This is a genomic window from Gluconobacter thailandicus F149-1 = NBRC 100600, assembly GCF_000964465.1.
Lineage (GTDB): Bacteria > Pseudomonadota > Alphaproteobacteria > Acetobacterales > Acetobacteraceae > Gluconobacter > Gluconobacter thailandicus.
Genome location: NZ_BANH01000006.1, coordinates 1 through 57342 on the forward strand (window position 1 = coordinate 1; position 57342 = coordinate 57342).

General features: G+C 58.5%; 52 protein-coding genes, 2 tRNA genes and 1 other RNA gene (1 of these 55 only partly in view). 28 read left to right on the top strand and 27 right to left on the bottom strand.

The features are described 5' to 3' along the window. Positions 1-95: 95 nt before the first annotated feature. On the bottom strand, positions 96-2696 hold the full coding sequence (gene clpB, locus B7444_RS02235; protein WP_007283916.1) for an ATP-dependent chaperone ClpB: 2601 nt from the start codon (positions 2694-2696) through the stop codon (positions 96-98). Between the two features lie 89 nt (positions 2697-2785). Continuing rightward, entirely contained in the window at positions 2786-3865 is a 1080-nt protein-coding gene (locus B7444_RS02240; protein WP_007283915.1) for an aldo/keto reductase, read from the bottom strand. 148 nt (positions 3866-4013) lie between these two features. On the opposite strand from B7444_RS02240, the gene B7444_RS02245 reads away from it, so the two are divergent. Further along, positions 4014-6251 carry a S9 family peptidase gene (locus tag B7444_RS02245; protein ID WP_007283914.1) on the top strand — a complete coding sequence of 746 codons (2238 nt, stop codon included), beginning with the start codon at positions 4014-4016 and terminating at the stop codon, positions 6249-6251. A gap of 53 nt (positions 6252-6304) precedes the next feature. Here B7444_RS02245 and B7444_RS02250 read toward each other — a convergent pair whose 3' ends face one another. The 3 genes from B7444_RS02250 to B7444_RS02260 all read right to left on the bottom strand — a co-directional run bounded on the left by B7444_RS02250 (position 6305) and on the right by B7444_RS02260 (position 9113). Further along, on the bottom strand, positions 6305-7696 hold the full coding sequence (locus tag B7444_RS02250; RefSeq protein WP_035729779.1) for a M20/M25/M40 family metallo-hydrolase: 1392 nt from the start codon (positions 7694-7696) through the stop codon (positions 6305-6307). A gap of 123 nt (positions 7697-7819) precedes the next feature. Then, positions 7820-8476 carry a glutaredoxin 2 gene (gene grxB, locus B7444_RS02255; RefSeq protein ID WP_007283912.1) on the bottom strand — a complete coding sequence of 219 codons (657 nt, stop codon included), beginning with the start codon at positions 8474-8476 and terminating at the stop codon, positions 7820-7822. Positions 8477-8528: 52 nt separating this feature from the next. Next, positions 8529-9113 carry a YqgE/AlgH family protein gene (locus B7444_RS02260; protein ID WP_007283911.1) on the bottom strand — a complete coding sequence of 195 codons (585 nt, stop codon included), beginning with the start codon at positions 9111-9113 and terminating at the stop codon, positions 8529-8531. A gap of 71 nt (positions 9114-9184) precedes the next feature. Between B7444_RS02260 and B7444_RS02265 the strand changes: the two genes are divergently transcribed. Together B7444_RS02265 and B7444_RS02270 are read left to right on the top strand one after the other, a co-directional pair. Beyond that, on the top strand, positions 9185-9940 hold the full coding sequence (locus tag B7444_RS02265; protein ID WP_007283910.1) for an SDR family NAD(P)-dependent oxidoreductase: 756 nt from the start codon (positions 9185-9187) through the stop codon (positions 9938-9940). Continuing rightward, positions 9930-10808: a PPK2 family polyphosphate kinase gene (locus B7444_RS02270; protein WP_007283909.1), complete on the top strand. Its 879-nt coding sequence runs from the start codon at positions 9930-9932 to the stop codon at positions 10806-10808. Before B7444_RS02265 ends, B7444_RS02270 begins: the two co-directional genes overlap by 11 nt. A gap of 60 nt (positions 10809-10868) precedes the next feature. Here B7444_RS02270 and B7444_RS02275 read toward each other — a convergent pair whose 3' ends face one another. Beyond that, the gene (locus B7444_RS02275; protein ID WP_035729788.1) at positions 10869-12677 is read right to left on the bottom strand and encodes a DEAD/DEAH box helicase; all 1809 of its coding nucleotides are present in this window, start codon (positions 12675-12677) and stop codon (positions 10869-10871) included. 124 nt (positions 12678-12801) lie between these two features. Then, the gene (locus tag B7444_RS02280; protein ID WP_186810580.1) at positions 12802-13452 is read right to left on the bottom strand and encodes a class I SAM-dependent methyltransferase; all 651 of its coding nucleotides are present in this window, start codon (positions 13450-13452) and stop codon (positions 12802-12804) included. Positions 13453-13537: 85 nt separating this feature from the next. Between B7444_RS02280 and dapF the strand changes: the two genes are divergently transcribed. From dapF to ftsY, 3 genes are all read left to right on the top strand, one after another. After that, on the top strand, positions 13538-14311 hold the full coding sequence (gene dapF / locus B7444_RS02285) for a diaminopimelate epimerase (protein ID WP_007283906.1): 774 nt from the start codon (positions 13538-13540) through the stop codon (positions 14309-14311). Further along, positions 14308-15513 (top strand): MiaB/RimO family radical SAM methylthiotransferase, encoded by a 1206-nt coding sequence (locus B7444_RS02290; protein ID WP_007283905.1) that lies wholly within the window; start codon positions 14308-14310, stop codon positions 15511-15513. Before dapF ends, B7444_RS02290 begins: the two co-directional genes overlap by 4 nt. Positions 15514-15762: 249 nt before the next feature. Continuing rightward, entirely contained in the window at positions 15763-16725 is a 963-nt protein-coding gene (gene ftsY, locus B7444_RS02295; RefSeq protein ID WP_035729777.1) for a signal recognition particle-docking protein FtsY, read from the top strand. A gap of 14 nt (positions 16726-16739) precedes the next feature. Here ftsY and B7444_RS02300 read toward each other — a convergent pair whose 3' ends face one another. The 7 genes from B7444_RS02300 to argC all read right to left on the bottom strand — a co-directional run bounded on the left by B7444_RS02300 (position 16740) and on the right by argC (position 24003). After that, positions 16740-17201 carry a hypothetical protein gene (locus tag B7444_RS02300; protein ID WP_007283902.1) on the bottom strand — a complete coding sequence of 154 codons (462 nt, stop codon included), beginning with the start codon at positions 17199-17201 and terminating at the stop codon, positions 16740-16742. Further along, the gene (locus B7444_RS02305) at positions 17198-19168 is read right to left on the bottom strand and encodes a serine/threonine-protein kinase (protein WP_007283901.1); all 1971 of its coding nucleotides are present in this window, start codon (positions 19166-19168) and stop codon (positions 17198-17200) included. Before B7444_RS02305 ends, B7444_RS02300 begins: the two co-directional genes overlap by 4 nt. Before the next feature lie 91 nt (positions 19169-19259). Then, positions 19260-20549 (bottom strand): adenylosuccinate synthase, encoded by a 1290-nt coding sequence (locus B7444_RS02310; RefSeq protein WP_007283900.1) that lies wholly within the window; start codon positions 20547-20549, stop codon positions 19260-19262. A gap of 55 nt (positions 20550-20604) precedes the next feature. After that, positions 20605-21744: an ATP phosphoribosyltransferase regulatory subunit gene (locus B7444_RS02315; protein ID WP_007283899.1), complete on the bottom strand. Its 1140-nt coding sequence runs from the start codon at positions 21742-21744 to the stop codon at positions 20605-20607. Further along, positions 21741-22901 carry a phosphoserine transaminase gene (locus tag B7444_RS02320; protein ID WP_007283898.1) on the bottom strand — a complete coding sequence of 387 codons (1161 nt, stop codon included), beginning with the start codon at positions 22899-22901 and terminating at the stop codon, positions 21741-21743. Before B7444_RS02320 ends, B7444_RS02315 begins: the two co-directional genes overlap by 4 nt. Before the next feature lie 54 nt (positions 22902-22955). Beyond that, a tRNA-Leu gene (locus tag B7444_RS02325) sits at positions 22956-23039 on the bottom strand. A 58-nt stretch (positions 23040-23097) separates the two neighbouring features. Next, positions 23098-24003, bottom strand: coding sequence for an N-acetyl-gamma-glutamyl-phosphate reductase (gene argC / locus B7444_RS02330; RefSeq protein ID WP_007283897.1), 906 nt, complete (start codon positions 24001-24003; stop codon positions 23098-23100). A 195-nt stretch (positions 24004-24198) separates the two neighbouring features. On the opposite strand from argC, the gene mazG reads away from it, so the two are divergent. The 8 genes from mazG to B7444_RS02370 all read left to right on the top strand — a co-directional run bounded on the left by mazG (position 24199) and on the right by B7444_RS02370 (position 33151). After that, positions 24199-24978, top strand: coding sequence for a nucleoside triphosphate pyrophosphohydrolase (gene mazG, locus B7444_RS02335; protein WP_007283895.1), 780 nt, complete (start codon positions 24199-24201; stop codon positions 24976-24978). A gap of 56 nt (positions 24979-25034) precedes the next feature. Then, positions 25035-25823 carry an SDR family oxidoreductase gene (locus tag B7444_RS02340; RefSeq protein WP_007283894.1) on the top strand — a complete coding sequence of 263 codons (789 nt, stop codon included), beginning with the start codon at positions 25035-25037 and terminating at the stop codon, positions 25821-25823. Between the two features lie 97 nt (positions 25824-25920). Continuing rightward, on the top strand, positions 25921-28350 hold the full coding sequence (locus tag B7444_RS02345) for a membrane-bound PQQ-dependent dehydrogenase, glucose/quinate/shikimate family (protein WP_035729775.1): 2430 nt from the start codon (positions 25921-25923) through the stop codon (positions 28348-28350). A 54-nt stretch (positions 28351-28404) separates the two neighbouring features. Beyond that, the gene (locus B7444_RS02350) at positions 28405-28893 is read left to right on the top strand and encodes an OsmC family protein (protein ID WP_007283892.1); all 489 of its coding nucleotides are present in this window, start codon (positions 28405-28407) and stop codon (positions 28891-28893) included. A 114-nt stretch (positions 28894-29007) separates the two neighbouring features. Continuing rightward, positions 29008-30051 (top strand): tRNA preQ1(34) S-adenosylmethionine ribosyltransferase-isomerase QueA, encoded by a 1044-nt coding sequence (gene queA, locus B7444_RS02355; protein ID WP_029495704.1) that lies wholly within the window; start codon positions 29008-29010, stop codon positions 30049-30051. Next, a complete protein-coding gene (tgt, locus tag B7444_RS02360; protein WP_007283890.1) occupies positions 30048-31214 on the top strand; it encodes a tRNA guanosine(34) transglycosylase Tgt in 1167 nt (388 codons plus the stop codon). Before queA ends, tgt begins: the two co-directional genes overlap by 4 nt. Before the next feature lie 66 nt (positions 31215-31280). Further along, complete coding sequence (locus B7444_RS02365) at positions 31281-32339, top strand: purine-nucleoside phosphorylase (RefSeq protein WP_035729786.1); 1059 nt, start codon at positions 31281-31283, stop codon at positions 32337-32339. An 89-nt stretch (positions 32340-32428) separates the two neighbouring features. After that, positions 32429-33151, top strand: a complete 723-nt coding sequence (locus tag B7444_RS02370; protein ID WP_007283888.1) for an MgtC/SapB family protein — start codon at positions 32429-32431, stop codon at positions 33149-33151. 4 nt (positions 33152-33155) lie between these two features. Here the strand turns inward: B7444_RS02370 and B7444_RS02375 are convergent, their stop codons facing one another. The 3 genes from B7444_RS02375 to B7444_RS02385 all read right to left on the bottom strand — a co-directional run bounded on the left by B7444_RS02375 (position 33156) and on the right by B7444_RS02385 (position 36772). Further along, positions 33156-34247 (bottom strand): purine nucleoside permease, encoded by a 1092-nt coding sequence (locus tag B7444_RS02375; RefSeq protein ID WP_007283887.1) that lies wholly within the window; start codon positions 34245-34247, stop codon positions 33156-33158. After that, positions 34244-35788 carry an adenosine deaminase family protein gene (locus tag B7444_RS02380; protein WP_007283886.1) on the bottom strand — a complete coding sequence of 515 codons (1545 nt, stop codon included), beginning with the start codon at positions 35786-35788 and terminating at the stop codon, positions 34244-34246. Before B7444_RS02380 ends, B7444_RS02375 begins: the two co-directional genes overlap by 4 nt. Before the next feature lie 75 nt (positions 35789-35863). After that, a complete protein-coding gene (locus B7444_RS02385; RefSeq protein ID WP_007283885.1) occupies positions 35864-36772 on the bottom strand; it encodes a PhzF family phenazine biosynthesis protein in 909 nt (302 codons plus the stop codon). A gap of 109 nt (positions 36773-36881) precedes the next feature. Here B7444_RS02385 and queG point away from each other — a divergent pair, with 109 nt between their 5' ends. Together queG and B7444_RS02395 are read left to right on the top strand one after the other, a co-directional pair. After that, positions 36882-37946 carry a tRNA epoxyqueuosine(34) reductase QueG gene (gene queG, locus B7444_RS02390; protein ID WP_007283884.1) on the top strand — a complete coding sequence of 355 codons (1065 nt, stop codon included), beginning with the start codon at positions 36882-36884 and terminating at the stop codon, positions 37944-37946. Then, positions 37943-38167, top strand: coding sequence for a ribbon-helix-helix domain-containing protein (locus B7444_RS02395; protein ID WP_007283883.1), 225 nt, complete (start codon positions 37943-37945; stop codon positions 38165-38167). The genes queG and B7444_RS02395 overlap by 4 nt, the downstream gene beginning before the upstream one ends. Positions 38168-38174: 7 nt before the next feature. On the opposite strand, the gene B7444_RS02400 is transcribed toward B7444_RS02395, so the two are convergent. Next, a complete protein-coding gene (locus B7444_RS02400) occupies positions 38175-38543 on the bottom strand; it encodes a hypothetical protein (protein WP_007283882.1) in 369 nt (122 codons plus the stop codon). Between the two features lie 104 nt (positions 38544-38647). On the opposite strand from B7444_RS02400, the gene B7444_RS02405 reads away from it, so the two are divergent. Next, positions 38648-39478, top strand: coding sequence for a TerB family tellurite resistance protein (locus tag B7444_RS02405; protein ID WP_007283881.1), 831 nt, complete (start codon positions 38648-38650; stop codon positions 39476-39478). A 69-nt stretch (positions 39479-39547) separates the two neighbouring features. Here B7444_RS02405 and B7444_RS02410 read toward each other — a convergent pair whose 3' ends face one another. The 3 genes from B7444_RS02410 to B7444_RS02420 form a co-directional block, all read right to left on the bottom strand. After that, positions 39548-41005 carry a mannitol dehydrogenase family protein gene (locus B7444_RS02410; protein ID WP_016737790.1) on the bottom strand — a complete coding sequence of 486 codons (1458 nt, stop codon included), beginning with the start codon at positions 41003-41005 and terminating at the stop codon, positions 39548-39550. A 127-nt stretch (positions 41006-41132) separates the two neighbouring features. Then, positions 41133-42200: an FUSC family protein gene (locus tag B7444_RS02415; RefSeq protein WP_007283879.1), complete on the bottom strand. Its 1068-nt coding sequence runs from the start codon at positions 42198-42200 to the stop codon at positions 41133-41135. A gap of 27 nt (positions 42201-42227) precedes the next feature. Further along, entirely contained in the window at positions 42228-43763 is a 1536-nt protein-coding gene (locus B7444_RS02420; protein WP_035729773.1) for a Do family serine endopeptidase, read from the bottom strand. A gap of 138 nt (positions 43764-43901) precedes the next feature. Here B7444_RS02420 and B7444_RS02425 point away from each other — a divergent pair, with 138 nt between their 5' ends. From B7444_RS02425 to B7444_RS02430, 3 genes are all read left to right on the top strand, one after another. Next, positions 43902-45092, top strand: coding sequence for an Mrp/NBP35 family ATP-binding protein (locus tag B7444_RS02425; protein ID WP_186810581.1), 1191 nt, complete (start codon positions 43902-43904; stop codon positions 45090-45092). Continuing rightward, positions 45089-45244 carry a hypothetical protein gene (locus B7444_RS16705; protein WP_007283876.1) on the top strand — a complete coding sequence of 52 codons (156 nt, stop codon included), beginning with the start codon at positions 45089-45091 and terminating at the stop codon, positions 45242-45244. The genes B7444_RS02425 and B7444_RS16705 overlap by 4 nt, the downstream gene beginning before the upstream one ends. 72 nt (positions 45245-45316) lie before the next feature. Beyond that, positions 45317-45391 (top strand) — tRNA-Thr (locus B7444_RS02430). Between the two features lie 228 nt (positions 45392-45619). On the opposite strand, the gene B7444_RS02435 is transcribed toward B7444_RS02430, so the two are convergent. Together B7444_RS02435 and thyX are read right to left on the bottom strand one after the other, a co-directional pair. Continuing rightward, positions 45620-45856, bottom strand: a complete 237-nt coding sequence (locus B7444_RS02435; RefSeq protein ID WP_035729770.1) for a hypothetical protein — start codon at positions 45854-45856, stop codon at positions 45620-45622. Between the two features lie 15 nt (positions 45857-45871). Then, entirely contained in the window at positions 45872-46783 is a 912-nt protein-coding gene (gene thyX / locus B7444_RS02440) for an FAD-dependent thymidylate synthase (protein ID WP_007283874.1), read from the bottom strand. A 54-nt stretch (positions 46784-46837) separates the two neighbouring features. Here thyX and ssrA point away from each other — a divergent pair. From ssrA to B7444_RS02455, 3 genes are all read left to right on the top strand, one after another. Further along, positions 46838-47162, top strand: a transfer-messenger RNA (tmRNA) gene (ssrA, locus tag B7444_RS02445). Between the two features lie 91 nt (positions 47163-47253). After that, entirely contained in the window at positions 47254-47826 is a 573-nt protein-coding gene (locus B7444_RS02450) for an SspB family protein (RefSeq protein ID WP_007283872.1), read from the top strand. 63 nt (positions 47827-47889) lie between these two features. After that, positions 47890-48282, top strand: coding sequence for a VOC family protein (locus B7444_RS02455; protein WP_007283871.1), 393 nt, complete (start codon positions 47890-47892; stop codon positions 48280-48282). A gap of 46 nt (positions 48283-48328) precedes the next feature. Here B7444_RS02455 and B7444_RS02460 read toward each other — a convergent pair whose 3' ends face one another. The 3 genes from B7444_RS02460 to B7444_RS02470 form a co-directional block, all read right to left on the bottom strand. Continuing rightward, a complete protein-coding gene (locus B7444_RS02460; RefSeq protein WP_007283870.1) occupies positions 48329-48547 on the bottom strand; it encodes a hypothetical protein in 219 nt (72 codons plus the stop codon). 72 nt (positions 48548-48619) lie between these two features. After that, the gene (locus B7444_RS02465; RefSeq protein ID WP_007283869.1) at positions 48620-49402 is read right to left on the bottom strand and encodes an ABC transporter ATP-binding protein; all 783 of its coding nucleotides are present in this window, start codon (positions 49400-49402) and stop codon (positions 48620-48622) included. 2 nt (positions 49403-49404) lie between these two features. Then, complete coding sequence (locus tag B7444_RS02470) at positions 49405-50286, bottom strand: ABC transporter permease (RefSeq protein WP_007283868.1); 882 nt, start codon at positions 50284-50286, stop codon at positions 49405-49407. 212 nt (positions 50287-50498) lie between these two features. On the opposite strand from B7444_RS02470, the gene B7444_RS02475 reads away from it, so the two are divergent. Genes B7444_RS02475 through B7444_RS02485 form a run of 3 tightly spaced genes read left to right on the top strand, consistent with a single transcriptional unit; the run spans position 50499 to position 53098 of the window. Continuing rightward, positions 50499-51884 (top strand): transglycosylase SLT domain-containing protein, encoded by a 1386-nt coding sequence (locus B7444_RS02475; protein WP_035729768.1) that lies wholly within the window; start codon positions 50499-50501, stop codon positions 51882-51884. 28 nt (positions 51885-51912) lie between these two features. Continuing rightward, positions 51913-52458 (top strand): peroxiredoxin, encoded by a 546-nt coding sequence (locus tag B7444_RS02480; protein WP_007283866.1) that lies wholly within the window; start codon positions 51913-51915, stop codon positions 52456-52458. Positions 52459-52489: 31 nt separating this feature from the next. Then, positions 52490-53098, top strand: a complete 609-nt coding sequence (locus B7444_RS02485; protein WP_007283865.1) for a DUF1643 domain-containing protein — start codon at positions 52490-52492, stop codon at positions 53096-53098. Between the two features lie 13 nt (positions 53099-53111). On the opposite strand, the gene B7444_RS02490 is transcribed toward B7444_RS02485, so the two are convergent. Continuing rightward, positions 53112-53750, bottom strand: a complete 639-nt coding sequence (locus tag B7444_RS02490) for a POTRA domain-containing protein (protein WP_007283864.1) — start codon at positions 53748-53750, stop codon at positions 53112-53114. A 301-nt stretch (positions 53751-54051) separates the two neighbouring features. Here B7444_RS02490 and B7444_RS02495 point away from each other — a divergent pair, with 301 nt between their 5' ends. Both B7444_RS02495 and B7444_RS02500 read left to right on the top strand, forming a co-directional pair. Further along, entirely contained in the window at positions 54052-55620 is a 1569-nt protein-coding gene (locus B7444_RS02495; protein WP_007283863.1) for a carbohydrate porin, read from the top strand. A gap of 173 nt (positions 55621-55793) precedes the next feature. Next, positions 55794-57342 carry the 5' portion of a TonB-dependent receptor gene (locus B7444_RS02500; protein WP_007283862.1) on the top strand. 698 nt of this gene lie beyond the right edge of the window, so only the first 1549 of its 2247 coding nucleotides appear in the window; its start codon is at positions 55794-55796; its stop codon lies beyond the right edge, outside the window.

Below are 57342 nucleotides of genomic sequence, written 5' to 3' on the forward strand. Positions count from 1 at the left end.
CACACTTTCCATTCACAATCCAAAACTAAAAAAATCAAAAAAAAACGCCAGAAAAATCTGGCGTTTCTTCTGAAAGTCCCGGTTTTCCGCAGAACTCAGTCCTGCGAGACGGGATGACCGTTAATCGTAAGTCCCTTGTCACCGGCAGAAACGTGGATGGTGTCCCCATCCCGGATGGTTCCATCCAGCAACAGACCTGCCAGCGGGTTCTGAAGACTACGCTGGATCACGCGCTTCAGAGGACGTGCACCGTAAACCGGATCGTATCCGGCTTCAGCAAGCCACTCCCGACCCTTCTCATCCAGTTCCAGAGTGATCTTGCGATCTTCCAGAAGCTGACGCAGGCGGCTGAGCTGAATATCGACAATCCGTCCCATATCTGCCCGCTGCAGACGGGAGAACAGGATGATCTCATCCAGACGGTTCAGGAACTCGGGCCGGAAGTGATTACGCACGACCTGCATGACCTGAGCCTGAACCAGATCCGGCGACTCACCATCTTCCTGATTGGCCAGAACATCCGAGCCAAGGTTACTGGTCAGAACAATGATCGTATTGCGGAAATCCACCACACGACCCTGGCCATCCGTCAGGCGACCGTCATCCAGAACCTGAAGCAGGATGTTGAAGATGTCCTCATGGGCCTTCTCCACCTCATCAAACAGAATGACCTGATACGGACGACGACGAACCGCTTCCGTCAGCACGCCACCTTCGTCGTAACCAACATAACCCGGAGGCGCACCAATCAGACGGGACACCGCATGCTTCTCCATGAATTCACTCATGTCGATCCGCAGCAGGGCCTTTTCGTCATCAAACAGGAACTGAGCCAGCGCCTTCGTCAGTTCGGTCTTGCCAACACCCGTTGGGCCAAGGAACAGGAACGAGCCAATCGGGCGGTTCGGATCCTGAAGACCTGCACGGGCACGACGAACAGCATTGGAAACCGCAACGAGTGCCTGCTCCTGCCCGACGACACGATCACGCAAGGTGTCTTCCATCCGCATGAGCTTGGCGCGCTCGCCTTCCAGCATGCGATCTACCGGAATACCCGTCCAGCGGGACACAACCGACGCAATGCCCTGCTCTGTTACGCTGTCAGCGAACAGACCCGACTTGGATGCTGCGTCTTCTTCTTCCTGAGCCTTGGCAATCTGGGCTTCAAGGTTCGGGATCAGGCCGTACATCAGCTCGGATGCCTTGGCGAGATTGCCCTGACGCTGTGCCACATCGACGTCGGAACGTGCTGTATCCAGCTGTTCCTTCAGCTTCTGGATGGCGTTAACGCGATCCTTCTCGGCATGCCACTCGGCCCCCATCGCATCGGACTGCTCTTCCAGATCAGCCAGCTCGGCTTCCAGAGCCTGTAGCCGATCCTTCGACGCCGTATCGTCTTCCTTACGGATGGCCTCACGCTCGATCTTCAGCTGAATGATACGGCGATCAAGTTCGTCCAAAGCTTCCGGCTTGCTGTCGATCTGCATCCGCAGACGGCTGGCAGCCTCGTCGATCAGATCAATAGCCTTGTCCGGCAGGAAGCGATCCGTGATGTAACGGTTGGAAAGCGTCGCAGCCGAGACAATGGCGTTATCCGTGATGCGAACACCATGGTGAAGCTCGTACTTTTCCTTGATGCCACGCAGGATCGAAATCGTATCCGCGACGGACGGTTCCCCGACAAAAACCGGCTGGAAGCGACGGGCAAGAGCTGCGTCCTTCTCAATGTACTTCCGGTATTCATCGAGCGTGGTCGCACCGATGCAGTGAAGCGTACCGCGGGCCAGTTCCGGCTTGATGAGGTTGGACGCATCCATCGCACCATCAGAGCGGCCCGCGCCGACCAGCGTGTGCATCTCGTCAATGAAGAGAATGATTTCGCCTTCTGCGGTCTCAACTTCCTTGAGAACAGCCTTCAGACGTTCTTCAAACTCACCACGGAACTTCGCACCGGCAATCAGGGCACCCATGTCGAGCGACATCAGCTTCTTGTTGCGAAGAGCCTCGGGCACGTCGCCGTTGACGATACGCAGGGCCAGACCTTCAACGATCGCGGTTTTACCCACACCCGGCTCACCGATCAGAACCGGATTGTTCTTGCTACGACGCGCCAGAACCTGAATGGCCCGACGGATTTCTTCATCACGGCCAATAACCGGATCAAGCTTGCCAGCCTGCGCCACTGCCGTCACATCGCGAGCATATTTTTTCAATGCGTCAAACGTGTTTTCAGCAGATGCGCTGGTCACAGTGCGGCCCTTGCGGATCTGGGCGACAGCACGCTCCAGCGCACTGGCATCAGCCTTGCCTTCAACAAGAGCCTTGCCTGCCGGGGAATTGCTGGCAGCAATCGCCACTAGCAGTCGATCCTGCGCAACATGACTGTCACCAGCGTTCTTTGCTGCGGCTTCGGCGGAGTCCAACAGACGCACGAAATCAGGTGTGGCCTGCGGCTGACCGGCACCACCGCCCTGAACTTTTGGCAGTTTGGCAAGCGCCGCATCATTGGCGGCCTGAACAACTTTTGGATCGCCACCTGCCGCCCGGATCAGGCCCGACGCGGCGCCCTGTTCGTCATCCAGCAGGGCCTTGAGCAGATGCTCCGGCGTCAACTGCTGGTGGTAATCCCGAAGGGCAATCGTCTGTGCAGCCTGCAAAAAACCCTGGCTGCGTTCCGTAAACTTCTGAATGTCCATTCTGATATGTCCTCTCATGCCCCGTATCGGCGGCATATGATGTCTCGGCCGCCCCCGAAGGCGACGACCGGTGATGAATATTTAGGCACTCATTTTTTTGTTTCAAGGGCCTCCCGATGACGTTTGGCTGGTCCGTGCAACACCATGTCAGCCTCTGACAGCCGATCAAAGGCATTCCGTTGCTGATGCCAGTACGGGTAAACCAGATCCGGCGCACTGACGTCATCCAGCCGTGCAATCTGCGCCTTGGTCAGACGAAGCGAAGCTGCCGCCAGATTATCCAGAAGCTGGCTTTCCTTACGCGCACCAATGACCAGAGACGTCACGCCCGGTTTATGCAGCAGCCATGCAAGCGCCACCCGAGCCGCCGAAACATCATGCTCCTCAGCGATCTCAACAAGTACCTCAACGGTATCATAGAGCTTCTCGAGGTTCCGTACTTCCGGCTCCGGCCATCCCGAGATACGACGACTATCAGCCGGAGCTGTCTTCCCACGACGATACTTGCCCGTCAGCAACCCACAGGCCAGGGGGCTCCAGATCTGCACACCCAGCCCCTGATCCACGGCGAGCGGCAGTAACTCATATTCCGCGTCACGCGCTTCCAGAGAATAATAGATCTGCTCGGACACAGGCGTGATCAACCGATCGCGCTCTGCCGCAGACAGAAGCTTCATGGCCTGCCAGCCGGCAAAATTGGAAATGCCCGCATAACGGATCTTGCCCTGATCCCGCAGGGTCTGAAGCGCTTCCAGTGTTTCCTCAACCGGCGTCAGGCCGTCCCATTCATGCAGGTAATACAGATCGATATGATCGCGCCCCAGCCGACGCAGACTGTCTTCACAGGCATTGAGAATATGATGACGGGACAGGCCCTGCTCGTTCGGGCCTTTTCCTGTCGGGAACCGAACCTTGCTGGTCACAAGCAGTTCCCGGCTACGTCCTTTCAGAACATGGCCCAGAATTTCTTCAGCTTCACCGCCGGAATAGGCATCGGCAGTATCGAACATGTTCACCCCATGCTCGACGCAGAGGTCCACCATGCGGGTGGCCTCCGAAACATCAATATTACCCGTCGCGGCGAAGTCACCCTGCCCACCAAATGTGACAGAGCCAAAATTGAGAGCGGAAATCTTGAGGCCAGAACGACCCAGCTGACGATACTGCATATCTATCAGACTCCTCTTCTGAGACACACCAGGACACACAACACCTCAATGGCGGATCGGTCCCGGTAAATTCCGTCCTGCTCCCATAATCGTGAGCAGCTCGGCATCTCATGTGCGGGCACTCTGTTCAGGAACAGCACACCGGTCCATGATTGATGTCAAAATCCTTCGATCCGGAGCCGCCATGCCGTCATTCCGTCTCCGCAGAGCCCTGCTGTCCTGCGTGTTTCTCCCGTCCCTGCTCGCGGCCCTGCCGGTTAAAGCTGCCGAACCGGCCGCCTGCATGGTCGATCTTGCGAAAACACGAAACGGCACGCTTGGACTGCCGAACCACGCCGAAGTCACTCCGGATGGGCATTCCGTCCTGTTCCTGCGCTCTGGCCCGTTCGACACACGCCTGCACCTGTTCCGCTACGACCTCCCGGATCATACCCTTCACGAACTGGCCGCTCCCGAAGCCGGTCCGGAACACCTGTCCGTAGAAGAAAAAGCCCGGCGGGAACGTGCCCGGCAGTCCATGTCCGGTATTACAGACTATCAGATGAGCGAAGACGGCGGGACGATCCTGGCGTCTCAGGGCGGGCGCCTCATCCGGATCGCCACCGATGACGGACGCGTCTCGTCCGTTGATGGCAACTGGATCGCCCCGCGCCTGTCTCCAAACGGCCAGACCATCGCCGTCGTCGACGATAATGATCTCTATGCCGTCGACCTCGTCAGCGGTGCCCAGACACGCCTGACCACCACAGGTACGTCAACAATAACGAACGGCCTTGCCGAATTTGCCGCAGCGGAAGAACTTGAACGGCCGGACGGTGCCTGGTGGTCTCCGGACAGCCAGACGATCCTGTTCGAGGAAGCCGATTCCAGCACGGTTGAAAAACACTACATCACGAACCCGGAGACGCCTCAGGCCGCCCCTGTCGAGTTCCGCTATCCCCGTGCCGGGACGCCCAATGCCCGTACACGGTTCGGCCTCATCAGTACCGAGGGCGGCGAGACACGCTGGATCAGTTGGGATCACGATGTATGGCCTTACATGGCCCGTGCCGTCTGGCGGAAGAACGGCGGCCTGTTCCTTGTTGTCCTGAACCGGCAGCAAACGCAGGAACAGGTTCTTTCCGTCGATCTCGCAACCGGGAAAACCTCAGTCCTGCTCACAGAGGCCGACAAGGCATGGCTGAACCTGAACCCGCGGGAAGCGGCTGGTGCGCAGGCTCTCCCACTTGTTCTCAATGGCGGACAGGGTTTCCTGTGGGCCTCCGAGCGCGGAAAAACCTGGCAACTTGAACATCATGCTGCCGATGGCTCCCTGAAGCGAATTCTTACCCCCGATACAACGCCATACCTTGCCTTCAATGATTACGATGCTGACAGCAACAGTGTCGTTGTTACGGTGCGTCCCAACCGGATCGACAATGAGATCGTCCGTATCTCACTGGCTGACGGCAAGATCATGCCCCTCGCAACAGAACCCGGCACCCACACCATTCATTTTACTCCAGGCTTTCATCGCCTGATGGTCGATAGCTTCGCCTCCGCCGATGGCACCCGCCGCACCCTGCTCCGCGATGCAAAAGGCAAGATCCTCGCCACGTTGCCCGGCGTCGCACAGCCCCCTCACCTCCCCGTCCACGTCCAGTTCACTACCGCCGGCGAGCGTCAGTTTGATGCTGCCGTCATCCGGCCGGAGCATTTCCAGAAAGAACATCACTATCCCGTCGTGCTGTCCGTCTACGGCGGTCCGGGCGTGAAGCTCGTGCACGACACGCCATCAAGCTTCATGGAAGAGCAGTGCCTTGCCAATCAGGGCTATGTCGTCGTCACGCTGGACGGGCGCGGCACACCCGGACGGGATCATGATTTCGAGCGCGCCATCAAGGGCAACCTGATCGACGCGCCTCTTCAGGACCAGATCGACGGTCTTCAGGCGCTGGGCAAAACCTACCCTGAACTCGATCTGACCCGTGTGGGTGTCTACGGATGGTCTTTCGGTGGCTATTTCACCGCCATGGCGACGATCCGGCGCCCTGATATTTTCAAGGTCGGCGTTTCTGGCGCTCCACCTGTTGATTTCGCGGATTATGACACCGCCTATACCGAACGCTATCTCGACACACCTCAGAACGACGCTGACGGATATCGCAAAAGCAATGTCCTGACTTACGCAGACGAGCTGAAACGCCCGCTTCTGCTCATGCACGGCCTGACGGACGATAATGTCTATTTCGAAAACACGATGAAGCTAACGCAGGCCCTCCTGAAAGCCGGGAAGCCTTACGATCTTCTGCTTCTGCCCGGCACACACATGCTCCCGGACCCGATCCTCCGCGCCCGCGTCACGCAGAGACGGGCAGAGTTTCTGAGTAACGCTCTAAAACCCTGAGCCTTCTGAAAAGGCAGCGTCTTCGACATTTCCGAAGACGCTGCCCTGTTGGGTCAGTGAGACAGATCAGGGATCAAAACCAGAAGATCCTCCATGGCCGGAGCAATGGCCGACACAGGCGTGCGTTCATTCAAACCGTGCATGAAGGAGTCAGAGTTTTTGATGAAGATCGGACTGATCCCGTAGCTCGGCACACCATGAGAGCGGAACCACATGCTGTCACTCGCCCCTGAGGACATGGCCGCAAAAACCGGAACACCCGGATAGGCAACGTGCATGCCATGCTCAATGGCCTGCACGACATCCGGTCGCATCGGAGAGGCCGCGGTTTCCACAGACCCTTCCGTGGCGTCTTCAATCGTCATACCCGGATCATGAGCGGCCTGACGCAGTTCCTCCATGATGGCCGTACGGGGGTGGCCGGGGAAAATACGACAGTTGATATTCGCCGTCGCCCGCTGAGGAAGCGCATTCAAGGCGTGCCCACCATCAATCATGGTTACGACGCAGGTTGTACCAATGCGCCCAACAAAGGCCGGGTCCGCAGAAAGTGTTCGGATGGCTTTCTCATCAGACGGATTGGCCGCAAACGCCTTCATCGCCGAGGCAATATCCGGCTTCTGCCACCGGGCCGCATTCACGAAGTAGCTCCGGCTCAGATCATTCAGCTCCGGCTTGAAACGATGCTGCTGAATGTGAAGCAGGTCAGCCGCAAGTTCATCAATCGCGTTAACAGCACGCGGTTCGGAAGAATGACCGCCCGGATTGGTCACAGTCAGGCGGAAATCAGCGTAGGTCTTCTCCGCACCTTCCCATGTAAAATAATCCGGCTTGCCAGTCTTTTCATCCAGCGTGCCATTGGCGCCATCCATATTCAGGACAAGTTCCGCATTGGCCAACTTGCTCGCAATGATAGCGCCGGTCGCCATCGTCGTTTCCTCATCCCCCGAAAATTCGAGAATGATGTCACGACGCGGTTTGTACCCATCCTTTTTCAGCTCCAGAAGCGCGGCAATCGCCAGCGTATCATCGAGCTTCATGTCGGTTGAACCGCGTCCGAGCAGATAACCGTTTTCGATCTGGGGCTTGAACGGATCATGCGTCCAGTCAGACGCTTTGGCTTCCACCACGTCCATGTGACCGGAAATCACCAAAGGCTTCAAAGCGGGATCACTGCCCGGCCAATGCGCGATCAGATACGCCGTGTCCTTGTAGGGCGTGATAACGACATCTGCAGGCGCGAAACCTCCGTTGATCAGGGCTTCCCTGAAAAGGGCGGCAACCTGAGGCGTCTGGTTGCCATCTCCTGCGACCGAGCGAAGGGCGATGGATTTTTCTGCAAGATCAAGAGCCTGCTGAGCGGCGTCCTGATGATCAGATGCCGCCGCCAGTGCACTCCCTGCCATCAGGGTTAGTGACAGTACCGCTCCAATACTTTTCCGCATCCGTGCCTCCTGAATCAGATACGGAAGCGTAACCGTGCTTTCTGGCTATGCCTACCCGGACATCGGACAGCGTTGGAATGACACCGCTGCCCTCCTGAAAGGCAGCGAAGCCCTCAGCCTTCCCTAAACAGCAAACATATCCAGAAGACTGACACCGGATTTCTCGGACATGACCTGACGATACGCCTCGACTTCCAGCGGGTAACGAAGACCTTTGATCAGAGACATGCTGTGCAACTGCGCAAACAGGTGAATATCATCTGTCGACAGCGTGCCATTTACCGCTTCCGGAGACTGGATCAACGGTGCCAGCTTTTCCAGGAACGCATTCAGTTCAGAGATTTCTTTTGACCCGTCTGCGAGAATTTCCCAGAACGGTCCGGTCGACTCTTCCTTGCGTCGAATGAAACCGGCACGCGCTGATGTCGTCGCAAATTCAGGCAGCGGCGTGCAGACAGCGCGCGGCAGGAAAAGACGATACGTTGCACGGCTCCCCGCCTTCAGCCAGTGCGCGATCTCTGATCGGACCGGGCCTGTCAGAAGCGGTTCGCCAATCCCGTCGATATGGGACACGATGTCCATACTCTCGGGCATGTAGCGCCCATTTTCTTCCAGAATCGGCACGACTTTCCGGCCGACCATACTGATCGGGCCAGCTTCGTCATCATTCAGAAAGACGCGCCGCTCGAACGGAATATTTTTGAGCCCGAAAATCATGAGAGCTTTCACGCAGAACGGGCAGTGTTCGTAGATATGCAGGATGCGTGTTGTCTGGTTCACGGTTTCCTGTGTCCTTTTTTAGAAAATAACGCACTGATATGCACGGTAGATTTCAGGCTTCCCCAACCGCTCCGGAAAGGAGCAGAGGGTCAATGTTGATGGCGGCCAGAGCCTTGCGCCATTTTTTCGCATGATCCAGCCCGAAAACGATCTCGTCACTGGCTGGCGCCACAAACCAGGAACTCTCCCTCAGGATCTCTTCTTCCAGTTGCCCCGGCCCCCAGGCTGCATGCCCCAAAGCCATCAATGCCTGCTTCGGGCCCTGCCCGGCCGCCAGATCACGCAAGACATCCAGACTGGCTGTCAGCGTCGCCTGTTCGTTCACGCCCAGACTGCCTTCCCCCGTCCAGTCCGTCGAGTGAAGAACGAAACCATGCGAATGATCGACCGGGCCGCCCATGCACACTGCAATACGGCGCTCTGGTGGACTGGGTTCAATCCCCAATTGGGCAAAAAGATCGTCCAGCCCCGGCTGGGCCAGACGACGGTTGATGATGAGCCCCATCGCCCCGTCTTCAGGGGAATGAGCACACAGATAAATCACGCTCTGGGCAAAAACCGTCTCCGCCAGTTGCGGAGCGGCGACCAGAAGCATGCCTGTCAGGTTGTCATTCTGTCCGGCGAGTGTTTTCTTCATTCCTTAAAGATGGGTGCATCTCTTGCCTCTTTGCAAGCGTTCCCCTGTCGAGAGTTTTATGGAGGTCTCCCATGTCCCTGACTGTTCTCGTAACCGGCGCCACCGCGGGCTTCGGACATGCCATCGCCACCCGCCTCGTGCAGGACGGCCACCGTGTCATCGCAACTGGACGACGGGCGGAGCGGCTTGAAGCGCTCCAGAAGGAACTGGGCGACAGCCTGCTGCCGTTCCCGCTGGACATGACCGACAAGAATGCGCTGCGTGCGCTTCCCGGAAATCTGCCGGAAGGCTGGCAGGCTGTTGATGTTCTGGTGAACAATGCCGGCCTCGCTCTGGGCATGGAGCCGGCCCAGGAAGCCCAGGTGGAAAACTGGGAGACCATGATCGCCACCAATATTTCCGGCCTTGTCGAAATTACGCATGCCCTTCTTCCTGGCATGGTGGACCGGAACTCCGGCTATGTTCTTACGCTGGGCAGCACGGCAGGGACCTACCCTTATACTGGTGGAAACGTTTACGGAGCCACCAAGGCATTTGTCCGTCAGTTCAGCCAGAATCTGCGCACGGATCTTCTCGGCACGCGCATCCGCGTCACGGATATTGAACCGGGCCTTTGTGGCGGAAGCGAATTCAGTAATGTTCGCCTGAAAGACGACGGAAAAGCGGCGGCAGTCTACAAGGACACCACACCACTGACCCCGGAAGACATTGCCGAAACGGTCTCCTGGCTGGTCGGTCTGCCATGGCACATGAACGTCAACACGATGGAAATCATGCCTGTCTGTCAGGCATCGGGTGGGCTGGCGGTGAACCGGCATGTCGGCTGAAAGCGGTATTCCGTCACGTCTGAAAATAACTGACGGCAGCAAGTTTCGTCTCTCCGATTTCAGGACCGATGACTGGATCGGCCATGACAAGAAAAGCGCACACACCCGCATCAGGGACTGCGTGGACCGGATGGCCATTCTGCAGGGGCGCCTTGCCGCGCACGGCACCAAAGGCATTCTGGTTGTTTTGCAGGGCATGGACACGGCGGGCAAGGACGGTGCCATTCGTCACGCGTTTTCCGGCCTGAACCCCCAGGGTTTTCACGTCACGTCCTTCAAAACACCTGCCGGTCCTGCGGAAAAGCGGGACGATCTGTGGCGTGTTCATCTTGCAGTTCCGGCAAGAGGAGAAATCGCGGTCTTCAATCGAAGCCACTATGAAGACGTTCTCATCGCCCGCGTTCATCCGGACATCGTCCGGGCACGAGGCCTTGATCCTGATACGCCAGATTTCTGGAACCGACGCCTTGCAGATATCAGGCACTTCGAAAGTTATCTGACGCACCAGAACGTCGTTATTCTGAAACTCTTCCTTCATATTTCGAAGGATGAGCAGAAGAAACGTATTCTGAAGCGGCTGAACCAACCCGAAAAACGCTGGAAATTCTCGTCCTCAGATCTGGCAGAACGGGAGAAATGGCAGGATTACACGCAGGCTTATGAAGCCGCCATTCAGGCCACGGCAACACCAGAAGCGCCTTGGCACATCATTCCAGCCGATCACAAAGGGGCTGCACGTCTGATGGTCGCGGAAGCTCTTCTGGGCGTTATGGAAGGGCTGCATCTCAAGGTTCCGGAAGAAAAACTCTCCGACGCCTTGAGAACTGCGCGGGATACACTTCTTGCAGAGAGCTCCAAAAAGCCCTGAAAAGAAAAAGCCCCGCCGGATTACTCCGACGGGGCTTTTCAGTTCGATCAGACCTTCAGATCAGGAACGGCGCTTGCGGCTCGTGCCTTCTCCGGTCGGGCCACCAGCTTTGGAGCGGCTGAAGCCAGAGCCACCACGGCCCTTGTATGCGCCACCGCCGCCGCCAGAGCGTGGACCGCCCTTGAAGCCGCCGCCGCCACCCGGGCGACCAAAGCGCTTGCCTTCGCCTGGATTGCGACCACGCGAACCATAGCCGCCGCCAGCAGGCTCGGCAGATGGCTCGATCGTCACTTCATCAGGCTCGGCACCAGCAACACAGGACTTGAAGCGCTCGACGCTCTCATCCGTAATCTGGAAGTAGGTCTGATCCTGCTCAATGCGGATGCTGCCAATGTCACGCTTCTGAACATTGCCCAGACGGCAGATCAGCGGGATCAGCCACTTCGGATCAGCGCGCTCGGTGCGGCCAACGCCCATCTTGAACCACTGCCCGGAAACAACGCGCTCTTCACGCGGAGCACGTTCTCCACGCTCGCCACGGCTGCTCGGCGCTTCAACAGACATCGGACGGATCTGCTCGACCTGCGGAAGACGAGCACGATACATCTGCACAAGAGCTGCTGCGAGCTTCTTGGCGTCGTAGGTTTCAGCCAGCTTCAGAACCAGCTCGTCCGTCGTCTCTTCCGAGGCGTTGGCGAGAATCGGATCTTCGAGCAGGCGCTGCGTGTCCTGCGCGGCAATAGCGTCAGACGTCGGAACAGCTTCCCACTCAGCATTCACGCGCGCCATGGCCAGCAGACGCTCAGCACGACGACGCTGGTTCATCGGCACCATGAGAACACTGGTGCCCTTACGGCCCGCACGACCCGTACGACCGGAACGATGCAGCAGCGTTTCAGACGCCGTCGGGATGCTGGCGTGAATCACGAGGTTCAGCGCCGGAACGTCAATGCCACGTGCGGCAACGTCGGTCGCAACACAGACACGGGCCTGACCGGAGCGCAGGCTCTCGATCGCACGGCTACGCTCGTTCTGACCCATTTCACCGGAAATGGCGACAGAGGCAAACCCACGCTCCAGAAGAGCAGCCTGCACCTGACCAACCATCATACGGGTGTTGCAGAACACCATGGCCGTCGGGCTTTCGTAGAAACGCAGAACGTTCACGAGGGAACGCTCGATTTCCTGCGGAGCCGTCACGACACAGCGATAGGTGATATCAGAATGCTGCTTCGCACCCGTTACCGTATCAATGCGCTTGGCATCTTTCTGGAAACGCTTGGCCAGAGACGCAATTTCGCGGGCGATCGTGGCGGAGAACAGCAGCGTGCGGCGCTCGGCCGGAGACGCATCCAGAAGCTGTTCCAGCTCGTCACGGAAGCCCATGTCCAGCATTTCGTCAGCTTCGTCGAGCACGACGCAGCGCAGACCGGACAGGTCAAGGGAGCCACGGGACTGATGATCACACAGGCGACCCGGCGTCCCAACGACGATATGGGCGCCACGGTTAAGATCGCGGGCTTCACGGCGGGCATCCGTGCCACCAATGCAGCTCGCAATGCGGGCACCGGTTTCGGCATAGAGCCACTCAAGTTCGGACTGGACCTGAAGGGCCAGTTCACGCGTCGGGGCAATAACCAGAGCAAGCGGCTGCGGCGACGGCGGGAGGCGATCGGCCTCGCCCAGCAGCGTCGGCGCAATGGCCAGACCAAAAGCTACGGTCTTGCCTGAGCCCGTTTGGGCGGAAACCAGAAGATCACGATCCTCCAGCCCTGGCTGCAGAACGGCTTCCTGAACGGGAGTTGGCTGTTCGTAGCCGCGCGCCGTCAGGGCGCGTCCAAGGGCAGGGTGAGTATCGGGGAAAGGCATATTTGATGAACACTCGGCAAACGTCACGCCGACGGCAAAAAGCGGCGGCTGGGATGCCGCTGCATAAAGACTTCCGCGCACAAATGCCAGAAGTAACGCATGTCAACCTGCGAATCAGTCAGATTCAGGCTCTCGGCTTACGTCCAACTATGGCCCGGACTGTGTCCCGCCATGCCGTCAGATCCTCTGGCGGAACGACTTCTCCCGTATCCAGTTCGCCAAAACCGGCGCGGGACAGCAGGATACTGACAAGCCGTGCACGATCTTCCGGTTCCAGCGCCTGCCACATGGCGACAGCCTTCTGCTGATGAAACTGGTCCGAAAAAGTGACGATCAGAGGAGCCCCTTCTTTCAGAACACGAAGAGCTTCCGTCAGGATGGTCAAGGGCTGTGTCAGATAGGCGATGCCATCACACAGTGTGATGGCATCCAAACTCTCATCCTCGAACGGCAGAATGGGATCCGCATTGAGATCCTGCACGATGCGCGTTTTCAGAACAGGATTCGTATCCAGGGCCGCTTTTGAGGCGCCAAGTCCGATCACATCCTGAAAATGGCCCTCCTCCGGATAATGGCTGAGAGACCCGGCCATCAGATCCAGCACTGTGCCACCAACCGGGAGAGAGGTCTGATAAAGGGCCGTCACAGCCGTGCGGGCCCCCATGTCCATGAGCGAATCCGGGAGACGCTGTGCATAGAAGATCGTGTCGGGTTCATTATTGACGCGTGTAAACGCCGCTGCGTGAAAACCTTCGACCTGTTCTGTGCCGCTCATGTTCATCTCCTCCTGACTGACCTGTCGAGATGAGGGTATGTTCCTCGTGCGTCAACCCGCAGGATGCTCTAAGAGAGGCCCCACCATGACCCTTTCCTTCACCAAGATGCACGGCCTGGGCAATGATTTCATCATCATTGACGGCCGCCAAACAGCCCCGGCCCTCGATACCGACAAGATCCGTCACCTCTGCGATCGACGGTTTGGTGTCGGCTGCGATCAACTCGTCGTTCTCTCCGCACCAACGGCAGACGGCGCGGACGTTCTGGTGCGTTTCTTCAATGCCGATGGCTCGGAATCCGGCGCCTGCGGCAATGCATCCCGCTGCGTGGCAACGCTGGTGGGGGGAAATCCGGTCCTTCAGACGAGTGCCGGTCTTCTGCTCACGTCGCAGGATGGCGATCTGATTACCGTGAACATGGGTCAGCCCCGCTTCGGCTGGCAGGATATTCCTTTGGCCCGTGAGTGCGACACGTTGCATCTACCGATCCATGATGCCGCCGCCTGCTCCATGGGAAACCCTCATGCGACCGTGTTCGGAGATGTCTCCCGCGCAGAAGATCTTGGGCCGTCGCTTGAACACTCTCCCCTTTTTCCGCAACGCGCCAATATCGGCTTTGCGGACATCATCACGCCAACCCATATGCGTCTGCGCGTCTGGGAACGCGGCGCGGGCCTGACACTGGCCTGTGGTTCCGGAGCGTGTGCGGCTGTGGTCAATGCCGTGCGTCGTGGTCTGGCGGAGCGCACCTGCGTCGTTACGATGGATGGTGGTGATCTGCGCATCACATGGCAGGACAACGGCGACGTTCTCATGACCGGCCCCGCAACAACAGTCTTCCACGGCGAACTCCCGTGACCACACCGTCTGTTCTGACATTCGGCTGCCGTCTCAACGCGCATGAGAGTGACGGCATGGCCCATCATGCGCGCGGGCAGGATGACACGATTATCGTGAATACCTGCGCCGTCACGACGACCGCCGAACGTCAGGCCAGACAGGCTATTCGTCGGGCGCACCGCGAACGCCCGGATGCAAAAATCGTGGTCACGGGATGCGCATCCGAAATCGATGCAAAACGATGGATGGAATTACCCGGCGTCGTCCGCGTTGTGCCCAATGCTGACAAACTCAAACCTGCGACATGGGGGGATAAGCGGTCTGATCTACCGCCCTCCCGGCACGCTCGCGCACTTCTTCAGGTCCAGCAGGGCTGTGATCATCGCTGTACGTTCTGCATCATCCCCTATGGCCGTGGGGACTCCCGTTCCACGCCTTCGACCGAGGCCATTTCCCGCGCCCGCGCCCTGACAGACAGCGGACATCGTGAAATTGTCCTGACAGGAGTGGACATTGCGTCATGGCAGGGCGAACACGGCGAAGGTCTGGGGCAGATGTGCCGAACGCTTCTGAAGGCCGTACCCGGAATCGAGCGTCTGCGCCTGTCTTCGATTGATCCGGTTATTCTGGACCCGGACACTGGAGACAGGGATCTCTGGTGGCTTCTGGAAAACGAGCCACGCCTCATGCCGCACCTGCACCTTTCTCTTCAGGCTGGCTCGGACCTAATCCTCAAGAGGATGAAGCGCCGTCATGATACGGCACGCGTCGCCGCCATGCTTCGGCGCGCCCGTTCCCTGCGCCCGGACATTGGTATCGGGGCAGATCTGATTGCCGGTTTCCCAACGGAAACTGACGCACTTTTCCAGGAGACGCTCTCGTTTATCGAAGAGCAGGCCATCCCGTTCCTGCATGTTTTCCCTTACAGCGAGCGCCCCGGCACGCCGGCTGCACGAATGCCAGCCGTACCGAATGGAGAGCGCCAGGCCCGTGCAGCACGCCTTCGCAAAGCAGGAGACAGCAATCGGGATGCATTCCTGGCCCGGTTTGTCGGTCAGACACTGAATGTCCTGATCGAAACACCTGACCGGGGCCATTCGGCTGAATTCGCCCCCGTGCGTCTGACAGATGACCTACCTGCTCCCCTGCGCGGAAGCATTCTGCCGATCAAGATCCATACCCTGTCAGAAGGGCAGCTTCTTGGGCGTCGAACTATCTAGAAGACTCAGCGTTCCCATCGCCTTGTGTCAGAACGATCTTGAAAAAAGGCCGTAAACAGCTGTTTTCATAGAAGATGGATCACTGATCGATCCCTGTGCAGATTTGAGAATTTGCGGGGAAAAGACGAGAAGAAGATCATTAAACCGCCTTGTTCGGAACATCCCAATTTAGCCGAATACCATTTAAGAACCTTACGAAATCATGGCTGGCCACTTGACGTGTGGCCTGAGCTGTCCGAACTCCCGTGGATGGCTGGATTTTTCTCACGACTCAAACAGGGTCTTTCGCGCTCGAGCTCCCGTCTCGGAGCCGTGTTCACGCATCGCAAGCTGGACGATGCCGCTCTTGAAGAACTCGAAGACGAACTGATCGCGGCGGATCTTGGCCCGGTTGTGGCAGAGCGCGTCATCGAGAGCTTCCGGAGCTCACGCTTTGGCAAGGACGTCACAAGCGATGAGATCAGAGATGCCCTTGCGGAAGAAATCGCCCGGGTACTGGAACCTGTTGCCATTCCGTTCGAGCCAGACCCCAAGAAAAAACCTCATGTCGTGCTGGTTGTGGGTGTCAACGGTGTTGGCAAAACGACAACCATCGGAAAAATGGCGCGCCATTACAGTGACGAAGGCAAATCCGTCATGCTGGTGGCAGGGGATACTTTCCGAGCAGCAGCAGTCGAACAGCTTCAGGTCTGGGGGCAGCGCTCTGACGTACCCGTCATCGCGGGCAAGCACGGCGCCGATGCCGCGGGTCTGGCTTATGACGGCATCAAACGCGCTACAGAGGAAGGTAAGGATCTTCTCCTGATCGACACGGCCGGCCGCCTCCACAACAAAGGCGCGCTGATGGAGGAACTGGCCAAGATCATCCGCGTCATGCGGAAGTTCGACGAAAGCGCTCCTCACTCCGTCCTGCTGGTTCTGGATGCAACAACAGGCCAGAACGCCATTGAACAGGTTCGAGTGTTCCGGGAGCTGGTGAATGTTACTGGGCTGATCGTGACCAAGCTTGACGGCTCAGCCCGTGGCGGAATTGTCGTGGCTCTTGCAGAGCAGTTCAAACTTCCTGTCCATATGGTCGGGGTCGGTGAACAGGTTGAAGATCTGCGCCCCTTCTCGGCCCAGGATTACGCCCGCGGTCTGGTTGGCGGGGCAGCAGGAGATCTGGCGTCACGGCTCGTCGATAGCCAGCCGGGCGAGACCGAGCAAAATTGAGGGTGTAAATATCCTCAGGCTTTGCTGCCCTTTTCAGTTTCAAGCCATTCTTCCCGCAGGGCATTGATCCGTTTTTCGATCGCCCTGCGCTCTCTGCGTGAGTAATCCGCGTACCAGAGCCTGGCGCCAATCGCAGAGACTTCAGCAACCAACCACGCCACGCCCACCGCCATCCAGTCCAGAATCAGAGTCATCGGCTGCGTGATCTGCTGCACACAGGTCTGCCAGTCCCCGTGAGCCAGCCAGGCGGCCCTGAGGGGATGAACCATGACAGCCCCCAGATAGAACAGCACGATCATCATGCGCTGACGATCCGCATCCGGGTCCACGAAATGCAGCACCACCAGCGGAAGCAGCAAAACACCGCCTACCAGCAGACTGCCAGGGACATACGCCAACAGAAGACCAAGAATCAGCCCGTGCCACCACTTGAAGCCCGGCATTCCTTCGCGCCCGCGCACTGACGGACCTTTCATTCACAGAACTCCAGCCAGATACTGGCCATGGACACGGCTATCCCGACGAGCAGGGAAAAGAATTCGCCGGCATTCCTCGCCTGTTTTTCATGAACAGCCTTACGATTTGGCTCTTCTTCGAGAATCTGTTCCAGATGAGCAATCTCAATTTCAGCCTGCCGCGCCATTTTACGATCCTTCTGCAAGCCCGCCGGATCATTGACGTTTTCAAGAAATTTCGTGAGGTTCCCTGCTTCAGCCAACTGGGACAGTTTGGCACGTCGCTTGGCTCTCGCTGTTCTGCTGCGCCATTGTTTCAGCTCAGTTTCCAGCAGCGGAAGCGCCCGTCTCGCGACAGAACTCAGTGCATCCTTGTCAAAACGACGTTGCGCCGCCGCCAGCAGAGTCAGGTCCGCGAGCCAGGATGGCAGCCCGACTTTCTGAGACTGGGCCAAAGGGATAATGCCCTGCCGGGCACAATGACTCTCCAGAAACGTGCGCATCTGGTCGTCCATAAAACCTGACCGCCCAAGATCATCGGCAGAAAGATCCTCTTCCGAGACATGGCGATTAAGCCATTGCAACAACCCCGCCGAAAGAGAAATGCGCTCTTTCAGGCAACGCGACGAAAGACACGGTTGATAGACATTGATGTCGTAGGGCAGACGCCGGACCTGCTCCATCCCCTTCGCACCTGTCCGACGCGCTGCGGCTGCAAGATTGCCAATCTGCGTAGACTGTAATGCAGGGAGCGTCGCAGCATCGAAAACCTCCGGGCTGGTCATCAGAAAGCCCGCAATGCCCCGGATATTCCGCTGTTCATCAGGCGGAAACAGCCCCGCATCGGCATGCGCCAGCATCTGGGGAATGGCTTCGGGCCAGAACCAGCGTCCAGCCCAGAACATCGGTGCAGCAGGATCCAGTATGGCAATGGCTCGCGTCGCAACCATTGTCGTCGGATCAACGGCCTTGTTTCCGCTTGATGGAAGAAACGCCACACCAGCCTGTTCGATCAGGCTGGACATGACGGATAATTCCAGTTCCCGATGCAGCCACTGACTGATGATTTTACGCTGAAGCAGGGACAGAAATTCATTCTGGTACTTGCCGGCATACCAGGCCAGAGCCCGAGGTGTGCGAACTTCCACCCCACCAATCATCAGAGGCACACGCGCAGGAATTTCCTGACGAATGGAAAAAAGCTTACTCGGAGCGATGGTGATCAGGTCACTGGGAACAGGCCTGTTTTCCGGCGCGTCGGACAACATGGCTTCCAGAAGGGAGACCAGACCGATCGGCACGTTATGACCCTGCATGTAAGCTGTTGCAGAACCCACTTCAAAACGACGCCTCAGGATCTCCGCGTCCGAAAGCCCCTTGAGCGGAAGCTCTCCGATGCAAAGGGACAAGACCAGAACCCCAAGCGAGAAAATATCGCAGGCAATGGTTCCGATACCGCGCGCAGTGGGATGGCAAACAGCCGAACACAAGGGTTCGAACAGAACAGGCTGTAACTCTGCATTGGGCGCTACCCCAAGAGGACCAAGAACTACCTTGTGAAGCCCCTGCCCCACAAAAAGGTTATCCGGACGAATTCCTCGACAGGTTAGCCCGGCAGCCTGCAATTTTTCCAGAGCATCCGCCATGGGACGGATAACACCATCGATGACCTGGCTTTCTGACCAGACACCCAGCCCCTCAGTCAGAGACGGTCCAGGCGGATGAGCACACAAAACCCAGAGCGCACCCTTATGATATTCATGAGCATGAAGACCGATAACGCTCTGATGCCGGAAAAACATCAAATCTGAAAACTGGGGAGACGGCATGGACGGTGCCAGTGCCAGCCAGGTCGAGCCTGTGGCAGTAATGTCCTGTGCCACCCAGGTTGGACAGCCCCCGATCGCTGGCTGCTTCTGCGTCGTATTGACCAGATAGCGGTCTGCGATCAGCAGTTCCGGGCTGTCATCTCCCTGAGTGTAATCCATGTCCGTTCCGTCAAAATCCTGTCTGACACTCTATACCGGACAGGAATTGAGGCTTCGTTAACGGACTGGAGATTCTCTGAAGAGAAGAAGATCAGTCTTCGAACGGATCACGCATCAGGATCGTGTCGTCACGTTCCGGGCTCGTGGACAGCAGCGTCACCGGCGCTTCGATCAGTTCTTCAATACGACGCACATACTTGATGGCCTGAGCGGGAAGCTCTGCCCAGGAGCGGGCACCAGCAGTGGTTTCCTGCCAGCCCGGCATCGTCTCGTAGATCGGCTTCACGCGGGCCTGCGCGCCCGGAGCGGATGGGAAGGTGTCGATCTTCTTGCCGTCCAGTTCATAGCCAACGCAGATCGAGATTTCTTCCAGACCGTCAAGCACGTCCAGCTTCGTGAGCGCAATGCCCGTCACGCCGCCAACACGTGCTGCACGGCGAAGCATGACGGCATCGAACCAACCACAACGACGCGGACGGCCAGTGACCGTGCCAAACTCATGGCCACGCTCACCGATCGTGCGGCCAACATCATCGAACAGTTCGCTCGGGAACGGACCTTCGCCCACGCGGGTTGTGTATGCCTTGGCAATACCCAGAACGAATCCAATGGAAGACGGGCTGACACCACTGCCAGATGCGGCAACGGCCGCAACCGTATTGGAACTGGTCACGAACGGATAGGTGCCGTGATCGACGTCCAGCATGACAGCCTGCGCACCTTCGAACAGGATGCGACGGCCAGCACGACGAGCCTCGTCCAGACGATCCCAGACCGGGCATGCGAAGGACATGAGACGTGGTGTGATTTCCGTCAGGAAGTCCTTGAGTTCTTCCTTCGTGAAGGTCTCAGCACCCAGACCCGCCAGCAGCGTGTTGTGGTGCAGCAGAACTTCGTCCAGCTTCCAGTCCAGCGTCTCTGGCTCGGCCAGGTCACAGACGCGAATGGCGCGACGGGCCACCTTGTCTTCATAAGCCGGACCAATGCCGCGCCCCGTTGTGCCGATCTTGCGATCACCGCGAGCAGCTTCACGCGCACGATCCAGCGCACCATGTACCGGCAGGATCAGCGGAGCATTCTCGGCAATCCACAACGTTTCCGGCGTGACCTTCAGGCCCTGCGCCGTTACGCGGTCAATCTCGGACATCAGGGCCTTCGGGTCGATGACGACGCCGTTGCCAATTACACCGATCTGACCGCGCACGAGCCCCGATGGCAGCAGAGACAGCTTATAGACCTGATCGCCGACAACCAGCGTATGACCAGCGTTGTGACCACCCTGAAAACGGACAACGATATCGGCGCGGCTGGCAAGCCAGTCTACAATCTTGCCTTTACCCTCATCCCCCCACTGGGTTCCGATCACGGTGACGTTGGACATGAGCTGGCTTCCTCGACTTGGGATACAGGAGTGAAAAATTCAGGAAAACTGGAGGTCAGAGCGCGTGAACCGCGCCATCCCGCCAGAAATGGGTGCAGCGCAGATGACGTGCTTCGGCGGCAGGGTCTGCATCGGCTTCAAGGGCGGACACGGTCGCAAAGCCCTGCGCATGAAGAGCTGCCATGTCTTCGCCGCCCAGACGAACGGGGACGTAGCAGCGCGGACGGGCCGGAGGTACCGGGGCAGCACGCAGAAGCGCCTGCGGACGGAGCGTCAGGCCACAGGCAGGCTCCTGCCCTGCAACATAGCGGCCACCCCGGCCAAGCTCCTCACGGGAGGTCGTGGAGAACACCGTGATGCAGAGGCCAGTATGATACTGCCAGCCACGGAAATCGACAGGATCAACCGTCAAACGCAGGGACGGAGCACGCTCGCGGATGGCGGCGACGGACGCGACCAGACGTTCGAAATGCGGACGCACGCCCACGGGGAAATCCAGTGAGGCCAGCATATCCAGCGCACGATCAGCAGGGCCAGCAGCCTGAAGCATCACGGCCAGCATCTCTGCAATCGGGCCGCCCAGCTCAGCAACAGAAGCTGCATCCTTACGATTCAAGGCCTGAATCAGCTCATCCTGATCGGCTGCTGGAATGGCACTCTCGATGAGGCCAAGAGCCAGAGCTGGCATGGACAGATCAAAAGACACACCCTTGATGCCCAGTTCTTCGAGAGCCGTCGCACCCAGCGCCACCACCTCGGCATCCGCCTGAGCGGAATCCGGGCCAATCAGTTCGATCCCGGCCTGCGACACCTGACGATCAGCCTCGCGACCTGGCGTCCCGATAACGATGCAGCTTCCAGAATAGGACAGACGCAGCGGGCGCGGCGCATCCTGAAGTCGCACACTGGCAATACGCGCGATCTGCGTCGTCATGTCCGGGCGCAGCGCCATCATGCGATGGGAACTCGGGTCCATCAGGCGGAAGGTCTGTGTGGAGAGTGCCGAGCCGGAACCGTTCAGAAGAGACGTTTCGAATTCCAACATGGGCGGACGCACACGCTCGTACCCATGGCGGGAAAACGCTTCCATAACACAGGCAATGCCGCGGGCTTCCGCTTCGGCTTCCCCCGGCAAAAGATCAGAAAAGCCTGACGGTAAAAGGGCAGCGCTCGGGGTCTCGGAATACAGGCTCATGCAGAAAACTCCTCGCGCGTGCACTCATAAGCCCAGTCCAGCCACGGCAGGAGAGCCTGAATGTCTTCCGCATTCACTGTCGCCCCTCCCCAGATCCGCAGCCCGGCCGGGGCATCTCGATAGGACGCGAGGTCATAGCCTGCCCCTTCCTGCGCGACCAGCCCGGTTAGATGCTTCACGACCTTGCCCTGTGTTTCAGGAGGAAGCTCTTCGAACCATGGCGCAGAAATTTTCAGACAAATGGAGGTGCAGGACCGTGTCTCAGGCAGTTCAGCAAGGAAGGACACCCAGTCAGTCTTTTCCACCCACTCGGCCACAACGGCCAGACTGGCCTGCGAACGGGCTTTCAACGCCTCAAGGCCACCCACGCTTTCGGCCCAGCGCAATCCATCCAGAGCATCTTCGACGCAAAGCATGGATGGGGTGTTGATGGTATCGCCTTCAAAAACAGCTTCCATCAGGCCCTTCTTGTTGGCCAGACGGAAAATCTTTGGAAGCGGACGCGGAGAGGCTTCAGCCAGACGGGTAGCAGCGCGCGGGCTGATGGCGAGCATGCCATGAGCAGCCTCCCCGCCCAGCGCCTTCTGCCATGACCACGTCACGATATCGAGGCGATCCCACGGCAGGTCCATGGCAAAAGCCGCAGACGTGGCATCGCAGATCACAAGCCCTTCATGCTCTACGGGAATAGCGTCTGCATTCGGGAGACGGACGCCGGATGTCGTGCCGTTCCATGTCACAACGACATCGCGGGACCAGTCTACGGCAGAAAGATCCGGAAGCTGCCCGTAAGGCGCCTCATGAACGCGGAGGTCTTCAATTTTCAGAACGTCCCGCAAATCCTGCGCCCATGTTCCGGAAAAACTCTCGAAAGACAGAACATCCATGCCGCGTTCGCCGCCAGCCAGCGCCCAGAGAACCATTTCTACAGCGCCGGTATCGGATGCGGGGACAACGGCGACTCGCCAGTCCGCCGGAATGCCAAGCACATCCTTGGAACGCGTGATGACTTCCTTAAGGCGTGCACGGCCTTCAGGGGCGCGATGCGAACGGCCTAGAAGAGCCTGATCGAGTGCTGAAAGGGACCATCCGGGGCGTTTTGCGCAGGGACCGGAGGAAAAGAACGGGCGGGAGGGTTTGACACTCGGCTTGGACATGCTCGTTCCGGGCTAAACGGTCCTCGGGTGCAGCCAGACTGGTGCGCCCGGTTTTGGTGCGAGAGGGGGGATTCGAACCCCCATGCCTTTCGGCGGTCGATTTTGAGCCGACTGCGTCTACCGTTCCGCCACTCTCGCGCGAACGGCCCAGACCCTAGTGCATTCCTGACAAAAGGACCAGACCGTAAAGAAAAAATCAGAGACCCAGCATCAGAAGCAGGTTCTGGATGGCGGCCCCGGAGGCACCTTTGCCCAGATTATCAAGCCGCGCCGTCAGCAGAACATTCTCACCGGACGGATTGCTATGGACCCGAAGTTCCATGTTGTCCGTATTCGCGAGCGTATCGGCAAGGAGCTTCGGTTCGGATGGCAGGACACGCACATGTTCGCATCCCCGATAGGCTTTCTCCAGCGTGGCTTCCAGATCACGCGGTGTCGGGTGCCCCGGCAGATCGGCAAGATGCAGCGGGATGGACACGATCATGCCCTGCGGAAAATGCCCGACGGACGGCACAAAGACAGGTTGACGGGTCAGGCCTGAGTAATGCTGGATTTCCGGCAGGTGCTTGTGTTCCAGCGTGAGGCCGTACAGGAAAAACGCCGGGCCACCATCGCGCTCATGGGCTTCAATCGCAGAGCGTCCTGCCCCGCTGTAGCCCGACACCGCGTTAATGGAGACGGAATGATCCGGCGGGATCAGCCCTGCCCGAACCAGCGGCCGCAGAAGAGCGATCGCCCCCGTGGGATAACATCCCGGATTCGCAACATGTGTCGCGCCCCGGATGAGCGCACCCTGCTCCTCATCCAGTTCGGGCAGTCCATAGACCCAGCCATCCGCAATGCGATGAGCCGTACTGGCATCCAGAATACGGACGTTCAGTCCCTCTGCCAGCGCGACCGTTTCGCGCGCGGCATCATCGGGAAGGCAGAGAATGGCAACATCCGCCTGAGACAGCATCGCGCGGCGCGCATCCGCATCTTTTCGCAGGGCAGGCTCAATTGACAGCAGTTCGATCCCATAAGTCTCGGGCAGCGCCTCAATGCGCTGACGAATCCCCAGCCCTGTGGTTCCAGCTTCACCGTCAATAAAAATCCTGGCCATATACGTCGCATCCGGTCTGCAAAAAATGTCCGTCCAACGGAAAATCCGCCAGCCGGGCCGCCCTTCTTACTCTTTTATTCCGGGGCATGTCATCCCGGCACGCGTGAACAGATGCTCTGTGCTTTCTGTGACGGTACTGAAAGGGTATGGTGTGTAAGTCCGACCCAGCAATCAGACTATCGCCCAGGAGCCGTTATGACCCAGCCCGCCCGTCAGATTGACCGCCTTCTGGACATCATGAAGCGCCTGCGGGATCCGGAAAACGGCTGCCCGTGGGATGTAGCGCAAACCCCCGAAACGATTGCGCCCTTTGCCATCGAAGAAGCCTATGAGGTGATGGATGCCATTGCCCGTGATGACAGTGACTCCCTGCCGGATGAACTGGGAGATCTGCTGCTTCAGGTCGTCTTTCAGGCGCAGATGGCTCAGGAAAAGGGGCTGTTCGATTTTGAAGCCGTCGCTGGAAAAATTGCCGACAAGATGGTTCGCCGTCATCCCAATATTTTCAGCGATGTCGAGCACGACGAAGACCTGTGGGAACGTACGAAAGAAACAGAACGGCACGCCAAGGCCGAATATGGCGCGCTTGCTGGCGTAGCCCCACATTTACCCGCTCTGGTTCGTGCTGCGAAACTCTGCCGCCGCGCAGCCCGCGTGGGCTTTGACTGGGATGACCCCGCAGGCGTGCTGGAGAAGGTTCAGGAAGAAATTGGTGAGCTGAAAGCCGAACTGAACGGCGACCGGGACCGGATCGAGGACGAACTTGGAGACGTGCTGTTCACAATGGCCAGCCTAGCCCGCAAGCTCGGACTAGATCCCGAAGCGGCTTTGCGCCGCAGCAACCGGAAGTTCACACGCCGGTTCGAGGCCATGGAAGCCAGCCTGGCCGCAGAAGGCAAAACGATGGGTGAGCAGGATCTGGAAACACTGGAAGCGCTCTGGCAGACCGTCAAGAAACAGCCGGGTATGCGCTGAACCCATTCCGTTTTCTCCCCGCCTTTAAGGCGCGCACTCTATAAGGGACACCGTACATGGACCTTCAGATTTCCGGCCGCAACGCTCTCGTTCTTGGCGCCTCTTCCGGTTTGGGCCGGGGGGTTGCAGAGGCACTGGCGGCAGAAGGGGTCCATATCATTCTGGCTGCACGCGCCAGTGACAGGCTGACAGAAGCGGCCGTGGCTATTGCCAACCAGCACGGCGTTCAGACTGTGGCGCTGCCGGTTGATCTGTCGGATAATGCCTCCGTTGAGGAATTCGTTCAGGCCATCCGCACGCAGCATCCGGATATTTCCATTCTCGTAAACAATACTGGCGGCCCCTCTCCGTCAGGTGTCGAGGGCATTTCCGTAGACACATGGAAACAGCAGTTTGAGACCATGGTTCTGAGCCTGTTCAGAATTACGGATGCGGTACTGCCCGGTATGAAGGAGCGCCAGTGGGGGCGCATCCTTACCATCGCGTCGGCGGTTGTGGTTGAGCCAAATATCAGGCTCGGCGTCTCCGTCACACTACGCTCGGCACTTGCGGGCTGGTCCAAAACACTTGCGACGGAAGTGGCGCCCCATGGCGTGACGGTCAATATGCTGCTGCCCGGCCATATCACGACTGATCGCACCCATTTCCTTGCAGAGACCGAAGCCCGCAAGACGGGCAAAACACCGGAGGCCGTTCAGGAAGAAAAGGCCCGCAATATCCCCGTTGGACGTTACGGCACTGTCGAGGAGTTCGGCGCGACTGCCGCTTTCCTTGCCGGCACGGCGGCGGCTTACGTGACAGGCAGCATGATTCGTCTTGATGGCGGCGCACTGAAGTCGATCTGAAACAATCGAACGCAAAAGAACGCCCTATTTTCTTTTTTAGGAAACTGCGATCCCTCATCCGGAATTAGGCCTTTCGGTTACCCCAAAGGAAAATTCCATGCCGCCTACGTTGCGACGCAGTTCGTTCCTGCCCCTTGTGACGGGCATCTTGCTCGTTCTGCTCGGCCTAGGGCTGGCTTTACCCGGTCTGTGGTTAATTGGGCTGGGAGGCTCTTTCTATTACGCCATCGCAGGCGTCCTCATGGTGGCATCCGGCGTTCTGATGATGCGGCTGCACCCCGGCGCTTCCGCAGTTTATGCAGGGCTCCTGCTTTATACGCTTGTCTGGGCACTTGGGCGCGTTGGCCTTGATGGCTGGCGCCTTCTCCCGCCCCTCGCCCTGCCAGCAGGAATAGGCCTGTGGGTGTTCAGTCCATGGATTACGGGACGACTGCTCCAGGGCACGAAGCGTCGTTCCGTCAGCATACCCGTTGTGGCAGGTGGCATGGCCTTCTGCGCGGCACTCTTTGTCTTTGTGTTCGCCTGCGGCTGGCACATTACTGCATCACGCGACCACCAGTTCAATCCGTTCCCCGGGGAGACCGGTGCGACCCTTCCGGGCGCGGACCAGCAGGCTGCCAATGACTGGCAGTTCTATGGTGGCACTCCGGCCGGAGACCGCTTTGCCATGCCAACCCAGATCAATGCCGCCAACGCACACGACTTGAAAGTGGCGTGGGTCTATCACAGCAAGGATCTGCCACGCGCTGGCGAGAACTCCCGTGGGCGGGAATTCAGCTTTGAAGCGACACCCATCAAAATCGGCAACCGGCTGTTTTTCTGCACGCCGCACCGAGATGTCGTGGCGCTGGATGCAGCATCCGGAAAGGAAATCTGGCGATATTCGCCGGGTGGAGAATTCGGCAAGAACATCTATCAGGCCTGCCGCGGCGTATCCTACGTCAATGCTCCGGGAACGGATTGCGCCCATCGCATCGTCTCAACAAATTCCAGCTCCCCTCCAACCCTGTTTGAAGTCGATGCAGACACGGGAAAACTCTGCGAAAGCTTTGGCGATCATGGTGTTGTGGATCTCCGGGGTGGGATGGGAGCTATTCCACCCGGCTTTCACTTCATCACGTCCCCACCCATGGTGCTGCATAACCGTATCATGACGAGTGGCTGGGTTTATGATGATCAGACAGTTGGCGAACCTTCCGGGGTTATTCGTGGCTTCGATGCCATTACGGGCCAACTGGCCTGGGCCTGGGACATGGGCCGCACACCAACCAACAAACCTCTGGATCCGGGCGAAGTCTTTACCCGCGGCACCGCCAATGGCTGGGGCGTCTATACGGCCGATGCCGGGCTGAACATGGTTTACGTCCCGCTCGGGATTGCCACACCTGACTATTTCGGTGGCAAACGCCGGAGCTTTGACGAGAAGTATGACAGCTCTCTCGTAGCGCTGGACATCACAACGGGCGAAGAGCGCTGGCATTTCCAGACCGTTCATCATGATCTGTGGGATTTTGATCTCCCCGTTGGCCCATCTTTAGTGGATCTGCCAGATGCCCACGGGACCTTGACGCCCGCGCTGGTACAGACAACCAAGCAGGGCGAACTCTTCGTGCTGGACCGCCGAACCGGCGCGCCATTCTATCGCGTTCAGGAAACTCCCGTACCTGCCGGCGACACGCCGGGTGAGCATTATTCGCCGACACAGCCACTCTCCGTCGACATGCCCAATCTGCGCCGCCCTAATCTGACGGAAGACGACATGTGGGGCGCGACCCCATACGATCAGATGTTCTGCCGTATTGCCTTCCGTTCCATGCGGGACAATGGCCTTTTCACACCGCCGAGCCAGAAAGGCACCGTAGGGTTTCCAGCGTTTGATGGCGTGGCGGACTGGTATGGCGGCACCATCGATCCGACGCATGGTGTCATGTATATCAACACCACGTTCATTCCGTTCCTGATGACGCTGGTGCCGCAGGAAAAAGCTCTTGCCAAAGGGCTCTACAAATCCTGGCATGACTGGGCACAGCCTTATCCGGAGCCTGTTTTCACAAACAATCCCCAACATGGCCTGCCCTTCGCGGCTGTCGTGAAGCCATGGCTTGGCCCGTTTGGCGCTCCGTGCCTGGCACCCCCATGGGGCAAGATGCAGGCGATTGATCTTGTTCACCGTCGGGTCATCTGGGAACGGGCTTTGGGCACAACGAAGAATGTTGGCCCGACGAACATGCTGCGGATGCCTGTTGGCCTCCCCACCAGTGTCTTCTCCATGGGCGGCAGCGTGGCCACGCCGAATGGTCTGGTGTTCATGGGCGCGCTGGCGGATCAAAGCTTCCATGTTCTTGATGGGCATGACGGTCATACCCTCTTCAAGACGGAACTGGATGCCGGCGGCAATGCCACGCCGCTGACCTATATGGGTGAAGACGGCCGGCAATATGTCGTGCTGGCTGTGGGCGGCCACGGTGGGATAAAAACGCGCAACAGCGATGAAGTCGTGGCCTTTGCATTACCCAAAGCCCCATGAGCATACTGTCTTCCTGCCATCAGGGCAGGAAGACAACAGGAGGCAGGATTAACCATGGCCGGAAAACAGCACACTTATTCCGTGAAGGTTGTCTGGACCGGCAATACGGGAACCGGCACATCCTCTCCCCGCAGCTACACGCGCGATTACGATATTACCGCGCCGGGCAAGCCCACGATTGAAGGGTCATCCGACCCTTCTTTTCGCGGTAATCCTGCCCGATGGAATCCTGAAGATCTGCTTCTGGCGTCCCTGTCGGCCTGTCACAAACTCTGGTTTCTGGGGCTCTGTGCACAGGCAGGCATCATCATCACAGCATACGAAGACCATGCTACCGGCGAAATGGAAGAAGACCGCACCGGTGCAGGGCAGTTCACATCCGTAACGCTTCATCCCCGCGTCACCCTGTCCGCCACGTCAGACGCCGAGAAAGCACTGAACCTGCACCACAAGGCGCACGACATGTGCTTCATCGCACGATCGGTCAATTTCCCGGTCATGAACGAGCCTGTTTTTATTCATGAGGCCGCACACGACGCCTGAAAGGCATCATCCTCGACGGGTCGAAGCCAAAAAAATCGCCTTTTGACCGAAAAGATGCGCCGGGCCGGCTGGTCCGGCGTTTTCATGTTGGCTGAACCTGCTAGAGAGCATCCCATGACGGATGAACTCGCCACGTTCGATTTCGAACTGCCCCGCGACCATATTGCGACCGAACCCGCCAGACCGCGTGACAGCGCAAAGCTGCTGCATGTGCGTTCCGGTCATGCGCCTGATCTTCGGATCATACGCGACCTTCCCGGCCTGCTGCGGGAAGGCGATCTGCTGATTGCCAACAATACGGCCGTCATCCGTGCCCAGCTTTCCGCCACCCGCGGCGAAGCGAAAATCGGCATCACGTTGGACCGGATTCTGGCTGACGGAAGCTGGCATGCCCTCGCCCGCAACTCCCGCAAGCTGAAACCGAACGATACGCTGAACTTTGGCGATGACCCGGTCACGGCCTCCGTCGTGGAAAATGAAGGCGATGGTGCCGTCAGCATCCGCTTTTCCGTTGAAGGGGACGCTTTCGATGCGTTCCTCGAACGCGTCGGCGCTTTGGCTCTGCCGCCCTATATCGACCGCCCTTTCGGCCCGACTGCTCAGGATGACAGCGATTACCGGACGATCTTTTCCGAACATCGCGGGGCTGTGGCGGCCCCCACTGCCGGTCTGCATTTCACGCCGGATCTTCTGGCCGCGCTCGACACAAAAGGTATCCAGCGCCGGACGCTGACGCTGCACGTCGGCGCAGGCACGTTCCTGCCCGTCCGATCCTCCATTGCCGAGCATCGCATGCATGCGGAATGGGGCGAGATCGACGCAGAGACGGCGCAGGCCATCAATGAAACACGCGCCCGCGGTGGCCGTGTTGTTGCTGTCGGAACCACGTCTCTCCGCCTGCTGGAAAGTGCGGCGCAGGAAGACGGTACTGTTCAGCCCTGGCGGGGCGAAACGTCCATTTTCATCAAGCCGGGCTATCGCTTCAAGGCGGTGGACCTGCTCATGACCAATTTCCATCTGCCGCGCTCGACGCTCTTCATGCTGGTCTGCGCGTTCAGCGGCACCGACACCATGCGTGAGGCCTATGCCTACGCCATTGCCAACGGACTGAGATTCTATTCCTACGGCGATGCCTGCCTTCTGGAGCGAGCACCATGACCGAACAGGCCACAAAGATGACGTGGGTTCCGGAAGCAACCTGCGGCCAGGCCCGTGCCGGCCATCTGCACACCCGGCACGGCACCGTCCCGACCCCGACCTTCATGCCCGTTGGCACGGTCGGCACCGTGAAGGGCATGACCATGGATGCCGTTCGCTCCACGGGCGCAGGCATCGTTCTGGGCAACACCTACCATCTGATGCTGCGCCCAACGGCGGACCGCGTGCAAAAGCTGGGCGGGCTGCACAAGATGATGGACTGGTCCGGCCCGATCCTGACGGATTCTGGGGGGTTCCAGGTCATGTCCCTCGGTGCACTGCGCAAGCTCGATCAGGATGGCGTGACGTTCCAGTCCCATATTGATGGCAGCAAGCATCGCTTGTCGCCAGAGATCTCGACGGACATCCAGTACAAGCTGGATGCCACGATCACCATGGCGTTCGATGAGTGCCCAGCCCTCCCCGCTACGCCTGAGACACTTCGCAAGTCCATGGAACTCTCCATGCGCTGGGCGGCCCGCTCACGTGAGGCTTTCATGGCGCGTGAGGGCTACGGCCAGTTCGGTATCGTACAGGGCGGCACAGAGCGTGACCTGCGCGAATATTCGGTCAAGGCGCTGACGGAGATCGGCTTCGAAGGTTATGCGATCGGCGGTCTGGCCGTAGGCGAAGGTCAGGAACTTATGTTCTCGACCCTTGATTTCACAACGCCAATGCTTCCGCAGGACAAGGCACGCTACCTGATGGGCGTTGGTACGCCGGACGATCTGCTGGGGTCAGTCATGCGTGGCGTGGACATGTTCGACTGCGTGATGCCGTCCCGTGCCGGTCGTACCGCGCGAGCCTATACGGAGCGCGGCTACATCAACCTGCGCAACGCCCGCTTTGCCGAAGACACGCGCCCACTGACACCGCATGACGACAGCCCGATGGGCGGCCGTTACACCCGCGCCTATCTGCATCACCTGTTCCGGGCTGGCGAGATGCTCGGCCCGATGCTGCTGACATGGCACAATCTGGCCTATTATCAGCGCCTGATGCGGCAGATCCGCGCCGCTATCGTGGATGGTACGCTGAACGAACTGGCAATCAAACTGCGCGAGGACTGGTCCAAGGGAGACTGGACCGAAGATGAATGGCCCATGCCCTCTCTCGCTTTGTAAGTTTTCATTCTGATCCTGTTCCAATAATGTGTTCTCCAATGACCTTTGGCTTTGGGGAATACGGATTTGAAACGCTTCAATGCAGGCCTGGCTCTTGCAGGGCTTCTCTGTGCGGGCAGCGCTCTGGCTGCGCCCCACAAGGAAGAAATCAAGGTCCTTGTTGTCGCCAACTGGGAAGTCGGCGCGGACAAGGGCGACGAACCGGGCGAATACCAGGACTGGGTGGAGCGTCTCCATCTTGATGAAGAACGCCCTATTCGTGGCGTACAGGAAAAGCTCCGCCGCAATGCAGATGGCGTTTACGGCATCGCGCTAAAAAGCGGCAGCATTGACCTGCACGCGCTTGCGCTCGATCCGCATTATGATCTGACACACACCTACTGGATTTTCACGGGCATTTCCGGCGTGAACCCGAACGTCGCATCCGTGGGTAGTGTGGCCTGGGCGCGCTGGGTTGTGGATGGCGACGCATTGCGCGAAATCGATGACCGCACCGTTCCGAAAGGCTGGCCGTATGGTCTGTATGCCATCGGGGCCGACAAGCCGGATACGCTGCCAGCGGACGCAAACCATTATGGCTCTGTCACGGATGTGGCTGAACTCAGCAAGGCGTATCCGCTCAATCAGGGTCTGGCGAACTGGGCCTTCAACCTGAGCAAGAACACCCCAATGGCGGATGATCCCGCCATCGCCGAGCGCCGAAAGGCCTGGAAAGGCTTCCCCAACGCCCAGAAGCCGCCAATGCTCATCATGGGTGAAACCCTCGGTGCTCTTCGTTACTGGCATGGCCCTTCCCGCAACGAGTGGGCAGAAAAATGGGTCAAGCTGTGGACGAAGGATCAGGGCCAGTTTGTCATGACCAATGAGGAAAGCCAGACATATCAGCTCGATATGCGGACACTGGCTCGACTGGGATATGTCGATCTGAACCGCGTCATGGTTCTACGCTCAGGGAGCAATTTTGACATGCCGCCTCCGGGCGTGCCGATCACCGAGAGCATCGGCGACGAAGCACCCGGCCAGAAGCTCGCGTTCGATAACAACGAGCGCGCAGGGGAGCCGGTTGTCCATGAACTGATTGCGAATTGGGCAACATACCGGACGCATATTCCAGGCCAGAATTAATTCATCCCGTTGGTTTTTACGTCATAATCCCGAACACTCCCCCTCAATGCAGCGTTAGTCCCGCTGTATGAGGGGGAGGAAGCTAGGTCATGACAGGTTTTTTCGATCTGACTGCAAGAGGCCTGATCGGTGAGGGTCGGCTTCAGCTCGAAGAGTTAGTGCTGGCCTTCATTCTCTCCTCGCTTGTCGGGCTGGAGCGGGAACTTCGGCAAAAAAGCGCAGGCCTGAGAACCCACACTCTTGTTGGGGTCTCGGCTGCCCTGTTCATGCTGATCTCAAAATACGGCTTTATGGATATTCTGGTGCCCGGCAGAGTCGTCCTGGATCCGTCACGCGTGGCCGCTCAGGTCGTTTCCGGAATCGGATTTGTAGGCGGCGGGGTGATTTTCATGCGCCGGGATATCGTCCGGGGCCTGACAACAGCAGCCTCCATCTGGTTTACAGCAGCGCTGGGGATGGCTTGCGGCGGCGGCCTTATTCTGCTGGCCCTGGCTACGACCGGCGCCCATTTTATCGTCATGGTGCTGTATCCCCGGCTCCTGAAACGTCTTCCCAACACACGAGAGCGCATTGCGGATCTTTCGATACAGTATCAGGGCGATACGGCGAAAGCAGTCCTGATGTGCCTGACAGAACTGGGCTTTTCGCTCGACAGCCTGACCTTTGGCAATACGGATGCCGGTTCCCGAAACACCACAACCATGATCGTCAGGATCCGTGGAAAACGCACGGCTTCCCACGGTATCACCGCCCTCGCCGCACTGCCCGGAATCCAGGCAGTACACCTCCTGCCTTCAAATAAGGGAGGCTAGGTTTTTACAAGGGCTGGGGTATCGTGTTTTCGTACTTGTCCCAGTGCGTAGCAAGTTCACGCACAACGACACTGCCAACCGTGTAAGCGGCTTCGACGGACGGAATGAACGCAGAATAACTGCCTTCATGTGCCTCTTCTGCCAGCAGTTCGGCCGCACTCTGCCCCGGGTACTGCATGTCAAAATTACTGGTCGTCCGCAGGATCAGAGCGCGCTGCGGATCTACACGTCCTGCCTTCGCCTGTGCAGCAAGCGCCTGACAGAACGCAACGTCTTCTTCGGCAGTCGTAGCTAGTGTGCCCTGATTATCCGTCCAGTAACGAACCCAGCGTTCAGCCCAGGCATTCATCTTCTCACCGACCCAGAAGGTCTCCCCGGAAATGGTATCGCCCACCATGACGGACGGTGCTTTCAGTGCTTCCGGATAACCCTTGTACCGGGCACGGGAGGCCTGAAGGCCCGGCGTATCCGGCAGGGTCATGTTTTTCGTCAGGCCATAGGCCCACTGCACAAGCTGCGGATTGAAGGTGTAAACCATGTCACCGCTAACGGAGTGCAGAGGAGGACGGGGGTTTTCGTCCGGCACACTCCCCTGAACCGGCGTAAAGCCATCTGGCCAGGACTTCGGAATTTCCCGTGGGTCAATCAGATGCGACAGACCGCCATTGATCACGCGCGGCGCCCAGACAGCAGACCCGACCGTGCCAAACTTTGGGTCGACACCGCCAATTCCGGCCAGAACAAAATAGGCGTGCTTCAGATCAAAGCGTGGATCCAGAACAAGCGCCGTGATGGCCGATGCCATGTGCTCCGGCCCTTCGCCGGACGCGATACCCAGAACATGCAGCTCCGGATTGTAGTGCATGACGTCATGGTCTGTACCGGGAGCCGGAATTTCCTGCGAGAGCGGAAGCTTCTCAACCCAGTTCTGGTACTCGCCCGGCGTGTCGCCTGTATCCTTCCCAAGTTCAAACGTCGTCACCACGACCACCCGCACCGGAATGGGCCGGTTCTTGGCGGATGCACAGGAGAAGCCGCCTGAGACTGCGAGAGCGGACAGGGCTGTCGCCCCCAGAAGGGTTTTCAGGCGGTTCATTGATAGAGACTTTCGTGTGGAGCGGAGGTTTCAAAAGCAGCAAAGCGCGATTCAAGCTGCCACTGGAGGCGGGCCTTCTCGCTGGCTTTCAGGAGATCGGCACAGGGGCCGCTTTCAGGCTGCGACGCAGAAAAGGTCTGACAGGCTGCGACAGGCTTTCCGACCTGATGATTTTCCCAGAGGCTTTGTCCCGGAATAAACGCATATTCCAGCCCGGTGCGGGACATCTGTTTCAGGTCCGCATAGCTCAGATTATAGGTCTGGGCCGCGCGTACATATTCCTGCGTCAGATCACCGCGGGAGACACCTTCATCATCCGTGGAGAGCGCGACGGGTACCCCGGCCCGGCGATAGAGCGGCAACGGGTGCTCAGCGCCCTTTACGTTCAGGATCTCATCATTGCTCGTCAGGTTGATTTCCACCATGACGTGCTTCTTAGCCATCTCGGCCAGTAGCCCGGCGACGTCGTCTTCCGACGCGATATCGACACCGTGGCCAATACGCTTTGCACCCGCGATTTCGATGGCTTCACGGATATGATGCTTCAGACCTTCCGGGGGGACGAGCTTGCCCGTCAGTTCCCCTGCATGAAGGCTGAGGTTTACACCCGGATAGACCTGCGACAGGAACCGGAACATCCGCATATGCAGGCTGTAATCCCGCATGGCGACCGTATCATCCTCAGGGGCAACAATATTGACGCCGACGAACCGCGGATCGGCCTTCACAACGGCATACCCCGCATCAAGCTGCGCATACACAGCCTGAGGCGGCAGGATACGAAGCGTCTGGAACAGGTAATGGACGCTCACGCCACAGCCGGGATGTGCCTTGGTCGTACCACATTGCAGAATGGTTTGCGCCTTGTGCTCCATCGCGTCCGTTTGGCGGCGAGCCTCCGCGACTAAAGCAGGAAGGTCCGCCTTGAGAACCTGATGGGCAGCAGCGAAATCCTCGTCCCTGATAGGATGGCGGAAACCAGCACCGATCATGCTGCCAAGGGCCGGAGAAACCATAGGCTCGATATAGGTGATGTGATCGGCAGCCGCACGGTCCATCGCTTCCGCAAGCATATCGCCCTGATGGTCTTTTTCGATCGCATCGAAATGCCGGAAGGACGTAAAGAAATGATCATGGCCAGAGCGATCGGAGGCTGCAGGCACGAAGTCCCGCATCGACATGGCATCAATCATCTGGTTCGTGGCTTTTTCATTTCCCACGAGCGCCGAAGCTGGCATTTCATCGCCCTTCGCGTGCGGGCAGGCATGATCCAGAATATCGAGCGTCTTCAAAGAAACGCACAGGCCATCCTTCGCAGCCCAGTCCAGCATGTTTTCCGCATAGATCGCACCCGAAAGGTGGATATGCAGATCAGCCCCTTTCGGAAAAGCCCGCAGGAACAGGCCAAGCCGGACTGGATCAGCCCGGACGGCGTTATAAGTCTGCTCAACGGGGGACGGAGTTTCGGCTCCTGCCAGGGGAGACAGGGCCGTCAGAGACAGGGCAGCCGCTACGAGAACGGAAGGGATGGTGCATCGCATGACCGCACGATGCCGCCTGCCCACGTCTCTGACAAGACATTTTCAGAGCGTTATAAACTCTGCAACAGACCGTTCTCAAACGGCGCTTTCCAAAGTGAAAAATCCGTCCATGACAGGAACGCATGACCCGGCGACATAAGCCTTCCCTGCTTCCGTTCTGGCGTCCAGAAGGCTCGGGCGCCCCATATCCACACCCTGCGTGAAGGTCAGGGACAGATCCGCTCCATTATCCAGCGCAGACAGGAACGCGACGGCCGCAACCGTGGCGCTCCCCGTTGCGGGATCTTCGGCAATGCCATCCAGTGGCGAGAACATCCGTCCCTGAATATCGCTGCCTTTTTCGAATGCACTTTCCCCGGCATTGCGCGTGTAAGCGTACACGGAGCTGATCCCGCCGGAGGCGAGGAACTTGCGATGGGCGGCAAGCTCTCCCTGGGCGCGACGCAGGGCGTCACGGGATGCAAGCTCGACGATCAGGAAAGGCAGCCCGACCGAAACAACCTGCGGCGCGTGGTGATCCGTACGAATGTCTTGCGGCTCAAGCCCAAGACAGGCGGCGGCATTTTCGGGAAGCATCCGGCTCCGGCGCGTCATGGCTTCCGGCGCCATAAGTTCGGCTCGAACGACACGGCCGCTCTCACGCTCCAGCCTCACAGGCACCAGACCCGCCTTTTCTTCGAACAAAAGCGTTTCCGGCAGATCCCGGCCCTGCGCTTCTGCCTGTCGCGCCAGTGCGAAAGCCGTTCCGATATTGGGGTGCCCGGCGAAGGGCAACTCCCCGGCTGGCGTGAAAATACGGACATGCGCCGTATGATCCGCCTCTACCGCAGGCAGCACGAAGGTTGTCTCAGAATAGCCGAATTCAATGGCAATCTTCTGCATCTGTTCGGTGGACAGCCCCGCCGCATCCAGTACGACCGCCAGAGGGTTGCCCCCAAAAAGCTGGTCCGTAAAAACATCCAGGGTGACATAGGAACGACGCATAACCGGTTCTCTCATCGGAGAATGAAGATATCTTATCATGTCTGATTGGCCCGTTGGGGGAAAGATGGCGTAAACTGCTGATTCTGCTTTCCATCCATCTGCTGAGCGCATGACATCACGCCCTTCCCTTTCCCGCGCCGGACGTTCCCTTGAAGAACGGATCGAGGACCATGCCCGGCATCTGGGATTTGATGCCGTGGGTTTCTGCACAGCGGAGCTTGGCCCGGATGTGGAGGCTGGCTTGCGCGCTTTTGTCGCACAAGGCCATCATGGAACAATGGAATGGATGGAGACGCGCATCGAACAGCGGAGCCACCCGCAGGCCCTCTGGCCCGAAGCCCGCAGTGTCATTTCCCTCGCGCTCTGTTACGCGCCTGCCGAAGACCCGGATGCAACGCTACGTCAGCCGGATCGTGGCAATATTTCCGTCTATGCCCGTAATCGGGACTACCATGACGTCATCAAAGGAATGCTGAAGCATCTGGCGCAGTTCGTCGTAAAGCTGGGCGACGAGACCACACAGGTGAAGGTCTTCGTCGATACGGCCCCGGTTTCGGAACGCGCTCTGGCAGAAAAGGCACATTTGGGCTGGCAGGGAAAGCATACCTGTCTGGTGTCCCGCACCCATGGCTCCTGGCTTCTGCTGGGAGAAATCTACACGACGCTGGATTTAAGCGCGTCCGAGCCAAAGAGCGGAAGCTGCGGCACCTGTACGAGCTGCCTGACCGCCTGCCCGACGGACGCATTTCTCGGCCCCTATCGCATGGATGCGCGACGCTGCATTTCTTATCTGACGATCGAACATAAAGGGCCGATCCCGCTCGACCTGCGGGAGAAAATGGGCAACCACATCTATGGCTGCGACGACTGCATTGCCGCCTGCCCCTGGAACCGCTTCGCCGAGGCGTCCCGCCACATCAAGCTTCAGGCCCGACCGGACCTGGTCGAACCAAAACTGGCTGACCTTGCAGCTCTGGATGATGCGGCTTTCCGCACATTTTTTTCAGGCTCACCCGTCAAGCGGATTGGTCGCAACCGGTTTGTCCGCAATGTTCTGATCGCGATAGGCAATTCAAACGATCCTGGCCTCGTGCCTTCTGCACAGGCTCTTCAGTCGGACCCTGATCCCGATATTGCCGAAACTGCCCGCTGGGCCCTGGAGCGCCTGACATGAGTGACCTCATCAAACGCAGCCTTTCCCTCTCAGGACACCGGACATCCGTCGCGCTTGAACCGGAATTCTGGGCCGTTCTGGACCAGATGGCCGCGCATCAGGATCTGAGTTTTTCGGCGCTTGTGGCATCAATCGATGCCAAACGAACACCCGACAGACCCCTGGCCTCTGCACTAAGAGTCGCCGCGTTGATGGATACCAGCCGCACCGAAGAGACCTGACCGTAGATCATTTGGCGCGGGAGGGAAGATCCATCCAGTCAGGGTGCTTTCTCTGTATCCAGTTCAGGGCTTTTTCCATGAGGCGACGGAAGAACGGAATATCCTCGGACAGCAACAGGATACCGACCGGGACCATCCAGGCTCCCAGAACAGGCAGAAACGCCATACAGCCCCCGAGCATGAACAGGACGCCTGCGGGAATACGCACCCATTTCCGTTCCGGCTTACGCAGCCAGCTTAGGGTTCTCTGCATCCAGCCTGGCAGTTTGTGGATCAGCGCCTGCATTTGCGCCTCATAATCGTTGACAGCCTGTGGCTGGCTCGCGGGTAAATTCTTGTTCTGATCGGACATGATTGAAGCGGTCTCTTTTGTCATGCCTCTTCAACACCCGGCAGGCCGTGGAGATCCAGTTTTTTCTCCGCAGCTTATATGTCCGATCTGTCATTTGCCGGTTTCCGGGACCATGCTAGATTGTCGATATGGCTATCTGGGGCAAAATGTTCGGTGGTGTTGCTGGCTTCGCAGTCGGCGGCCCGTTCGGGGCACTGATGGGGGCAGCTCTCGGGCATGCTGCTGACAGTGGCTCCCTGCTTAACCCGTCCACAGGCGGCTGGAGCGAGCGCTTTCCAGCGCGCGGTCGTCCGGACCCTAACAATGCAGCATTCTTCGGCGCAGCGAAAATCGCTGCCGCCATGGGCAAAAAAGATCAGCTTTACGCGATTGGTCTCGTGGCGCTGTGTGCAAAACTCGCCAAGATCGACGGGCCGGTTAACCGCTCCGAAATCAACGCTTTCAAGACCTGCTTTCAGTTCCCGCCTGACAACGTCAAGGAAGTCGGGATGCTGTTTGACCGTGCCCGCGAGCGAACAGACGACTTCGAGATGTATGCTCGCGAAATGGGCAACGCCTACGGAGACGACAAGGCCCCTCTTGAGAACCTGATGACCGCCCTCTTCCGCATTGCCCGCGCAGATGCCGGTGCGTCACGCGAACTGCACCCCAAGGAAGTGGATTTTCTTCAGCGGGTTCATCGTGCATTCGGCCTCCCTCCTGGCGCGTGGGACCGCGCAGAAAGTGGCGGTTCGCGTGCGGCAAGCTCCGGAGAACCGGACGCCTATCGTGTTCTCGGCATTGCCCGCACGGCTTCGGACAAGGAAGTCCGCGTGCGCTGGCGCATGCTGATCCGTGAATATCATCCGGATGTCATCGCTCAGAAGCCCATGACGGACATTGAACGCAAACGCGCACAGGAACGGGTGGCGCGGATCAATGCGGCATGGGACCGGATCAAGCGGGATCGGCAGCTTTAAGCTGCGTCACAAACAGACAATAGCGTAGAAAAAAGCCGCCCGTCTGAACGAGCGGCTTGTCTGTAGGGATCAGGCCGGAAGGGCAGCCTTGACGCCCTTCTCGCGGATAATCTTGCGAAGCTCCACAACCTTGTTGTTCAGCCCGGACGTCTCCAGATCGCGCCAGGCATCGAACGCTGGCAGCTTGAGCGCGCTCTCAAAATCATCAGCCTTGGCCAGTGTCTTATGGTTGTCACCAAAAGTCGGCTCGAATGGCTCGTAGGTGCCACCCGTTTCATCCTTACCGCGCAGCATTTCCAGGTAGGATGCCATACCAAAAGCAATGCGGGACAGATCGCGCTTGCCCTCAAAAGCCTTGCGGACCGTTTCCGTCCAGAAGACCTGGATCTTCGAGCTCCCGTCCCCGGAAATACGCAATGTCTGATCCGCCATGGCCGGATTCGAGAAACGGCTGATCACGCTGTCCCGATAGCCTTCCAGCGTCATGCCCGGCGGTGCCTTCAGGGTCGGGATGACGTCTTTGTTCAGGAAGTTCTCGAGGATACGCCGTAGATCGGGATCAGCAAGGGCATGATCGACATTTTCAAATCCTGCCAGAACAGCCGGGAAGCAGAGCATGATGTGACCAGCATTCAGCATGCGGATTTTTACATGCTCGTAGTCCGTCACATCCTCAACGAACTGTACTCCGGCCTTTTCCAGCGCAGGCCGGCCGTCAGCAAAGCTGTCTTCCAGCACCCACTGATGAAAGTCTTCTGCAACGAGCGGCAGGTCGTCGTGCAGGCCACTGGCTTCGTTGAGCTTCTTCGCAATGTCAGCAGAAACGGTCGGCGTGATGCGATCAACCATGCCATTTGGGAACGTCGCGTTCTCTTCAATCCACTTGGCCAGTTCCGGATCACGGGCCTTCGCGTATCCCAGAAATGCCTTGCGGGCGACATTACCGTTATGCCGCAGATTATCGCAGGACATGATCGTGAAGGCCTTGCCACCTGCGTCACGGCGGCGGCGCAGTCCTTCCACAACATATCCAAAGATTGTGGACGGCGTTTCGGGTGTCTTCAGATCCTGCTGAACCGCCTTGTTCTCAAGATCGAACTCACCTGTCGTCTCGTTAATGTTGTAACCGCCTTCCGTGATTGTCATGGAAACGATACGGATTCCCGGGTCAGCGAGATGCTTCAGCACGGCTTCCGGATCGGCAGGAGCCAAAAGGTAATCCCTCAGCGCGCCCATAACACGAACCGTGCTCTTGCCGGACGGAGCCGTTTCGGTCAGGGAAAAGAGGCAGTCCTGCTTCTTGAATTCCTCGGCCTTCTTCTTTGACCTGTCGCTACCCGTCAGACCAACGCCGATGATTCCCCAGTTCGGATCGTCCTTGAGGATCTGTTCAACGTAGAAAGCCTCATGGGCCCGGAAGAAGTTTCCCACGCCAAAATGCACGATCCCCGGTTTGATCCCATTGATGTCATAGGGCGGAGCCTGCACACCGGCGGGAAGAGACTTGAGGGTTTCGTGCGTGATCATGGATTTCTCCGTTCCTGATGACCGGCCACTGACGGGGACCGGCTTTCCGGGCATGACGCCGCAAGGTCTGCAAAAAAAAACGCAGGCAGTTGCAGCATGGTTTCGTCACAATGCGGACAGGAGCCGCTCAGAGACCTTTGGCAGCACCGGCATCATCACGCATGATGACGCCAACGGCGCGTTGCAGATCATCCTTGAACAGGGACATGACGAAGCGCATTTCAGGGCGCGTCTGCTCTTCCAGACGTGGAAGAAGATCAAGGATGTCTTTGTCTTCCGGCTGATGCGGATGACGGTTCTGCTGTCGAACGAGGCGTTGTTCACAGCTGTGAGCCAGCGCCCGAAGTGCATGGCTAAGACTTTTATAGAGCGGAACAAGACCCGTATTGCCTGCTGCGCGGCCCGTTGCGATTGCGCGAGCCACCAGCATTGTATCGTTCAGGAGCCGCCGCATCAACCTTGGCAGCGCTGCCAGCACGGGATCACGCTTCTCAAGATCACTGAAACGTTCTCGTCGCGCCTCTTCAACCGCACCTTCCAGTTCGATCAACAGGGAGACGCAGGCTTCATTGCGCTTTTCGATTTCCCGCCAGCTTGTTTCCTGATCCAGCGCGCCATCCAGCAATCCATCAAGCCGCCTCAGCAGACGACCAGAGGTATGGAAAGCCTGTTTGCGGGCACTGCTGTGCAGAACGACAAAAGATACCACCAGCGACACCATGACCCCAATCAGAATGGCCGTCAGGCGCGTCACCATAGGCAGAAACGGGCTGCCCTGACTGGGAAACAGATACACAATCATCAGTGTAATGCAGGCGAAACGCAGGTTCGTCTGCACGGCCGCCAGAAAAGCGAGAGGCGTCAGCACAATCCAGAAAGACAGCCATTGCTGGCCTGTCCAGAGCTCCAGCAAAACCGCCACCGTCCCCGCCACAGCCCCCAGCAACGTCCCGGTAATCTGGTCGCGCGCCGTGGCCATGGTCTGGGTGATGCTGGACTGCGTGACAATCAGTGCCGTCACCAGAGCCCAGATCGTTTCCTGCAAATGCAGCGCAAATCCGACCAGCCACGCAGCAGCGATGGAAACCAGCACCCGGATGGTCTGGCGCGTGGCAGGCCGCATGACCTCATGCCAGTTTGTCCCCCTCGGCGGAACAAGCAGCCATTTCCGCATCAGGCCATTCAAAATCGTCATGGGACGTTCCAGCGCCCGTTCCCGCGATCAGTTCCCGAGAAAAGGCACTGGAACCCAGCGCAAACCCTCATCATCCTGAACCAGAAGCAGAACTTCCATCTTCTTCTGCTCCTGAGCCTGATGAATGGCTTTGGCGAATGCATCCGGCGTGTCGATCTGATCCTGCCCCACCTGCGTAATCACATTACCCACCGCAATGCCCCGTGACGTGGCGGGGCTGGAGGGTTCAACACGATCCACCAGAACGCCACGCTGATCGTCAGTCAGGGCATATTGCGTGCGCATTTCGGCATCAATGGACTGAACCGTGAGGCCCAGTTCACCAAAGGCTGCCTTGGTATGCGTCGGCTGATGCGTGTCAGAAGGTGGCATGTCCGGTGCGTTGGGGGACTGCGCCAACGTGATCGGCAGCGTCCTGGTGCTTCCTTTGTGCCACACCGTCAGCTCAGTCTTCGTGCCAGGCAGGATAGACGCGATGATGCGGGGCATGGTCTGCCCCGTCACATCCTGATCACCCACGCGGGTGATGATGTCCCCAACCTGAAGCCCCGCCTGTGACGCCGGACTTTTCGGTCCCACTTCGGAGACCAGAGCGCCCTTGCCCACGGTGCCGTCTGCCTTGTGAAAATCCAGATCCTCGGCAATCTCGTAGGACACGTTCTGGAATTTCAGCCCCATCCAGCCACGGGAAACATGTCCCGTCTTCCGCAACTGGTCGATGATGCCGCGTGCATCGTCAGCGGGAATGGCAAAACCGATACCGATGGAGTCCCCACCGGCACCGCCATAAATCAGCGTGTTGATGCCGATGACCTCGCCGGAAAGATTGAAAAGTGGCCCACCCGAGTTCCCACGATTAATGGCAGCATCCGTCTGAATGTAATCATCATACAGGCCGTGTTCGACATTACGCCCACGGGAGGAAATGATACCGGCCGTCACGGTACCATTCAGGCCGAACGGGTTGCCGATAGCTACCACCCAGTCCCCAATGCGCGCCGCATCACTGTGCCCCAGCGGAACCGCAGGCAGTGGGTGTTTGGGCTTCACTTCCAGCACCGCCAGATCGACCTGACTGTCACGCCCGACAATCCGCGCCGGCAGTTCCGTACCATCCTGAAGCGTCACGGAAACCTGATCTGCACCTTCAATGACGTGGTTGTTCGTCACGATGATACCAGCGGGATCCAGGATGAAGCCCGATCCCAGCGCCTGCATCCGCCGCGGTGGCCGGTTCGGAGCGGGCTTGTGCGTCATATAGTCGTGGAAAAACTTTTCCAGCGGAGATCCTGGCGGAAACTGCGGTACCTGCGGCCCGTCCGGACTGCTGGAGTCTGGCCCCTTGTCCTCATCCTTCCCCGGCTTCAGCACAGCAGAGGTCGAGACATTCACAACCGACGGAAGGAGCCGATTAGCGAGATCCGCAAAGCTCGACGGAACCGAGCGCGGAGCCGGAACGGGGGCCGGAGACGGCTGTGACGTAGTCTGCGCCTGCGCTAACGGGGCGGACAGCACCAAGGAAACGGCGCAGGAAAGGGCAAGGCGGGCGGTCAATCTGCTCATGGTGACACGCTAACGCAGAAGACCATCCTTCGTCACTATGCCGAAATTCAGGCCCGCAGTTCAGGATGCGATCAGGAGATGCCTGTGCTAGCCTGTCTGCTTTCCCAGACAGGCCGTTTTCCAGAAAAGAGTCTTGGCATGACCGACCATACCCCCCCGACTGACCCATCCGACACGCCGTCTGTCAGTGCCGAGAAACGCATTTCCGAAATTCTTGGCAGCGAACAGGCAGGTCTGGGTTCAAACGTTCTGGCCTTTGCGTCTCTGGAAGGCGTTTCGGTACGGGACGGGCACGCACACGTGTCATTGGCCACGTCCCGAGACAACGTCTCCCGCGTGGAGCCGATCAGACCCCATGTTGAAGCGGAAATCGCCCGGATTCCCGGTCTGACAGGCGCGACAATCTCCCTCACAGCCCATCGCGCCACGACGCCACCGCCAGCCAATGCGCCTTCGGCACCCGCGGGTGGGGGCCATCGTCCTTTCAATCTGGGCGGTCAGAGCCGCAACGCCGCGAGCCGACATGCACCTGAAACGTTGCTGCCCGGCGTCAAGGCCGTCGTCGCCGTCGCGTCCGGAAAAGGTGGTGTAGGCAAGTCCACCACGGCCGTGAACCTTGCTGCCGGTCTGGCAAAGCAGGGTGTGCGTACCGGCCTTCTGGATGCCGATATTTATGGCCCTTCCCTTCCCCGTATGCTGGGCAAGAATGCGCGCCCGGAAGTTGTGGATGGTCGCATTATCCCCATTGAGGCCTGGGGCCTGAAAAGCATGTCCATCGGGTATCTGGTGGATGAGCACCAGGCCATGATCTGGCGCGGACCGATGGTCATGGGCGCGCTTACCCAGTTTCTGGGAGAGGTGGATTGGGGCGAACTGGATGTTCTCGTGATCGACATGCCCCCGGGCACCGGAGATGCTCAACTGACTCTTGCCCAGAAGCTCGGGGCCAAGATGGCCAAGGGTGGGGCCGTCATTGTCTCAACGCCGCAGGATATTGCCCTGCTGGATGCCCGACGCGGTGTCTCCATGTTCGAGCGGATGGAAACACCCATTCTCGGCGTGGTCGAGAACATGTCCTATTTCTGCTGCCCGAACTGCAACCATCGTACCGAGCTGTTCGGTCATGGTGGTGCACAGGAGGAAGCAAAACGCCTCGGCGTTCCTTTCCTTGGGGAAATTCCCCTTCTGGCAGATATCCGGGCCAGTGGAGATGATGGTACCCCAATCATCCTTTCTGCCCCTGACAGCGAAGCGGCACACGCATACACGGCTCTCGCTTCCACTATTGCCGCAGCACTTGCCGCATCCGACGAAAAGGCTTCCTCATGACCCGAATTCTGCTTCTGGGAACAGCGCTGCTTCTGTCAGCCTGTGCCCGCCCTCCTGTAGTGCATCACGGGCTCTCGTCTGACGGCTATGGATTCACGAACAACTCGTCCCATTTGCCCCCACCACCCAGCCTCATGACACCGTCAAAGTGATAAAATTACAGGAATCGACACTCTGACGCTTGACCAAAGGGGTCCCGGCATGGAAAAAGCCGGGCTGTGGATGCCGGGTTAGCACAGTGGTAGTGCAGCGGTTTTGTAAACCGAAGGCCGGGGGTTCAAATCCCTCACCCGGCACCACGATTTTTCCCAGAAAATCAAGACCTTGACGCGATTCTCTTCAGAGAACTGCGCGCACTTTTTTATCCACCTTTTTAGGGAAAAACCCTGTGGATAAGTTTGTTGATTAAGGTTCCTGAAATGTGAGTCCGATGGGATTCTACATTCGTTCTCCGTGGAATCTGTTCAGAAACAGCGATTCCAGAAAAACAGATCATCCACCGGACCAGAATGCTGGAAACCCGACACTCAGTTTTCTGCTGTCGGGTCCGCTTTATAGCAGTGTTCTGTCAGGCCATGTCTGCACAAAACCATGTGCTTGTGCGGCGGAGCAGGCCAGAAAACATGGATCAAGACCGAAGCAAGCATGAGCAATCCTGCCAGAATCGCCCAGGGCCACATCCGTGGTGGCCGCTGATCGAGTCCGGTAGCAGTCTCCTCCGGCACAGGCGCAGGATCGTGCAGGATTTTATCAAGATCGCTCACGGGGTCGAAGCCGCCTTACGCTTCGGATTCGATGATGGCGTTCATCTCGATCCACTCGCGCTTTGTCAGACCCGACGTCTCCTGCGTCACAACTTCTCCAGCCAGACGACGACGCAGCACCTTCAGCATCCCGGCTGAGAACGTGAACGCCCCGCGACGGTACTCTTCAAAGGCAGCAGCCGTTGCCGGGACCCAGGCGTGCAACAGTTCGATCATCTTTTCCGCATAAACGCGGATTTCGTACTGTGCATGCGGATCAGCGCGCAGGGCCAGGAAGTGCATCAGATTGTGCAGATCAATCTTCCAGTACCACTGCGTATAGGTATTGAGCGTCAGATTCATCCGCGCCAGTTCACGGGCCAGACCCGTCTCTTCCGGATTCAGCAGGCTCTCATAATCGTCATAGCACTGGCTGGCATCGCGACGCAGGATGTCCAGAACGCGCTCTGCCGTCTCCGGATCAAGCGCTTCACTACGTCCCTGCCGGTTGGACGCGCTCTGGGACGCAACCTGATCCAGCGCAGGAAGATAGAATTCGCGATCCAGAATGGAGTAGCGCGCAGAATACTCGTTCACACTCGCCATGCGATGACGAATCCACTGACGCGCCACGAAGACAGGCAGCTTCACATGGAACTTGATCTCGCACATTTCGAACGGCGTGGAATGGCGATGGCGCATCAGGTAGCGGATCAGCCCCGCATCCTCGGAAACCTTCTTCGTTCCACGACCATAAGACACGCGGGCGGCCTGAACGACGGCCCCATCATCGCCCATGTAATCGACGACGCGCAGGAACCCATGGTCCAGCACTTCGATAGGCGTGAAAAGGAGTTTCTCCATCGCCGGAACGGTCGGGCGGGAGGTCAGCTGGGGCTCGTTGCGCTGAGCTTCGATCTCAGCGCGCTGTTCGGATGTCAGTGCCATAGGCCGCGGCTCTAGCATGAGGAATCGCGACAGGTCACGTACGATAATTCTTTTCCCCTTGCAGGACAGGGAGAGCACTCCTATGTTCATCAGTGCAAGGGGTTCGTCCCCGGCTATGGCGATAAACGGTAAGTGAAATAAGTGTTGTGGACCCGGGGGCAGTGCCCGGCGTCTCCACCATGAAAAATCCCTCGCAAAAGGGATCCGTGGGGACGAAACAGGCTCGACGCGCATGGTAAAGACTTATCTTTTGCCCGGCATTGTACCACCGTCATCGGGCTAAACTTACAAGTGCCAATGATAACTCTGAGGTGCTCGCTGTCGCTGCATAAGCGATAAGCGCGGTTCGGGAGGGCACCGGGCAACAGAAGCCCTCCCACCTCAAATTTCCTTTTCTGCAAAACGTCTTGCCATTCAGGCCGGTCTGTCGCATCCCTGAGCTGATTGACTGAAACATCAGGCTTGCGACCATGAGCGACGACGATCACAACGGCCAGGACGGCTTCGAACACGAACTGCCGGAAAGCCTTCTCCCCTATGACGACTGGGTGGAAGACGCCTACCGTGAAGTCATGCTGCGCGCCATCGAGCATGTCGCCGCAGAAGGCCTGCCCGGCGCCCACCATTTCTATCTTACATTCCGCACCAACCGCCCTGACGTCATCATTCCGTCCCGCCTGCGTGCGCAATATCCGGAAGAAATGACCATCGTTCTCCAGCACCAGTTCTGGGATCTGGCTCTGGACCGCGACAAGAATATCATTTCCGTCGGCCTGTCCTTCGGCGGCGTTGGCAGCATTCTGGTCATTCCCGTCTCCGCGATCACGGCTTTTGCCGATCCGCATATCCGTATGGCGCTGCGCTTCGTCAGCTCCATGCAGGATGACGAGGACGTTGAAATCCCGGAAGGCGCCGTCGAGCCTGATGATATCGATCCAGCTCATCACCCCGAGGTCAAAATCGAAGAACCGCCTGCCGAAGATGAAAAGAAAGAAGCCGAAGTCGTCAGTCTGGCGGCCTTCCGCAAGCGCCCGCCAACCTGAAAAACCTTCAGCCCCGGAAGGTTTGCTCCGGGGCATCTGACGCCGTTCTCGTAAGGGATCATCATGCGCTTTACCGTCGATCGCCTCGATCACATCGTTCTGACCGTCCGCGACAGGAGCATCTCGGCGTCCTGGTATCAGCGGGTTCTTGGTATGGATATCGAGGAGTACGGACGCAACAATCGCGTTGCACTCTGCTTCGGAGGGCAGAAGATCAATCTTCGTCCGGAAAATTCCGAGGGCTGGGAAACAGCAGAAGGCGCACAGCCAGGCACGTCCGATCTGTGCTTTACCTCAGCCATTGCCAGCGAAGACGTCATCCGGCATCTGGAAAAATGTGGTGTCGTCGTAACAGAAGGCCCTGTCGCACGTCTGGGAGCCCTTGGCCCCATTACGTCCGTTTACTGCCGGGACCCCGACGGCAATCTGGTGGAAATCGCATCCTACCAGCGGTAACAGGCAGGGTCTCCCCTGCCCTGATGGCTCTTACAAGTCTTGGCTGTTACCAGTTCTTGGAAATCAGCCAGAATTCTTCAGATGTCAGTGTGATCTGATTGCAGTCCTTCGTCTCGGCAGCCGCCGTGGCGAGGGCTTCAATACGCTCGATCATGATTGTCTTGCGCTGGTGCGCTTCAGACTGCTCCTTGACCGTGGACAATGTCTGCAGGGCAGACTTGGCGGCCTTGGCAACGCGGGCAGCATCAATTGCGGCATAGGACATGGTCTGTCTCCATGAGGGTGTAAAACTCGGGCGACCCTACCGCACCCTTCGGGTCAGACCAAATCGTACAGATCAGGCCAGAGACGCCTCATACGCATCCAGAACAGTCTGGGTCGGCCCATCCATACGAACCTGTCCGCCTTCCAGCCACAGGATCCGTGTGCACCATTTCCGCAGAACCGGAAGGGAATGCGAAGTCACAACGAGGATCTCCGCGGCAGCCACCATGCCTTCCATCCGGCTCCTCGCCTTGTCCTGAAAGCGCTGGTCACCGGCCATGAACCACTCGTCCATCAGCAGGATACGCGGCCGCGGCACCGTTGCCAGTGCAAAACCCAGCCGGATTCCCATTCCAGACGAATAGAGCCGGACGGGCAGATCGAAAAACGGCCCCAGTTCCGCGAAGGCCTCAACGTCCGCCTCAAGACCAGGGATCTGCTCCTTGGTCACCCCCATCCGGCAGGCAAACAGATGCAGGTTTTCACGGCCTGTCAGCTCCGGGTTCATGCCCGACTGCGGATCAATCAGGGCATGACTGTCCCCGTCAATGTCCAACAGGCCATCAGTTGTTTCGTAGATCCCAGCCAATACACGTAGCAGGGTGGATTTCCCTGCTCCATTATGGCCGATCAAGCCCACACGCTCGCCGCCTTCGATCTGGAACGTCAGGCTGGAGAGCGCCTGAACCAGCACCGCATCCGACGCCGCGGCCCCAAGGCGCATCCGACCACCCACACTGGCGGGTTTCGTAACCGTCGCTTTCGCACGCGCCAGAAGAGTCTTTTTCAAAGACCGTGAGGCGCCGTGCAGAACAGGAAACGACAGGGACAGATTTTCAAGACGGATATGGGTCATGCTCAGATCCAGAACACCAGCCGCGCCCGGACGCGCACGAAAACCCAGACTGCCAGCGCGCAGAACAGGGCACTCGTTCCAAACGCCACACCCCACACACCCGCTGAAGGAACATGTCCCAGCAAAGGAGCGCGTACGATTTCCAGCAGGGCATAGAACGGATTGTAGAGCAGGAACCGGGCCTTGCCCGCGAGCTGTTCCGGCTGCCAGATGACAGGGGTGACGTAGAACACGATCTGCATGAGTGCGCCGACGATCGGCGGAATATCCCTGAACCGTGCACAGAGCGCGCCGAGCAGCATGGATGCAGCGAAACCGTCGATTCCCCAGAGAAGCAGCGAGGGAATGGCGAGCAATGCCGAAGCACCCGGCCAGACATGATAGATGGCGAACACGCCAAGTGGCACAATGATGTTGTGCCCGAACACGATCGCATTGCGGACAACGACACGAACAGCCTGAAGCAGCAGCGGCAGACGGCTGGACCGGATCATGCTCTCCGCATCCACAAAACTCGTGCAGGATTCCTGAACGAGACTTGCCAGCCCGGTCTGCCAAAGCGTCAGAGACAGTGCCAGAAACGGCAGATAGACCTTGAGATCCTGATGAAACAGCCGCCCGTATAGAACGCCCATGGAGGCCACCATAAGAACGGACGTAAGGGTCAGCCAGAATGGGCCAAGCGCGGACCCGCGATAGCGCAGTTTGATGTCCAGCCATCCCAGCATGACAGCAAGCCGCCAGAGCTGGCGCGTCTCCTTAAAATCATTCCAGGCACGAGCCGCAGGGCTGCCACGGCGCTGGTCAAACCTTATCAGGCCGGAAGCGGGTTTTGGCAGACTGTCAGACTGCGGTTCGGTCGGGGCCGGAGACAATGCGCTCATATGGTCCGCCTAGCCGATAGCCCCTCATCCCGCAAGCAGACAAACCCTTGATGGCTTCACGAGGTTTCCCCATGTAACGGGCAGATCATGCCGTTGGGAGAGGTGGTTGCCGGAAAACGTCCGGTTTTCGTCATTTTTCCTAGTTTTGCCGTAATCCCTGTGTATGCTTTGCGGGTTGCGACAGTTCTTCCCTTGTCAGGTACCCTGCCCCGATGCCCAGCTCCGCCGTGCCGCCCCAGACTACTCCACGTTTCCTGACCGCTCTCCGTTCCGGTCTGGCACTTGGTCTGATCGGCCTGCTCGCGGCCTGCGCCAATACCCCTGACATGAGTTCGACATCGCGACTGCCCGTTTCGCAGGAAGCCGCGAAATACCGCGCCCACGCCAAATCCTACTACGCTCCTCCCGGTCCACCGGATGATCCGTGGGGCCCCTATATTGAAGAGGCCTCCGCCCGCTTCGACATACCGGCCCAGTGGATCAGAGCTGTGATGCAGCAGGAATCCGGTGGTCATCTTTTTGATCACAACGGCAATTTCATCACATCAACGCCGGGAGCAATGGGCCTACTCCAGCTGATGCCGCCAACTTATGACGATATGCGTCAGCAGTACGGCCTCGGAGATGACCCTTTTGATCCGCACGACAACATCCTCGCCGGGACAGCCTATCTCCGGCAGATGTATGACATTTACGGCTCACCAGGCTTCCTCGCCGCCTATAATGATGGGCCGGGAAGTCTGGACAGCTATCTTCGCCGGGGGCGTCCGCTGCCTCGTGAGACGCGCCGGTATGTTGCCTCCATCGGGCCACGGATTGCTGGCATAACGCCGCATAATCGTTCGGCTGCGGATCTTCTGGTTGCCCAGCACGATCCAAACGCCCAGATCCAGATCGCAGAAAACAGCGCTCCCGCATCTCCGACCAGTCAGGCTGTTAGTGCCGCGTGGTCGCATAAGGACGCTGCCGATGCCAGCGATTCTTCTGCCGCGCCTGATGAGGTCGCTGAATCTCCGGAAACACCTGCAACGCCTGTTGCCTTGGCATCAGCAGCCGCACCCTCTGCTGAACCGAGCAGCGTCAGTGCAGCGTGGGCGGCACGTGGCATAACCTCTCCCCCTCCAACGGTTCAGGCCGCAGCCTATCGGCCATCTGTTGCAAGCAACATGGATACCGAACTGGCAGACAGTCAGGTTACAGCACAGGAAATTCCCATTGGGCATCGCCTGAAGCCACAACCCATCATGGCCGTCATGCCTGCTGCCAACCAGCAGCAGTACCGCCTGTCCCCTGGTCCGGCCCCTGTCGCCCGTCGTGCTGCCCCCGTTCAGGAGGAGCCTGTGGGACCACGCACCTGGGCGATCCAGGTCGGGGCGTTTGCCAATGCCAGCCAGGCCAGCATTGCCGCGTCTCAGGCGCACAGCCATGCTGGTGCGGTTGTCGCTTCCGCCCGAACCCAGGTGGCCAGCGTCAAAACGGGCAAGGGGCATCTCTATCGCGCACGTTTGACAGGCCTGACGCATGAAAGTGCTCTTGCAGCCTGCCACCGTCTGCCGCACGGTTCCCCCTGTGTCGTGGTTCCGCCCGGCGCTTTCTGACATTCATTCAGGGAACAGAACTGATCCTATGCGCCTTCTGCTGCCAATCTCCGCCTTTTGCGCCCTAGCTTCGATTGGCACCCTTGCCTCTCCGGCCCATGCTGCGCTGGAAACCGGAGCTCATGCTCCGGATTTTACGGCTCAGGCCAGCATGGGAGGACATCAGTTCAGCTATCATCTTGCCGAGGCCCTGAAGACAGGACCTGTCGTCCTGTATTTCTACCCGGCAGCTTTCACCAAGGGATGCACGATCGAGGCTCATGACTTTGCGGAAGCGATTCCGCAGTTCAAGGAACTGGGCGCGACCGTTATCGGGATCTCCATGGACCCGATCGACAAGCTGACGCAGTTTTCCGTCAGCGAATGCCGCAGCGCCTTTCCCGTTGCCGCAGATCCCAACGGCACGGTGACGAACGCTTACAAAGCCAAGATGCCTGCAAAACATCTCGCAAGCCGTACGTCCTATGTCATTGCGCCGGACGGACATATCGTTCTGTCATACGCGTCCATGTCTCCCGACGAACATGTTGAACGGACGCTGGCTGCCGTGAAGGCCCTTAAAGCCGGCCACTGACGCCGTTACACTACGACCGGATTTTCCTGTTATGCCCCGCTCTTCCCGTCCTGCTCTCCAAAAAGAGCAGGCTGGTTTGGCCGACCTGTTTGGCCAGCATCATGTCGGCCACGCACGACCACTCCGTCTTTCAGACGATGTGTCCAGCACTGCGCTTTATGCGGGCCCGGGTGACTGCTACCGCTACACGCTTGAACGTGTGTGGGACGACAGCAAGCCCATGATCATGTGGCTGATGATGAACCCGTCTGTCGCCACGGAGATAGGAGACGACCGAACGGTTGCCAAATGCCAGCGCTATGCCCGCGCCTGGGGTTATGGGGGCATTTTTGTTGGCAACAGTTTTGCCTACCGCTGCACGGACCAGAAACGCCTTCTGGAAGTTGATGATCCGGTAGGGCCAGACAATGACACACACCTTCTGGCGATGGCCAAAAAGGCAGATCTTGTCGTTCTGGCATATGGCGCCCCGCAGGCTAAACCCCTGAGACCACGAGGCACCGAAGTCGCCCGTATGCTCGGACGTCACGGCATCAAAGTGACGGCCCTTCGGTTAAGCAAAAGTGGCAGGCCAGAGCATCCACTCTATCTGCCTGCCGCTCTGACCCCGCAGCCCCTTGACCCGGAAACCCTTACCTGACGGCCTGACCGGATCAGTAGGGTGATCCGTGAGCGCCCCGTTCCTTGATCTGCCAGACCAGAACCAGGTGGTTGTCATGGTTGGGGTATACGACCTGGGGCTGAACTTCTGCGCCAAGGTTTTTCTCACGATAGACCTGCTGGATGGCAGCTTCATCAGCTGCCAGCGTCTGATCCGAGATAGAGGCGCCTTCCTGAAGGCGTGTTGCGGCTGCTAGCGTTGGTGTGGGAACGCTGCTGTTCCCATCAAAATCAACCTTGTCCACGATCAGCTGTCTGGCCTCACGGGTATGCGGAACCTCTTCTCGCAGAACGAGCTTCACATCCACCTTATTGGCAGAAATGTGCATCTGCTCTCCAATATCCGCCCCCACACCGCGGGACTGATACAGGTCCGCCACGCGCTTCTGCGCATCAGACAACTGCGCACGGGTTACGCTCTGGCCGGAATGATAGCCGAACGTCTCCAGAATATCGTCTGACGGGACGCTCTTGTTCCCCTCAACTGCAACCGTTCCGAGTTGCAATGGGGCATCCATAGCCGGAACAGGGGGTGGAGCAGCGGGTTCGGCAAGAGCCGAGCCAACCAGTAAGATCGCTCCCAGGCCAAGTCCGAAACCAGCCTGTGTCAGCATGGAACGGGAAAACATCATGCTGCCTCCTGTGTCTTAAAAAAAATCAGAGACCCTCTTTTACGCCATAAAGCCTGTCAGGTTGCCAACTAATCAGACCGGGCGGGTCCTCATCCATATAACGTCACAATCCAGAGACTTTATTCTCTAAAGCCACTTTAATCCTCCCCCACGCATTGACACCCAGACGGCCCGTCTGCGACACACCCTGCCTTACTCCCTAAATCGCCATTCACTTTCTTCATCCCGTAACAGGGACGCCATTGAAGAAAACGTGTTTTCCTTCCCACCATCATCAGACAGAAGAGAGACCTGCTGCCTTATGGTCGTGCTGCCTATTCCTGCTCGCGTTCCTCGTTCCGGATATTATCGTTCGGCTTTGCTCGGCGTCTTATCCGCCACGACACTGGCATTCCTGCCCGGACACGCATGGGGACAGGCCGCCTCTCCTTCCGGTTCGACGCCTACGGCAGGGCCATCTGCAGAGCCGTCTCCCGGGGACAGCAAAGCCGAACTGACATCCCACCCCATGGATACGGGGCTTCGCGTTCCGCTGATGCAGAAGAACATGCGGGGTGTTCGCAGTGCAGGCGCGTCTAACGAAATTACCGATCCGGGCGCGTTCTTCGCAGCACCCATGGGGTCACAGCATTTTTTTGGTGACTGGGGCGGTATCCAGCCCTGGCTGACGGATCATGGCATCCACCTTCTGGCGTCCATCAACGAAGAGTTTGCCGGAAACGTCACCGGCGGCAAGCAGCGCGCCTACTCGGATACGGGTCAGGTCGGCGTTGAACTGGATGTCGACTGGGACAAGCTGGCAGGCATTCCGAATTTCTGGACCCATACCCTGATTGTAAACGGCCATGGTCAGAGCGTGTCACGCATGTTCGGGGATTCCATTGCCCCCGTTCAGGAGATCTATGGCGCCCGCGGTAACGTAGTTGCGCATCTGGTCTCGATGTATGGCGAGACGTCCTTTTACCATAACCGCATCGACATCAGCGCAGGCTGGATTCCGGTCGGCTCCTTCTTTGCCGCCTCGCCTCTGTTCTGTGACTTCATGAACGTAGCGGTCTGCGGCAATCCGGCGCCGAACAAATATACGGAAGGCAACCGTGACTGGCCGTCCGGAAATCTGGCAGCCATCGTCCGCGTCATGCCAACCGTTGATACCTACATCATGGGCGGTCTGTTTGCGGTCAGTCCCCATGCGTATAACGGCGGTATCTCCGGCTGGTCCTGGGCGCAGTCCGGGCTGGGCAAGTTTTCAACACCGGTTGAAATTGGCTGGATGCCGCATTTCGGAAAGAACCGTCTCGCAGGCCACTACGAGCTTGGTTATTCTTACGACAACTCGCGCTACCCCAACCTGTACGAGGATATCCACGGCAACTCCTGGCAGCAGACTGGCCTGCCCCGCCGTTATGAAGCAGGCCGAAACAGCGCATGGCTCATCATGGACCAGATGCTCATGCGCAACGGTCCGGGTGACACCAACGGCCTGCTCCTCATGGCGGGCGCCATGTACAGTGATGGCAAGACCGTCTCCATGCGGGATCACACCTGGGTCGGCATGATCGACACGGGCAAGGACTGGGGACGTCCGCTCGATACGGTCGGTGCGATGTGGCAGCATTTCGATATGAGCACCACGGCCGCTCTCCAGCAGGAGTCCTCCAAGAACCTCAATCTCCCTTATCAGGACACACAATGGGGCGCGGTCTACGGTCCGCAGAGCCATGAGAACGTGTACGAGCTGTTCTACAGTGCCCATGTTGCACGCGCGATGGCGATCCAGCCGGACTTTCAGTACATCCAGCGTCCGAGTGCTACGACGACGTTCCATGACGCTGCTGTGCTGGGTGTTCAGTTTACGGTCGTGCTCTGACACGGCCCATCCTGCCGCCAAATACGAAGCGAAGCCTTTTCCAGGCTTCGCTTTTTTTATGACCCCAAAGCCACGCTTCGCCTGAAATCATATTAAGTTACATTGATTCATTTGAGATTAATTCTCATTACCGTATGTAGCGCTCACCTTCTCCTCCATTCGAGGCTTCCATCGTGCGCGCACATCCGACCTTTCGTTCCATGCCTGCCCGACGCCGCAGTCGTCTGGCCTGCCTGCTGCTTGCGGGAACCACGCTTCCTGTATTCGCCGCAGCGGCCGACCCTTCCGTTGTCCCGCAGACGGTGTCCCGAAAAGCCACGTCTGCTTCGAAAGCTTCGACTCCGACCGTCCCGAACGACGAAGAAATCATCGTTAAGGCCAAGCACCGGAATCAGATGGAAGTCACGAGTGGTGGGCAGCTTGGCGCTCTGGGAAACAAGAAAGGCCTGGATGTGCCTTTCAACATTCGCAGCTATTCCTCCAGCCTGATCCTGAACCAGCAGTCCCAGACGCTCGGACAGGTTCTGGAAAATGACCCGTCCGTTCGCACGACATATGGGTATGGCAATTTCTCGGAAATGTTCGTCATTCGTGGGTTTGCCGTGAATGGAGACGATGTTGCCATCAATGGTCTGTACGGCATCACCCCCCGCCAGCTTGTTTCGCCTCAGCTTTATGACAGCGTACAGGTTCTGAACGGAGCCAGCGCGTTTCTGAATGGGGCTGCTCCAGGCGGGTCCGCCATTGGCGGCAACATCAATCTGATGTTCAAGCAGGCAACGGATGCCCCAATCACGCGCCTCACGGGCGATTACACCAGCAGCGCAATGGGAGGCGGCAGCATTGACGTGGGCCGTCGCTTCGGCGCGGACAAGCAGTTTGGCGTCCGCCTGAATGTCGCAGGCCAGTCCGGTGAAGATTCCATCAATAATGAATATCGTCACTCGACCGCTCTGGGTGCCGATTTTGACTGGCGCAGCCGGGATAACCGCACGCGTATCTCGATGGACATGAACTATCAGAATCAGGGCGTGGATGGCGGCAGGCCCGCGGTCTTTCTCAGCAGTACAGCCACATCTGTTCCCCGTCCCGCGTCGCCGTCTCATAATTATGGGCAGAAATGGGCCTATAACGATCTGAATTACGTTTTCGGGATGCTCAATATCGAGCATGACCTTTCAAGGCACGTCACACTTTATGGTGCTTTTGGCGCGCTACATGGGGATGAGAAAGGCAACTACTCAAGCCCAACAATAACAAACCCCACCACGGGTGCCGGAACTGCAGGCAGCATGTATGTGCCGTATTCCCAGACCAACGAGAGCACCCGTGCTGGTGTTCGGGCGCATTTCCGAACCGGTTTCATCAAGCATGAAATCAATGCGGGCGGATCGGCTCTCTGGGAAGATTCGGGCGCAGCCTATTCAATGGCCCTTACGCCGGTCGCCACCAATCTTTACGCCACGCCACAGGTAGCCTCTCCGGCTCATACCTTTGTTGGCGGTGTTCTGGACAATCCTCAAACCACAAGCTGGACGCGCCTCTACAGCCTGTTCTTCTCGGATACGATGACCTTCCTGAACGGCCGCGTCGCACTGACGGGCGGTTTCCGTTACCAGAACATGCTGATCAATGGCTATTCCTACAGCACAACGGGTCGAGGGGCGCTGTCTTCGCATTACGATCAGGATGCCATCACCCCCGTTGTCGGGTTAGTCATTC

Coding starts and splice junctions, on each gene's coding strand:
- argC (WP_007283897.1), bottom strand. CDS start 24,003: ATGGCCAGGATTTTTATTGACGGTGAAGCTGGAACCACAGGGCTGGGG.
- ftsY (WP_035729777.1), top strand. CDS start 15,763: ATGGCTGGATTTTTCTCACGACTCAAACAGGGTCTTTCGCGCTCGAGC.
- B7444_RS02485 (WP_007283865.1), top strand. CDS start 52,490: ATGCCCCGCTCTTCCCGTCCTGCTCTCCAAAAAGAGCAGGCTGGTTTG.
- B7444_RS02400 (WP_007283882.1), bottom strand. CDS start 38,543: ATGACAAAAGAGACCGCTTCAATCATGTCCGATCAGAACAAGAATTTA.
- B7444_RS02425 (WP_186810581.1), top strand. CDS start 43,902: ATGACCGACCATACCCCCCCGACTGACCCATCCGACACGCCGTCTGTC.
- B7444_RS02470 (WP_007283868.1), bottom strand. CDS start 50,286: ATGAGCGCATTGTCTCCGGCCCCGACCGAACCGCAGTCTGACAGTCTG.
- B7444_RS02495 (WP_007283863.1), top strand. CDS start 54,052: ATGGTCGTGCTGCCTATTCCTGCTCGCGTTCCTCGTTCCGGATATTAT.
- B7444_RS02270 (WP_007283909.1), top strand. CDS start 9,930: ATGTCGGCTGAAAGCGGTATTCCGTCACGTCTGAAAATAACTGACGGC.
- B7444_RS02415 (WP_007283879.1), bottom strand. CDS start 42,200: ATGACGATTTTGAATGGCCTGATGCGGAAATGGCTGCTTGTTCCGCCG.
- B7444_RS02420 (WP_035729773.1), bottom strand. CDS start 43,763: ATGAGCAGATTGACCGCCCGCCTTGCCCTTTCCTGCGCCGTTTCCTTG.
- B7444_RS02475 (WP_035729768.1), top strand. CDS start 50,499: ATGCCCAGCTCCGCCGTGCCGCCCCAGACTACTCCACGTTTCCTGACC.
- B7444_RS02300 (WP_007283902.1), bottom strand. CDS start 17,201: ATGAAAGGTCCGTCAGTGCGCGGGCGCGAAGGAATGCCGGGCTTCAAG.
- B7444_RS02385 (WP_007283885.1), bottom strand. CDS start 36,772: ATGCGTCGTTCCTATGTCACCCTGGATGTTTTTACGGACCAGCTTTTT.
- thyX (WP_007283874.1), bottom strand. CDS start 46,783: ATGGCACTGACATCCGAACAGCGCGCTGAGATCGAAGCTCAGCGCAAC.
- tgt (WP_007283890.1), top strand. CDS start 30,048: ATGACCGAACAGGCCACAAAGATGACGTGGGTTCCGGAAGCAACCTGC.
- B7444_RS02370 (WP_007283888.1), top strand. CDS start 32,429: ATGACAGGTTTTTTCGATCTGACTGCAAGAGGCCTGATCGGTGAGGGT.
- B7444_RS02490 (WP_007283864.1), bottom strand. CDS start 53,750: ATGATGTTTTCCCGTTCCATGCTGACACAGGCTGGTTTCGGACTTGGC.
- B7444_RS02310 (WP_007283900.1), bottom strand. CDS start 20,549: ATGTCCAACGTCACCGTGATCGGAACCCAGTGGGGGGATGAGGGTAAA.
- queG (WP_007283884.1), top strand. CDS start 36,882: ATGACATCACGCCCTTCCCTTTCCCGCGCCGGACGTTCCCTTGAAGAA.
- B7444_RS02250 (WP_035729779.1), bottom strand. CDS start 7,696: ATGCGGAAAAGTATTGGAGCGGTACTGTCACTAACCCTGATGGCAGGG.
- B7444_RS02465 (WP_007283869.1), bottom strand. CDS start 49,402: ATGACCCATATCCGTCTTGAAAATCTGTCCCTGTCGTTTCCTGTTCTG.
- B7444_RS02345 (WP_035729775.1), top strand. CDS start 25,921: ATGCCGCCTACGTTGCGACGCAGTTCGTTCCTGCCCCTTGTGACGGGC.
- queA (WP_029495704.1), top strand. CDS start 29,008: ATGACGGATGAACTCGCCACGTTCGATTTCGAACTGCCCCGCGACCAT.
- B7444_RS02480 (WP_007283866.1), top strand. CDS start 51,913: ATGCGCCTTCTGCTGCCAATCTCCGCCTTTTGCGCCCTAGCTTCGATT.
- B7444_RS02245 (WP_007283914.1), top strand. CDS start 4,014: ATGATTGATGTCAAAATCCTTCGATCCGGAGCCGCCATGCCGTCATTC.
- B7444_RS02340 (WP_007283894.1), top strand. CDS start 25,035: ATGGACCTTCAGATTTCCGGCCGCAACGCTCTCGTTCTTGGCGCCTCT.
- B7444_RS02460 (WP_007283870.1), bottom strand. CDS start 48,547: ATGTCCTATGCCGCAATTGATGCTGCCCGCGTTGCCAAGGCCGCCAAG.
- B7444_RS02410 (WP_016737790.1), bottom strand. CDS start 41,005: ATGATCACGCACGAAACCCTCAAGTCTCTTCCCGCCGGTGTGCAGGCT.
- dapF (WP_007283906.1), top strand. CDS start 13,538: ATGACCCTTTCCTTCACCAAGATGCACGGCCTGGGCAATGATTTCATC.
- B7444_RS16705 (WP_007283876.1), top strand. CDS start 45,089: ATGACCCGAATTCTGCTTCTGGGAACAGCGCTGCTTCTGTCAGCCTGT.
- B7444_RS02455 (WP_007283871.1), top strand. CDS start 47,890: ATGCGCTTTACCGTCGATCGCCTCGATCACATCGTTCTGACCGTCCGC.
- B7444_RS02260 (WP_007283911.1), bottom strand. CDS start 9,113: ATGAAGAAAACACTCGCCGGACAGAATGACAACCTGACAGGCATGCTT.
- B7444_RS02380 (WP_007283886.1), bottom strand. CDS start 35,788: ATGCGATGCACCATCCCTTCCGTTCTCGTAGCGGCTGCCCTGTCTCTG.
- B7444_RS02305 (WP_007283901.1), bottom strand. CDS start 19,168: ATGGATTACACTCAGGGAGATGACAGCCCGGAACTGCTGATCGCAGAC.
- B7444_RS02320 (WP_007283898.1), bottom strand. CDS start 22,901: ATGTCCAAGCCGAGTGTCAAACCCTCCCGCCCGTTCTTTTCCTCCGGT.
- B7444_RS02395 (WP_007283883.1), top strand. CDS start 37,943: ATGAGTGACCTCATCAAACGCAGCCTTTCCCTCTCAGGACACCGGACA.
- B7444_RS02240 (WP_007283915.1), bottom strand. CDS start 3,865: ATGCAGTATCGTCAGCTGGGTCGTTCTGGCCTCAAGATTTCCGCTCTC.
- B7444_RS02315 (WP_007283899.1), bottom strand. CDS start 21,744: ATGAGCCTGTATTCCGAGACCCCGAGCGCTGCCCTTTTACCGTCAGGC.
- B7444_RS02450 (WP_007283872.1), top strand. CDS start 47,254: ATGAGCGACGACGATCACAACGGCCAGGACGGCTTCGAACACGAACTG.
- B7444_RS02350 (WP_007283892.1), top strand. CDS start 28,405: ATGGCCGGAAAACAGCACACTTATTCCGTGAAGGTTGTCTGGACCGGC.
- B7444_RS02275 (WP_035729788.1), bottom strand. CDS start 12,677: ATGCCTTTCCCCGATACTCACCCTGCCCTTGGACGCGCCCTGACGGCG.
- clpB (WP_007283916.1), bottom strand. CDS start 2,696: ATGGACATTCAGAAGTTTACGGAACGCAGCCAGGGTTTTTTGCAGGCT.
- B7444_RS02375 (WP_007283887.1), bottom strand. CDS start 34,247: ATGAACCGCCTGAAAACCCTTCTGGGGGCGACAGCCCTGTCCGCTCTC.
- B7444_RS02265 (WP_007283910.1), top strand. CDS start 9,185: ATGTCCCTGACTGTTCTCGTAACCGGCGCCACCGCGGGCTTCGGACAT.
- mazG (WP_007283895.1), top strand. CDS start 24,199: ATGACCCAGCCCGCCCGTCAGATTGACCGCCTTCTGGACATCATGAAG.
- B7444_RS02405 (WP_007283881.1), top strand. CDS start 38,648: ATGGCTATCTGGGGCAAAATGTTCGGTGGTGTTGCTGGCTTCGCAGTC.
- B7444_RS02280 (WP_186810580.1), bottom strand. CDS start 13,452: ATGAGCGGCACAGAACAGGTCGAAGGTTTTCACGCAGCGGCGTTTACA.